Raw genomic sequence first — 56,577 nt, forward strand, 5'->3', positions numbered from 1 at the left:
TCGACGTTCTCGACGGCGACCGTGCCGCCGTAGCGCTTCATGAGCCCCGAGATCGACAGCACGACGGGCGCCTCGACGTCGACCTGACGGGTCGGTCGGACGTCGCCCTCGCTGTCGAGGGCCTCGGCGGCCTCGACGTCGTCGGCCTCGGTCTCGGCCTCGGGGACCTCGACGGTGGCCTCGTCGTCCGGGGCGGTCGCGCCGGCGGTCGTCGGTGCGTCGGCGGCGAGCGCGTCGTCCGGGGCGACCGCCGATTCCTCCTCGGCCGTCAGGGCGTCGCCGAAGTAGTCGTCGGCCGAGACGGGCACGACGACCGTACCGTCCGTCGTGGCACCCGCATCGGCGAGTTCGGCGACGACCTCTTCTTCCGCGGCCTTCGCCGCCGCCTCGGCCCGGGCGCGCGCGTTCGCGGCACGGGTCGCCGCTGCCTTCTTGGCCGCCGCCGACCGGTCGGCGGCGGTGCGCTGCGAGGGTTTGCGGGGCGACGCGGGCTTCCGGGGTGCCGGGGGCTTGCGCGCGGTCGACGACTTCGTCACCGGGACGCGGGGCGTCGCGGCCCCCGTCGACTCAGCCGTCCCCTCGGCCACGTCCCCCGCGGTCGTCGAGTCGTCGTCCACTGTGTTCTCCCCCTGGTCGGACGCGCCCACCGCTCCGACCGTGTCGTCACCCGGTGTCGAGTCGGGGGCGATGTCACCCACTTCGTCCTCGCGCCGTCCAGCCATCGCCCCACCGTACCAAGGCCGCGACGCCGACCGGTCGACGGGTGACTCATATCACGAAACGGACACGCTTCGGGCACGGTCCCTGGCCGCTCCTGGCCCCATCGGGTAGTCTGCAACAGCACGACGACGTGTCCAGATCGATGCTCCGCGGTGAACACCGCTCGAACACGAGGCGAATCGCACCCAGAGACGGGTCCGGTCCGCACCGCCGGGGCCACCGCAGAGCCCGTCCCGCATGGGCTCGCCCCTTGTGAGGAGACCAGCGTGAGCAAGAACGACACGAACCACCGCCAGCAGATCGTCATCCTGGCCGCCGGGCTCGGCAGCCGCCTCGGCCGCTCGTTGCCCAAGGCACTGACCGAGCTCAGCGACGGCCGCACCATCATGCAGCAGCAGTTCGACAACATCCGGGACGCCTTCGGGCCCGACGCCCGGGTGACCGTCGTCGTGGGCTACAAGTTCGAGCACATCGTCGAGGCGTTCCCGTCGGCCTCGTTCGTCTACAACGAGATGTACGACCAGACCAACACGTCGAAGAGCCTGCTCCGCGCCCTGCGGGCCAGCGCCTCCGGTGGCGTCCTGTGGATGAACGGCGACGTCGTCTTCGACCCCACGGCCCTGACTCGCGCGGCCCGCCTGGTCCGCGACGACCAGTCGTTCGTCACCGTCAACACCTCGAAGGTGTCCGACGAAGAGGTCAAGTACACGACCGACGCCGAGGGCTACATCGCCGAGTTGTCGAAGCAGGTCAAGGGTGGTCTGGGCGAGGCCGTCGGCATCAACTTCGTGTCGAAGGCCGACAAGGCGACGCTCATGCACCAGCTCTCGAAGGTCGACAACCAGGACTACTTCGAGCGTGGCATCGAATTGGCCATCGGCCAGGACGGGCTACGCTTTGAGCCCGTGGACATCTCCGACCTCTACGCCGTCGAGGTCGACTTCGCCGAAGACCTCGAGCGCGCGAACCTGTTCGTCTGAACCGAGCCGTCTCCCGACGGCTGCGCGCCGGTGCCTGGTGTCCTGAACGAGAAGGACGTCCGTGAGCACTGACCTGGCCGAACGGCCCCGTCGTAGCGGCTTCGCGCGGTACCGACAGACGCTGTGGCTGCTGACGAGCCGCGACCTCAAGGTCCGGTACTCGACGTCGAAGCTCGGCTACTTCTGGTCGATCCTCGACCCGCTCGTCATGTCGGGCATCTACTTCTTCGTCTTCTCGGTCGTCTTCAAGCGGTCGGTCGGCGACGAGCCGTACATCGTCTTCCTGCTCTCGGGCCTCCTGCCCTGGATGTGGTTCAACGGGGCGGTGTCCGACAGCACCCGGGCGTTCATCCGCGAGGCGAAGCTCGTCCGGTCGACCAAGATCCCCCGGACGATCTGGGTGTTCCGGCTCGTCGGCTCGAAGGGCATCGAGTTCACCCTCAGCCTTCCCGTCCTGGCCTTGTTCGCCGTCGTGGGCGGCGCGCACCTGCAGTGGCAGGTGGTGTTCTTCCCCCTGGCCATGGTCATGCAGACCGTGCTCGTCGCCGGGGTGGGGCTGATCGTCGCGCCGCTCGTCGTGTTCTTCCGCGACCTGGAGCGCGCCACGAAGCTCGCCCTCCGGTTCGCCTTCTACGCCTCGCCCATCATCTACGGCACCCAGGACCTCCCCGAGAGCCTCCACCTGCTGGCGGCGTTCAACCCGTTGAGCGGCATCTTCGGCCTCTACCGGTCGGCGTTCTTCCCGGAACAGTTCGACCTCACCGAGGTGCTGGTCGGCGGAGGCGTGTGCGTCGTGGTCCTGGCGGTCGGGCTGCTCGTCTTCCGAGCCAGCGAACGTGCCGTCCTGAAGGAGATCTGATGACCATCGCCGGACCTCGCCCCGTGATCCGCGTCGACGGGGTCGGCATCCGCTTCCGCCGCAACCGACGTGGCCGACGGTCGTTCAAGGACCTCTTCGCCGACAGCGGCAGGCGGTCCCGGCCGGGCGAGTTCTGGGCCCTGCGCGACATCAGCTTCGAGGTGCAGCCGGGCGAGGCCATCGGCGTCGTGGGACGCAACGGCCAGGGCAAGTCGACGTTGCTGAAGCTGGTGGCCGAGGTGATCCTGCCCGACACCGGCACCGTCGAGGTGACGGGCGGCGTCGCGCCGCTCATCGAGATCACCGGTGGCTTCGTCGCCGACCTCACCGTCCGGGAGAACGTGTACCTGACCGCCGGCCTGCACGGCATGTCCCGCCCCGAGATCGACCGGCGCTTCGACGAGATCATCGAGTTCGCCGAGATCGGCGACTTCGTCGACACGCCCTACAAACACCTCTCGAGCGGAATGAAGGTCCGCATCGCGTTCGCCGTCATCTCGCGGCTCGAGGAGCCCGTCGTGCTGGTCGACGAGGTGCTCGCCGTGGGCGACAAGGCGTTCCGTGAGAAGTGCTACGCCCGGATCGGCGAGATGCTCGCCGACGGTCGCACGCTCTTCCTCGTGTCGCACAACGAACGCGACCTCAAACGATTCTGCCGACGGGGCCTCTACCTCGACAAGGGCGCCCTGGTGTTCGACGGCCCACTCGACGACGCCCTGGCCCGGTACGCCACCGATCACCCTCCCCGCCCCTCGGCGTAGGGTCGAGGGGTGCCCGAACGCAGTCAGCCCCACAGCCCCGACCACGACGCCTCGACGGCGGACGGACGACTCGTCGCCCGTGACGCCGGGAACTCGACCGAGTACCACTACCAGACGTCCGCGCCCGACAGGTCCGAGGACACCGCCTGGGTGCGCCGTCTCGACAAGCTGCTGGCCGTCCAGCGTCCGGTGGTCGTCAAGCACGTCGCCACGCTGCGCCGTCGGCACAAGAAGGCGACACCACAGAAGCTGATCACCATCCTCGAACGCGAGTACCTCGCCGCGGTGACGACCGGCGGGGCCGCCGTCGGGGCCAGCGCCGTGATCCCCGGTGTCGGCTGGGGCGTGTCGTTGGCCCTCTCGGGTGTCGAGACCGCGGGCTTCCTCGAGGCGAGCGCCCTCTTCGCGCAGTCCGTGACCGAGGTCCACGGCATCGCCGTCTCGGACCCCGACCGCGCCCGGGCCCTCGTCATGGCGATGCTGCTCGGCGGCCCGGGTGCCAGCCTCGTCCGACAGTTCGCGGGCGAGGCCATGGGGACGGCCCCGGCCAGGACCGCGTTCTGGGGTGAGCTCGTGACCTCCAAGCTGCCCAAGGCGGCGATGAGTGGCCTGACCGACACGATCCGCAAGCAGTTCATCCGACGGTTCGCCGCGTCGCAGGGGGCTTCCGTCCTCGGCAGGGCCCTCCCGTTCGGCATCGGTGCCGTCGTCGGAGGGACGGGCAACCACCTCCTCGGACGCAAGGTCGTCACGACGGCCCGCACGGCGTTCGGTGCGGCCCCTGCCGAATTCCCCCTCGACCTGTCGCTCTGACCGTTCCCCTCGCCAGGGCGACCCGGCGTCCGCGAGGCGGCCACGCGGGCCTCGCGCGAGGCGGCGACCCGTCCCGCGACGGGTCCTCCCCAGTCAGCCGTCGTCCACAAGAACGCGCGTCGACCCGCGTCGGTCGCTCCTAGGGTCGACGACATGACGACGTCGACCCTTGCCTACACCGTTCCCTTCAGCCTCGACCGCTCCCGCGCCCCCCGCGTCTACCGGCTGGTCAACGACTCCCCCGAGACCGTGACCGGCGTCAGGGTCACCCTGGTGGGCACCGGGCTCCTCGTCCCCGTCGCGACCACCCGTCTCGACCCCGACCACTCCGTCGACCTCTGCGTGCTGGGCGTCGAACTGAGCCGGAGTGCGATCGCCGTCGTGCGATGGTTCCGGCCCGGCGGCGACGAGTACCTCTGGCGGTTCAGTTTCTGAGCCTGGTCGTCGGAACCCTGGCCGACGAGCCCTTCCCGTGAGGTGGCGGGTCAGCTGCTGAGCCGAGCGCGTCTCTCGGCGACGTAGTCCGCAGCCGTGAAGGCCTCGAGGACGGGCGGCAGGTGATCGGCCCCGAGGTCGGTGACCAGCACGCCCGGGTCGACCCCGAGCACGACGGCGAGACGGACGATCGTGTGCAACACGGGGTTGCCGATGCCGCGCTCGATCTTTCCGTAGTTGGACACGTTCATGCCCGCGAGGTGCGCCACCTCGTCCTGGCTCAGCCCGAGGCGCAGACGCTCGTCACGGATGCGTTCTCCGAAGAGGCGGGCGGCGGCGGACGTCGGTTCAGGCATGCCTCATGGATACGCTGCTCAGCGTCTGACATCCAGAGTCCACGGCACCGAGACATGAAAGCCCTGGTGCCTCAGACCCCTCGAGTGCGGTGCCGGGGGTCAGAGGTCGGACGCCTCCGCGTCGCCGGCCTCCTGGTCGGCGTCGCCCGCCGAACCGGTCGAACGCGGGTCGTCGGTCGACGGCCGGCGCGCCGCGTAGTCGTCACGCAGCTGCACGAGGCGCGCCACCGCGCTCTCGAACCGATGCGTGGCCGCTCCGGGCGACGTGTCACCGAAGTGACGACGGACCCAGTGCTCGAGGCGACCCCGCGCCTCCGGATCGTCGACGACCCGATCGACGAGGGCGACGATGTCGCCCGCACCGTCGGCCGTCAACCACTCGGCGTCACCGAGGTAGCCCGATTCGTCGACGTCGGCCTCGACGGCGACCGGACGGGTCACGACGAGGGGACGGCCCGTGGCGAGGCGGTCGTAGACCATCGCCGAGATGTCGGTCACGGCGACGTCGGCCGCGGCCAGTTGCCAGCCGAGCTCGGGCCCCACGTCGTGGACGTGGTGGGCGTCGGGATCACGCGCGTTCGCCTCGCCGAGGGCCCGGATGATCGCCTCGTGCGCCCGCCGGTACTCGGGGTCGAGCACGCCGCTTCGCGGATGCGCCCGGTAGACGACCCGGTGACGCCCCGACGCCAGCAGGGCCCTGACGAGGGCGAGGCCGTGCGTCGCGATCGACCCGTACGCGGCCGCGGGACGGTCACCCTCCCAGGTCGGGGCGTAGAGCACGACGAGGCGGTCGTCGTCGGGGTAGGGCACCTCGCCCGAGAAGTGGTCGGCCTGCGGGCGTCCGATGGGCACGGCGCGCTTCTCGAGGTCGTAGTCCCAGAGCTTGGCGGCGAGGCGGTCCTTGGCGGCGTCGCCCGCGACGAAGGCGTAGTCGTAGGCCTTGAACTGGTTCGTCGTCATGTACATCTTGTCGCTCTCGCCGTGGTTGACGAAGACGTGCCACATGCGGCCGTACCGCATCATCTGGAAGTTCTTGGCGTTCTGGTTGACGTACAGGGTCAGGGCCAGCGGCTGAGCGGCGACGAAGTCCTCGAGGTCGGCCACCTTGCGGGCGTAGACCAGCGGTACCGGGCTCTCGTCGAGCATGGTCACCATGGTGCCCGGCGAACGGACGACGATGGCGACGGGGAAGGTCTCGGCCAGGTGGGCGAGAGGCGCGTACCACTGGCGGATCTGGTACATGTTGACGGCCGTGTCGGCGAAGTACACGGCGACGCGCACGGTGCCCGGAGCCGGCGTCACCGCGACCCGCGGGTCGCGCTCCAGCCGACGTCGACTGCTGCGGGAACGGACGGCCCGGCGGGCGAGGCTCCAGGCGAGCCCCAGGTCTCGGGTCAGCGGCACATGCCCTCCTCGGGTCGGTCCGTCACCCGATCGGCGCCGGACCCCGGAAAGCCTAGAGGACCGGAGGTCGACCGGCCCTGGACATGCGGAGGACCGTTACCCAACCGATGGAGCGTCGACCGCCCGGCGCCTCTCGCCACCCCTCCACCCAGCCCGCGAACCAGGGCCGCAGGCGCTGCGGGGTGCGTGCCCAGCGCAGCAGCTGGACCCCCGTCCAGGAGGCGACGTAGACGGGGACCAACGGCCAGGGCAGGTTGCGCTTGGCGAGCCAGACCCGGTTCCGGGCGTTCAGACGGTAGTAGTCCGCGTGGCGCGCCGGGTCGATGGCCGGGTGGTTCGCCACGAGCGAGCCCTCGTACCAGGTGCGCCTGCCCTGGGCCCAGACCCGCCACGCCAGCTCGATGCCCTCGTGCGCGTAGAAGTACGGCTCCCCCCAGCCGGTGCAGGCGTCGAAGACGTCGCGGGGCAGCAGGGTGGCCCCCTCCCAGACGGAGAACACGTCGCTCGAGCGGCGAGGGTCGCCCTTGCGCAGTCGAGGCGTCCAGCGGCGGGGGTTCGCGGCGCCGTCGGGGTCCACGACCCGCGGCTGCAGGAGCCCGATCTCGGGTCGGGCCCGCATCAACGCGACGGCGTCGGCGAGGAACCGCTCGGAGGGCAGGCTCGCGTCGTCGTCGAGGAAGAAGATCCACTCGCCCGAGACCGCTTCGGCTCCTCGGTTGCGGCCGGCGGGGATGCCCACGTTCTCGGCGAGTTCGAGCAGACGGACCCCGGTCGGGACCTCGACCTCGGCGGTCGCGGCGTCTCGTCCGTTCACCACGCAGACGACGTCCAGCTCGACGTCGCGCTGGGCCAGCATCGTGGCCAATCCCCGAGCCAGGTCGCGCGGACGTCGCCCCTGGGTCAGGCTCACGACTCCGACCCGGGGCCGGACCTCGCTCAGGAGCGCACCCGCTTCGACGCCATGATGGCGACGAAGTGGCCGACCAACGCCAGCACCGACAGCGGGAGCAGGGCGACGAGCAGGACGCGGTCGGCGGTGACACCGCCCACGACGAGGCCGACGATCGCGGCCAGGAAGACGAGCATCGTCAGCTCGACCGAGTGGTACAGCCGATGGAACGGCACGAAGCGCGCGGCGCTGCGCAGTCGGGACAGGAGGCGCCCGCTCGGTTGGGTCGCGCCTCCTCGTTTGTCTTCGAGCCGGGCGAGGCCCGCGTTCGCCCGGGCGACGTGGACCATGTCGTTGAGGGCCTTGTTGAGCACGATCACGAGGGCCAGGGCGAAGCCGGCGGTCGTCCAGAGGAAGTCGTCCGGGGTCTCGAAGGGGAATCCGGCGGCACGGACGCCCAGCACGATCGGGATGAGCGCCTCGGTCGAGTAGTGGCCGACCTTGTCGAGGAAGACCCCGGCCGGCGAACTCGTTCCGCGCCAGCGGGCCACCTCGCCGTCACAGCAGTCGACGAGCATCTGCAGCTGGCCCAGCACGAGGGCGAGCAGGGCACCGGTGATGCCCGGCACGAGCAGCGACAGGGCGGTGCACCAGCCGACGAGGATCATCAACCCGGTCACGCCGTTCGCCGAGACGCTGGTCTTGAGCAGCCACCAGGTCAGGTAGGGCGAGACGTCGCGCAGGTACAGCGAGGCCGTCCAGTGCTCGGCGTTCGCGCGGCTGCGCACCTCGGGCGGCTGGGCGACGCGTCGCAGCTCGGCGATCGAGCTCGGTCTGGTGGGCAGCGCGGTCATCGGCGGCTACCTTCCGGTCTGGGCGGTGATGTTCTTCGTGAGGTCGAGGAAGCCGAGCACGAAGCCGACGCCCCACCCGAAGTGGATGGAAGGCAAGACTACGAGAAACCAGAGCCGGGTGCGGAGGTCGTCGCCGCGGGCGGCGAGCAGAGCGGCCGCGAGCACGAAGACGACGTAGACACCGGGTACGACGAGGGCGAGCGTGGCCCACCCGAGGGCGGTGCCGAGGGCGAGGCCGACCAGGCCGGTCAGGCCGACCACCAGGCCGAGCGCCACGCCGAGCACCATGGCGGGAGGGACCAGGTACCGCATGGTGTTCGCCTTGGGGAAGCGTCGGGCCAGTTCACCCCGCCAGAGCCCGGTGGCGACGAACTGGCGCGCCAGCTTGCGCAGGCTCGGTCGCGGACGGTAGGTCACCACGAGCCGAGGGGTGAACCAGACCGTGCCGCCCGTGGCCCGGAGCCGGCGGTTGAGCTCCCAGTCCTGACCGCGCTTGACGCCCTCGTCGAAGAGGCCGACCTCGATCAGACGGTGCCGCAGGAACACCCCCAGGTAAGCCGTGTCGGTCGGCCCCTCGGCCCCACCGACGTGGTGCGGCGTCCCACCGAGGCCGACCCGACTGCCGTAGGCGCGGGCGACGGCCTTCTCGAAGGGGGTGCGCCCGACGGCGGCCATGATGCCGCCCACGTTGTCGGCCCCACTGCGTTCGAGGGTCTCGACCGCGATGCGCGTGTAGTCGCGAGGCAGCACCGAGTGGGCGTCGACGCGGACCGTGACGGGGTGGACCGACGCCCGGATGGCCACGTTGAGCCCGGCAGGGGTCGATCCGACGGGGTTGGGGATGCTGCGGACACGCGGGTCGGCCGCCGACATCTCGGCCACGACCTCGTTCGTGCGGTCGACGCTCGGACCCAGGGCCAGGATCACCTCGAACGGGCCTTCGTAGTCCTGGTCGAGCAGGCTCTCGACCGCCGCCCGGATCTCGTGCTCTTCGTTGAGGACGGGCATGACGTACGAGACACCGGGTCGGGTGGCGTCGCCTGCTTGCATGGATCGCGTTCCTCGGGCTCGTGAGCGCCGGGGAGGCGCGGGTCGGGACTGCGGACGGCCGCAGGGATCGTGGCGAGCTTAGCAACACCCCAACGGGGGTCGGGACGCCGTCGCGTCCCGACCCCCGCCGCACCGACCGGGCAGAGCCTCAGGAGGTCAAGGTGTCGAGGGTCACCTTCGTGGTGTCGGTCTTCCCGTCCCGGACGTAGGTGAGGTCGGCCGTCGCGCCACCGGCGAGGAACCGGACCTGCGCCGTGAGGTCCGTCCGGTCGCTGATCGGCACGCCGTTGAACTCGGTCACGACGTCGCCCTGCCGCAGGCCGGCGTTCTGCGCCGCACCACCAGGGCTCAGCTGGACGATGAGCGCCCCGACCCGGGTGGCGGCCGCGTCGCTCGTGGCGTCGTTCACGCTGGCGCCGAGGAGGCCGTGGCTGGCCTTCCCGTTCGCCATGATCTCTTTGGCGACGCGCTGCACGAGGTTCGACGGCACCGAGAACCCGACGCCGATGCTGCCGGACGATTCTCCGGAACTGGCGATGGCGACGTTGAGGCCGATCAGCTCTCCTTGCGAGTCGAGCAGCGCACCGCCCGAGTTGCCCGGGTTGATGGACGCGTCGGTCTGGATGACCGGCAGCGAGATGACCGAGCTGGCCTGGTTCTGCGCGCCGCCGTCCCCGTTGTTGAAGGAGAAGGGCCCCTGGCCGTTGTTGTCGTTCTGCTGGCCCTGGTCGCTGCCGTCCGTCGGGGCGGCCGAGGACTGCACGGTGATGCTGCGGTTGAGGGTCGAGACGATGCCGTCGGTCACCGTGTTCGACAGACCGAGCGGTGCGCCGATGGCCACGGCGGTGTCGCCGACGTTCAGCTCCGACGAGTCGGCGAAGGCGATGGGGGTGAGCCCGGTCGCGTCGACCTTCAGCACGGCGAGGTCGACGGTGGGGTCGAGGCCCACGACCTCGGCCGGCAGGATGCTGCCGTCGCTGAGCGTGACGGTGACGGAACCCGACGCACTCGCCCCGTCGAGGGTGACGACGTGCGTGTTCGTGACGATGTAGCCGTCGTCGCTCAGGATGACGCCCGAGCCGGTGCCGCCGGACTCGCCCGCCGTCACGTTGATCGTGACGACCGACTTCGTGGCCTTCGCCGCCACCGCCGTGACGACCGTCGCGTCGTCGTAGTCGTTGACCGTCAGGTCTCGCGACTGACCCGTGGCCGAGACGCCGGCCCCGGAGTCGCGGGACAGCACCGCGGCGACGCCGCCGCCCGCCGCGCCTCCGACGAGGACGCCGACCAGGAGGGCCGCCGCGACGGACCCCGCACCACGCCGGCTCTTCTTCGGTTTCTCCGCAGGCGCCCGCCAACCAGCCGCTGCGTACGACTTCGTCGTGTCGTACGCGAACGCCGACGGGTCGGAGTCCGGCTGCCGATAGGGGTCGGTCCCGGCCTGCTGGTAGGAGGACGGCTGCTGGTACGACCCGGGTTGCTGGTAGGAGGACGGCTGCTGGTACGAACCGGGCTGCTGGTAGGAACCGGGTTGCTGAGGGTCCCCGGACTGCTGGTACGAACCCATCTGCTGGTACGAACCGGGCTGCTGGTAGGGACCCGCCTGCTGGTGAGACGACGGATGCGGGAACGAGCCGGGTCGAGGCTGCGAGTCGTCGTTCCGGCGCCCGTCGGGGCCGGACTCGAACTCGCCCGCTCGCGGCGTGCTGCCGGGGAGAGGCGGAGCACCGTAGGTGACGCCCTGGTCCGCCGGGTACGGCGTCGTGGGCTGGGCACCGTCGTTCGTGGCCCGGTCGTCGCCCGGGACGCCCTGCGAACCGGCGGCGGTGCCCTCGGGCGTGCGCGGTGCGCCGTCGTCGGCGTCGTCGTGGCGGGGGGTGTCGGTCATGGTGCTCCTTCCAAGCCCTGACAGCCTGGTCGCCCAAGCTGGGCGGATCATACGGCGAGCCTGTGAGCGGACTGCGCCCAGCTTATGCGGCGGCTGGACGGGACCTCCCCCGAGCCCCTCCAGCGCGGCTACGGTGACGGGATCATGACTCCTCAAGCACCCTGGCAACGCGCGGCGAGCGGCGCCATGCTCCTCGACGGCGCCGGTCGACTCGCCCCGACCATATTCGCCGAGATGTCGGCGCTCGCCACGGCGACGGACAGCATCAACCTCGGGCAGGGGTACCCCGACGAGGACGGCCCGGTCGAGGTCCTCGAGGCGGCGCACGAGGCACTGCGCTCGGGCCTCAACCAGTACCCGCCGGGCCGGGGCATGCCCGTCCTCCTCGACGCCGTCGCCGCCCACCAGAGGCGGTTCTACGGCATCGACCTCGATCCGCGACGCGAGGTGCTCGTGACCGCGGGGGCGACCGAGGCGCTGGCGGCCACGATCCTGGCCTTCGTCGACCGCGGTGACGAGGTGGTGACGCTCGAGCCCTTCTACGATGCCTACGGAGCCGTCATCGGGCTCGCGGGCGGCGTCCACGTCACCGTCCCGCTCCGGGGTCCGGACTCGGTCGTCGACCCGGACGAACTGCGGCGGGCCTTCGGACCGCGCACCCGCCTCGTCGTGCTGAACGACCCGCACAACCCCACGGGCAGCGTCCTCGACGACGCGACCAGGCGCCTCCTGCTCGAACTCGCCGTCGAGCACGACGCGCTCGTCGTCACCGACGAGGTCTACGAGCACCTGCTCTTCGACGGAGCGGCACACGTGCCGTTCGCCACCCTGCCCGGGGCGGCGGCCCGGACGATCAGCATCTCGTCGGGAGGCAAGACCTTCAACACGACGGGGTGGAAGATCGGCTGGCTGACCGGTCCGGCCGAACTCGTCGACCGCATCGTCGCCGTCAAGCAGTACCTGACCTTCGTGAACGGCTCGGTCTTCCAGCCCGCGATCGCCGTCGGACTCGGACTTCCCGACGCCTACTTCGACGGGATCGCTCGCACGCTGGCCCACAAGCGAGACGTGCTGTCGGACGGGCTGCGTCGGGCCGGCTTCGCGGTGCGCGCGAGCCGCGGCTCGTACTTCGTGGTCGCCGACGCCGCTCCGCTGGGGTTCGACGACGCGGCCGAGCTCTGCCGGCGCCTCCCGGAATCGGTCGGAGTCGTCGGGTTGCCGATCAGCGCCTTCTGCCACCCGGCGCTCGCCGCCGAGCAGTCGTCCCTCGTCCGCTTCGCCTTCTGCAAGCGCGTCGAGGTGCTCGAGCAGGCCGCGGCCCGACTCGCGTCACTCTCGGTCTGAGCGCTCCGTGGAGGTCTCGCCGGCCCCCACGCGGCGCGGGACCACGTCGTACCGACGCAGGGCCAGGGACGGGTTCAGGCGCCGCACGGCGGCGATCCGGTCGGCCGAGACCCCGGCCACTGCCATGACGTCGACCTCGTCCCCGACCGAGGCGACGGCCACGCCCGTCGGGTCGACGATCGTGCTGCAGCCCACGCCGATCGGCGGTGCGTGGTCCGCGGCGGCGACGTACACGGTGTTCTCGAGCGCACGAGCGGTCAGGAGGGTCGTCCAGTGGTGCTGCTTGAGCGGCCCGCGCACCCATTCGGCCGGCATCAGGACGACGTCGGCCCCGGCGTCGACGAGCGTCCGCGTGACCTCGGGGAACCGCAGGTCGTAGCAGGTCTGCAGACCGAAGACGAGCCCGCCGACCTCGAAGGTCGCGGCGACGGCCAACGGGCCCGGCACGATCCACCGGGACTCCTGCCCACCGAACGCGTCGTAGAGGTGCTGCTTCGAGTAGCGGGCGACGACGCCCCGACCGGGCGCCACGGCCACGAGCAGGTTCTCGAACCGGGCCGGGTCGGGCGAGACGGCGACGAGGCCGGCGACGACCACGACGCCGAGCCGGTCGGCCAGCGCGGTCAGATGGCGCACGAAGGGCCCGTCCGTCGATTCCGCGGCCTCGAGGTACGCCGGGCCCAGGTCGGGGGAAAAATACGACGAGTACTCAGGGAAGACCGCCACCTGTGCTCCGCGGCGGACCGCCTCCTCGGTGAGGTCCGTGATGGTCCGCCGGTTGCTCGCCGGGTCGTCGCCGGGTGCGGTCTGCACGACCGCGACGACGACCTCGGGTGTCCTGCCGGCGCTCATCGCGCCCACCGCCCCGCCACCTGGGCGGCGGCCTCGCCCACCCAGTAGGAGGCGCGGGTCGTGGACTCGGCGACGCCCCCGGCCATCTGCGTGGTCGAGACGACGTCCGCGAAGCCGTCCGCAGGCGCGTCGACCGAACCGGCGACCAGGACGACGGGGACTCCGACGGCGTCGGCCATCCGACGCACGAGCGACACGGTCTTCCCGGCGGCGGTCTGACCGTCGAACGATCCTTCTCCGGTGACGACGACGTCACCGTGGGCCAGTGCCTCGGCGAGACGGACCGTCTCGGCGACGGCGACCGCTCCGGGTTGCAGACGGGCACCCCAGGCGAGCAGACCGAAACCCGTTCCTCCTGCGGCCCCGGCCCCGGGCGTCGTGGGATCGACGTCGACGAGGCTCGCGAAACGCTCGAGCCCCTGCTCGAGTGCGAGGACGTCGTCGACGGAGGCACCTTTCTGCGGCCCGAACACGGCCGCGGCACCGTCGGGTCCGAGCAGGGGGCTGTCGACGTCGACCAACAGCGTGACGCCGTCGGGCGGAAGGGCGATGAGACCCGTCAGATCGACTCGGGCGGCTGTCGTGAGGCCGTGGTTGCCCGAGGCGACGAGCTCCCCCAGGGAATCCACGATGCGGGCACCGAGGATCGTCAGAGCGCCCGCTCCCCCGTCCGTCGACGCGCTGCCTCCGAGGCCGACGACGAGCCGGGTGGCTCCGGCGTCGACGGCCGCACGGATGACGCCACCCAGTCCGCGGGTGTTCGCGTCGTGCGGCGCGGGCGAGCTCAGCAGGCCGAGCCCGCAGGACGAGGCGAGCTCGACGACGGCCGTGCCGTCGGGCAGCGTGAGCCAGGGGGCGTCGACCGGGCGGCCGTCAGGGCCCTCCACGACGCTCTCGTGGCGGACGCTCCCGGGGCACGCCCGCTCGAACGCGTCGAGGGTGCCCTCGCCGCCGTCCGCCAAGGGCAGGGTCACGACGACGTCGTCCGGCCGTGATCGTGACCAGCCGGCGGCGAGTGCCGCCGCCACCTCGGGTGCGCCGAGGGTTCCCTTGAACGAATCGGGCGCGATGACCACCCGGAGTCTCGACATGCCTCAACCTTGGCATGATCGGCGGCCGGGGCACAGACCCGATCACGCGCACGAGGACACGAAGAAGGCCCCGGTCATTCGACCGGGGCCTTCGTCGTTCTTGTTGCGGGGGCAGGATTTGAACCTACGACCTCTGGGTTATGAGCCCAGCGAGCTACCGAACTGCTCCACCCCGCGGCACAAGAAATGACTCTAGCACGCCGTTCGGCCCCCGTCCAATCGGGCCATCGGAAGAGGCACCCACGACGCCTGATCGACGACGAACCCCCCTCCCGGCATGCCGGAAGGGGGGTCGACGATCACCGGTCGGGCCTACTGACCGCTGGCGGCGACCGCGTCCTCGAGGGCGGTCTGGAGGCGCGTGTCGGCTTCCGCCGCCGCGACCAGGTCGTTGTCGGCGTAGGCCGCGGCACGGTCGGTCAGGGCCTGCTGAGCGTCGGCCAGGGCCTGGTCGAGCGCCGCGTTGTCGGTACCCGACCCGGTGCCGCCGGTGTCGGGGGTCGCCGTGCCACCGTCGGTCGCTCCGTCGCCGGTGCCGGTGCCCGTGCCGTCGGTCCCGTCACCCGTGGTCGGAACGCCGTTGTCTCCGGCGGTCGCACCCGAATTGCCACCGAACAGCGAGTCGAGGGCGCCGTCGAGGGTGTCCTCGAAGGCGATCTTGTCTCCGAACGAGACCAGGATGCGCTGCAGGACCGGGTACGACGTCTCGGAGTTCGACTTCACGTAGATCGGCTGGACGTAGAGCAGACCACCGCCGACCGGCAGGGTCAGCAGGTTGCCTCGGACGACGCTCGTGTCACCCCGGGTGAGGAGAGCGAGCTGGTTGGCCACGGCCGTGTCGGTGTTGAAGTTGTTCTGCACCTGTCCGGGACCGGGCAGCGTGTCGGTGCGCGGCAGGGCCAGCAGCGTCAGCTTGCCGTAGTCCGACGAGATCTCACCCGGTGTCGACCCCGCATCGGCATTCGCCGCGAGATAGCCCGTCAGGACGTTCCGGGCGTTCTCACCCGACTGTTGCGGGATGTACGTCGAGTAGATCGAGAACGCAGGGTCTTGATCGGGCAGCTGCAGCGTCAAGTAGTACGGAGGCTGCAACGGCGGGTTCTGGGCGTTGCTCGTCGGCTCGTTGGGCGTGACCCACGCGTCGTCGCTCGAGTAGAACGAGTCGGCGTCCGTCACGTGGTACGTGCCGAGGATCGCCCGCTGCACCTTGAACATGTCCTGCGGGTAGCGGACGTGCTGGAGCAGTTCGGCCGACATGTCGCTCAGCGGCGACAGCGTGGAGGGGAAGATCTTGTCATAGGTCTGCAGGATCGGGTCGCTGGTGTCCCACGCGTAGAGCTTGACCGAACCGTCGTACGCGTCGACCGTGGCCTTGACCGAGTTGCGGATGTAGTTGATGTTGTTCGAGGCGTACACCGGGCGGTCGTTGTACGTGTCGGCGATCGCGTCGGACAACGCCTGCGGCTTCGAGTACGGGTACTCGTTGGTCGTGGTGTAGCCGTCGACGATCCAGACGACCTTGCCGTCGACGACGGAGGGGTACGGCGCGCTGTCGATGGTGAGGTAGGGAGCGACCTTCTGGACGCGCTCGGTGGGGTCACGGTCGTAGAGGATCTGCGACTGGTCGTTCACCGCGTCGGACAGGAAGATCTGCTCGGACTGGAACTTGATGGCGTAGATGAGCTTCTTGAAGACGTTGTCGAGCTTGGGCCCACCGTCGCCCTCGAAGGTCGTCGTCTCGTTGGTGCCGTTGTCGTTGCTGCCCGACGGGTAGTCGAGCTCGATGTCGTTGCCGCCGTCGCCACCCACGATCGAGTAGGTGGGCGACTCCTGGCCGAAGTAGATTCGCGGTTCGTAGTCGCCGGCGTCGCCGAGGGCACCCGTCACCGGGATGCCGGACTCGAGGAAGACCGGCTGGCCGTCCGCCGACCGCTGGTTGCCGTAGGCCGCCACCACGCCGTAGCCGTGCGTGTAGACGAAGGTCGTGTTGTAGGGGGTCGCCGAGTTGCCGAGCTGCGAGGTGTTCAGCTCGCGCACGGCGATGACGGTGTCTTGCACGTTGCCGTCGATCGTGTACCGGTCGACCGCGAGCTGCTCGGGGAAGCTGTAGTACTGGCGGTACTGCTGCAGCTGGGCGAAGGCGTCGGTCACGAGAGCGGGGTCGATGATGCGGATGTTCGCGGTGGTGACGGCGTCACCGGCCAGGGCACCGGCCTCGGCGTCGGACTTCGCATCGTAGGTCTGCTCTTCGACGTCGGCCACGCCGTACGCCTCACGCGTCGCCTGGATGTTGCGCTCGATGTACGGCGACTCGACCGTCCGCTCGCTGGGCTCGACCGTGAAGCGCTGGACGATCCAGGGGTAGATGCCCCCGACGATGATGCTGATGATGATGAGCGCGGCCGTACCGATGACCGGGAGGCGCCAGCGGCCGACGATCGCGGTCACGATGAACAGGACGGCCACGACCACCGCGATGCCGGCCAGGATCTGCTTGCCGGGGATGCCCGCGTTGACGTCGGTGTACGTGGCACCCGTGAGGAGCTTGTTCGTTCCGTCGGACAGGGTCGCGTACTGGTCGAGCCAGAGGCTCACGCCCTGGAGGAGCAGGTAGACGGCGGCCGTGACGGCCAACTGGATGCGCGCGACCTTCGAGATGCGCACCTCGCGACCGGTGAAGCGCAGGGCACCGTAGAGGTAGCTGGTCGCGACGGCGGCGATGCCGGCGATGAGCACGACGGCCGAGGCGAAGCCGACCACGGCCTGGTAGAGCGGCAGCTCGAAGACGTAGAACCCGATGTCGAGCCCGAACTGCGCGTCGGTCTGACCGAAGGGGGTGCGGTTGATCCACTCGAGGACGGTCTGCCACTGCGTCGACGTGGCGATGCCGGCGAAGAGGCCGAGGACGGCGGGGACGCCGATGACGACGGCCCGACGCAGGGGCTCGATGACCTGCTGGTAGCGGTCGAGCTGGGAGTTCAACTTGGCGTACACCGGCCGGAACCGGAAGGCCACCTCGATGCTGACGTACACCGGCACCGCCATGGCCACGAAGCCCACCGCGAACATCACGAGGCGGGAGATCCACTGTGTCGTGAGCACTCCCGTGAACCCGAGCTGCTGGTACCAGAGGTAGTCGGTCAGCAGCGACGAAAAGATGAAGAAGGCGATGACCAGGGCGGCGAGGACGGCCACCGTGACCAGGACGGGCAATCGGGGCGAGCGTCGTGCGGTTCGCGACGATGCGGGTGACGTCAAGGGTGGACTCCTGGCTGACGGGGACGTGGACGGCCATCCTACGTGTCGAGCCTGGCCGACTCAGCGTCCCCTTCTCAGCTTTGCGCGGGCTGCACGAACGCTATCGACCGGCCGTGCAGGTGGCCAGGGACGACGTGTCGCCGCCGTCCGCGACCGTCTCGAGCGCCGTGACCGCATCGTCCAACGTGGCGACCGAGTAGACGTCCAGCCCGGAGGGCACGTTCCCGACGACCTCGGAGCAGTTCGTGGACGGCGCCAGGAAGACGGTCGCCCCGGCGTCGCGAGCACCGTAGAGCTTCTGTCGGATGCCGCCGATGGCACCCACCTCGCCCGAGGCCGTGATCGTGCCCGTGCCGGCGACCTTCGCGCCGCCGGTGAGCTCCCCCGGTGTCGTCTTGTCGATGATGCCGAGCGCGAACATCATGCCGGCACTCGGTCCGCCGACCTGGTCGAGCTTGAGCGTGACGTCGAAGGGATACGTGTAGTCCACGCTGACCCCGACCCCGAGGAGCGGCGTGCCGTCGACTTCTTGCGGGGTCACCTGCTCGGTCATGCTCGTCCCCGCGCGTTCGAGGACCACCTCCGCCGGCGTCGACGCCCCGTTCGCCGCCACCAGGCCGCGGAGGACGTCCACGTCCGCATCGGTGGCGAGACTGGTGCCGTTGACGCTGACCAGGACGTCTCCCTCGCGCAGGACGCCCTCGGCAGGGCTCCCCTGGGAGACCTGGCTGACGGTCACGGCGCTGGGGACGGCGTACCCCTCGTGGATCAGCGCCGCGGCGATCGCGGACTTCTGGGAGTTCTGCATGTCGACGGCGTTCTGTTCGTCGACCTGGTCGTTCGACACCCCCGACGGGTACACGGCCTCGACCGGGATGACCGAACGGCTACGGTCCGCCCACGCGCGGACGACGTCGACCCAGCCCGGCCGGACGTCCTGGTTGCCCTGCACGCTCACGGTCAGCAGGTCGAGGGTGCCCGCGGTGGGGTAGGTCTCGTGGCCCGACACGGTGATCAGGGGTTGGGACGAACCCTCGTACTCGGCACTGCCCAGGGTGTCGAACACGGGGCCGGGCTGTTCGATCAGGTAGGGCCCCGGGAGGAGGCTCAGGACCACGGCCGAGACGACGGCGACACCCAGGAGGGGCCAGCCGAACCTGCTCGCTCGGCGTGCTGACGAGGGGGCGGTGCGCGGGGGCGTGAAGAAGGCCACGGAGGGTCCTTTCGGGATCGGCCGGGGAGGCGCGGGTCGCGTTCGCCACGAGCGGAGCGACGCCCCCGGAGCGGTGGCCGAATCCCAGGATCTTCGTGCGGCCAGCAGCTAGCGTAGTCAGCATGACCGATGATTCGCCGCGCGGGCCTGAGGACGAGTTCCGTGACATGTTGCGGCAGTTCCTGTCCGGCGGTTCCGAGATCGATCCGTCGCAGCTCGCCGGGGCCGCCGGGCTGCCCGACGACCCGGCCTTCGTGGCGCGACTCATGAGTCAGCTGCAGAACGCCGTCAACAGCAGCGGTGACGGCATCGACTGGTCGATCGCCACCGAACAGGCGACCGCCGTGGGCGCCCAGAGCGCCGTCGTGCCGACCGCGGCCGAGACCGCCGCCCTCGAGCAGGCGTTCCACGTCGCCGCACTGTGGCTCGACGACGTCACGTTCGTGGCCGAGCTCACCGCCACGCCGCGTCTCGTGACCCGCGCCGAGTGGGCCCGTCTCACCATGCCCGTGTGGAGCCAGCTCGCCGAGCCCGTGGCCACGTCGATCGCGGACTCCCTGACCGGCGTGCTCAGCGAGCAGGCTCCCGAAGAGATGCGCTCGATGCTCGCCGGGGCCAGCCAGGTCATGCGCAGCGTCGGTGGCACGCTCTTCGCCATGCAGCTCGGACAGGTCGTCGGCCAGCTCTCGACCGAGGTCGTGTCCGGCGGCGACGTCGGCATCCCGCTCCTCGACGAACAGCAGGCGGCGCTGCTCCCCCAGAACGTGGCCGCCTTCGGCGAGGGCCTCGACATCGAGGCCGACCAGGTCCAGCTCTACCTGGCGGTCCGCGAACTCGCGCACGCCCGCCTGTTCCGGCACGCCCGATGGCTGCGCCTGCACCTCATCTCGTCCATCCGCGAGTTCGCCCAGGGCATCCGCATCGACACCTCCCGGCTCGAAGAACTCGCGGTGGACTTCGATCCCTCGAACCCCGGCGACCTGCAGGAGGCCATGAAGAGCGGGGCCCTCATCCCCCCGAAGACCGACGAGCAGCTCGCCGCCCTCGCCCGGCTCGAGACCACCCTGGCCCTGATCGAGGGCTGGGTCGACGTGGTGACCGCCCACGCCACGGCGCGCCTCCCGAAGTCCGCGGCGATCGCCGAGACGGTCCGCCGCCGCCGGGCCGCCGGCGGGCCTGCCGAGTCGGCCTTCTCCACCCTGGTCGGCCTCGAACTGCGGCCGCGGCGCCTCCGCGAGGCGGCCGTCCTCTGGCAGACTGTGACCGACGCCGTCGGTGCCGAGCGCCGAGACGACCTCTGGTCGCACCCGGACATCGTGCCCACCAGCGCCGACGTCGACGACCCGCAGGCCCTCGTGGCCCGCCTGACGTCGGACGAGCCCACCTTCGACGACGTCGACCAGGCGATCCAGGACCTGCTCGACGACACGACCGACGACCGCCCCCGCGAGGGGGACGACGGCTCGGCGACCGAGCCCGGCGAGTCCGGGCCCGACCAGGACGCCCCCCGATCCTGACGGACACCGTCACCGGGGCCCGGGCGGACCTGTGGACAACTCCTCATCCGCCCCGGCCCCACGACATGATCGGACGATGCACCTCGTCCTCGATCCCCGCATCCCCGTCATCTGGCGCGATCCGTCGACCCTCCAGGTCGGCGTCGACCGCCCCACGCTCGTCCTGAGTCCGGTCAGCAGGCTCGACGAGCGGGTGGTCGCGGCCCTCGCCGCGGGGCACGGCGCAGGGGGCCTGCCCACCCTCGTCGCCCACCTCGGCCTGGATCGCGCCGCGGTCGAAGCCTCCGTCGAGCGCCTGCGACCCGCGCTGGGCGGCGACACCCGGTCGGTCGTCCCGCCGACCGTCGTCGTCGGCGGGCCGGGCCCCGTCGCCGATGCCGTCGCGCGCCTCCTCGGCTCCTGCGGTGCCGACGTCCGACGGGCCGACGCCGACCTGGCTCCGCCGCGGCACGCCACGGGCGTCCTGGTCGGCGGGCACGTGCTCGACCCCCGGGTCGTCCGAGAGTGGGTGAGGTCCGATCTGACGCACCTCGTCGTACGAGTGGGCGATCGTCACACGCGGATCGGCCCCGTGACGGTGCCCGGTTCGACGGCCTGCGCCCGGTGTCTCGACCTCCACGCCGGCGAGGCCGACCGTGCCTGGCCCGCGATCGCCGGTCAGCTGAGCGCCCGTCCCCTCACCGCGCCTCCGCTGCTGTCCGTCCATGAGGTCGCCACGAGAGCCGCCCGCCGGCTGTGGTCCCGTCTGACCGGCGCGGACGGCGCCCCCGAGGACTCCGAGGTCGAGTCGATCTCGATCGCCGACGGGCTGGTCACTCGCGCGGACGTGCCGCCGCACCCGGAGTGCGGGTGCGCAGCTCTTCCACGAACCGGCTCACCCGCCGTTCGCCGCCGCGCCCCTGCCCCGAGCGACTCCACGACAACCGGAGCCGCTCACGCGCCCTCGTGACGCCGACGTACAAGAGGCGGCGCTCCTCGTCGATCGCCGCGTCGTCCTTCGCGTAGCTGATCGGGACGAGGCCCTCGCTGAGGCCGATCAGGTAGACGCTGCGCCATTCGAGGCCCTTCGCGGAGTGCAACGTCGCCAGGGTGACCGCGGCCAGGGTCGGCTCGTGCTGACCGGCCTGGCGGGCGAAGAGCTCGTCGACGAACTGGCGGAGGGTCGTCCCGGGGGGTGATGCCTCGGCCAGGCCCATGATCGTGTTCAAGGACTCCCAGCGGTCGCGGATCGCGCCTCTCTGGTCGGGTGCGTCCTGGGTCCAGCCGAGCGACCGGAGGACGTCGCTGACGGTCTTGAAGAGCGGCTCGCCAACGATGCTCACCGCCGCGCCCTTCATCATCATCAGGGCCTCTTTCACCTCACGGAGCTCGAAGAAGCGCGTCGCGCCGTGGATGCGGGTCGACACGCCGACGTCGGCGAGTGCGCGCTCGATCGCCGCCGCCTGGACGTTGACCCGGTACAGCACCGCGATCTCCTCCGGCGCGACTCCCGACCGGATCTCGTCGGCGATGGTCTCGGCGATGCCCCTGGCCTCGGCCGAATCGCTGGCGTACTCGGTCACGGGCGGCACCGGGCCCGTCGTCTCGACGGCCGGGTGGAGGTGCAGGGCACCCGGACGGCCCCGCATGAGTTGGTTCGCCGTGTCGACGATCTGCCGCGACGAGCGGTAGTTCTGCTCGAGACGGACGACCGTGGCGTCGTCATATCGTGAACCGAACCCGAGCAGGTAGTCCGAGGACGCACCCGCGAACGAGTAGATGGTCTGACTGGCGTCGCCGACCACGCAGAGGTCGTTCCGGCCGCCGAGCCACAGGTCGAGCAGGTCCTGCTGGAGGGGCGAGACGTCCTGGTACTCGTCGACGACGAAGAAGCGGTACTGCTCGTGCACCTGTTGGGCCACCCGCGGCTCGAGCTCGAGCATGCCGACCGTCGCGAGCAGGACGTCCTCGAAGTCGAGCTGTCGCCGTTCGTCCTTGACGGCCTCGTAGGCACGGTGCAGGTCGACGGCTTTCTCGACGCTGATGGCCGGCGGCAACGACCTGCTCGGCAACGCCTCGGCGTAGTCCTCGAGGGTGAGCCGAGAGACCTTCCGCCACTCGATCTCGGCCGCGAGGTCGCGCAACGCCGCCGTGTCGATCTTGAGCCTCAGGGACTCGGCGGCGTGGGCGAGCGCCTTGGCCTTGCTGTCGAGGAGCCGCGGCATCTGACCACCCATGGTCTGCGGCCAGAAGTACGACAGCTGGGACAGGGCCGAGGCGTGGAAGGTCCGTGCAGAGACTCCCCCGGCGCCCAGGTGACGCAGACGGCCGCGCAGTTCGGCGGCCGCGCGTGAGGTGAAGGTGAGCGCCATGACGCGGTTGGGGGCGTACACGCCGGTGGCGACCCCGTAGGCGATGCGATGGGTGATGGCACGGGTCTTGCCCGTACCGGCACCCGCGAGGAGGCACACGGGGCCGAGCAGTTTCGACGCCGCACGGCGCTGCTGTTCGTCGAGCCCCGCGATCAGGTCGGCGGCCTCGGTCACTGGTCGATCTCGCCGCCGAACCAGTCCTCGATGATCGCCCGGGCGATGGACGTCCGTCCGGGCAGGACGATCTCGCCCAGGCCGGCGACCAGGTCGTCACGACTGAACCAGCGCAGGTCGAGGATCTCGGCCCCGTCAGGCGTGAGCGTCCCCGGGTCGTCGGCGTCGACCTCGGCCCGGAAGCCGAGCATGAGGCTCGCCGGGAACGGCCACGGTTGCGAGCCCACGTATCGAGGCGACACGACGTTGATGCCGGACTCCTCGAAGATCTCGCGCTGCACCGCGTGCTCGAGGGACTCGCCGGGCTCGACGAAGCCGGCGAGCAACGAGTACCGGTTCTGCTCCCACAGGGCGTTCGAGCCGAGCAGGAGTCGGTCGTCCGCGTCGGTGACGCCGACGATGATCGCAGGATCGGTCCGGGGGAAGACCTCGTGGCCGTCGTCCGGGTCGCGACGGACCCAGCCCGCCTTGTCGGTGACCAGGCGGCGGCCGGTGCGCGGCGAGAACCGGTGCGAGTCGTGCCAGTTCGCCACGGCGACGGCCTCGACGGCGAGTCCCGCGTCGCGGGCGCTCAACGCCGTTCCCGAGACGCGCGGGCTGCCCCAGGCGGAGTCGTCGGACGAGAGCGACCGCGCGCGCTCGTCGTCGAGCAACGCCGCGAGGACGGGTGTGCCCACCGGCTCCACGGCGGAGGGGTCCTTCGAGACACCGAGGTAGACGTAGTCGTCGGCGGCCGGCACCGCGGCAGCCGGCAGGAGCGCGAGGGAATCCGGGGAGGCCATCAACGTCCGCCCCCGCCAGACCGGGAGCACACGGGTCACCTCCGACGCGAGCAGTTCGTCGACGACTCCGTCACGCTCACGGGTGAGGTAGTCCCGGTCGACCTGGTGTCGGGACAGCGGGAGCCGGGACGTGAGAGGCGAGGACATCGGACGACCAATCATCGCGAGTTGACAGCGTGGCGCACGGCAGGGCATCGCGTGCGGCGGCCTACCCTGAGGGCATGGCCAGATCTCATCTCACTCTAGCCGCGCTGGCCACGGCCGCCGTCGCGGACCTGGACGTCACGCGTGCGTCACGCCACGGCAGCGAGACGGGTGGCGACTTCGACTCCGCACTCGTCGACGGCCGTGGCGGAGAGCACTGCATCGTCCGCGTCCCTCGCTCGCAACGCGCCGAGGCCGAGCAGTCGGCCGACCTCGTCGCCCTCCGTGCCCTGAGCGCAGGGGTCCGAGGGCGGCTCTCGTTCGACGTGCCGGCCTACCGGGGTCAGGCCCCGATCGGCCGCACACGCGGCATCGTCTACGACGTCGTCCCCGGCGAGCACCTGTCGATCTCGCGACTGACCGCCACCAGCGACCTCCCGACGGCACTCGGCCGTGCCGTGGCGGCGATCCACTCGCTGCCGACGAGCTTCGTGACCGACGCCGGCCTGATCAGTCACACCCCGTTCGAGGCCATGCGCTCGTCGGCGGCCTTGGTCGATCGTGCGGCCTCGACCCGCCTCCTGCCGGCCGCGCTGCTCGAGCGATGGGAAGCCGCGATCCAGGACTCGGTGCTGTGGCAGTTCCAGCCCACGGTCGTCAACGGCTCCCTCGACGCCGGTTCGGTGCTCGTCCTCGGCGACACGGTCAGCGGTGTGCTCGGCTGGCACGACCTCCAGGTCGGTGACCCCGCCCGTGACCTCGCCTGGTTGCTGGGTGCCCCGAGCCCGACGGCGGTCGACACGGCGTTCGACGCCTACAACACCGCTCGCGGCACGAGCGACCACCAGCTGCGGCACCGGGCGACCCTCTACCGCGAACTCGACCTGGCGAAGTGGCTGCTGCACGGCACCGGCACCAAGAACACGTCGGTGGTCGACGACGCCGTCGAGATGATGACGAAGCTGGTCGACTCCTTGCCCGGTGACCGACGGGCCGGCATCGGCTCGGGCTCGACCGCGGCCTTGGACGTGGACGGCGTCGAGGACCTGCTCGAGGCCACCGAGCGCCGTCACGTCTGAGTCGACGCCTCGACCCGCTGCCAGAGTTCGACGAGCTCGTCGCGGTCGGCCACGTGCCGGGGCCGCAGCACCACGTCGTCGGCGACGAAGTAGAAGACCGCGTCGATCGTGTCCGCCGGGACACCCCTGAATCGCGCGTAGGCCTCGCGGTAGAGCGCCAGCTGGAGCTGCTTGAGCTCGAGGTCGGCGTCGTCGGTGGGTGCCTTGCCCGTCTTCCAGTCGACGACCTCGAACCGGCCGTCGCGTTCGAAGACGGCATCGATCTTGCAGATGACGGTGCGACTGCCGAAGGGGAGGTGGATCTCGAGCTCGACGTCCGTCGGTTCGAGAGATGCCCAGGCCGAGCGCTCGAAGGTCGTCACCAGCTGCTCGAACCGCCTCGCGTCGTCGGGATCGATCGGCCCCGACCCGGGTGAGCCGACCCGCTCGTCGTCGAGATCGCTCTCGTCACCCCAGGCGTCGAGGGTCTCGGCACGACCCGTCGGCCGGAAGCGCTCTTCGACCCACTCGTGGAACAGCGTGCCGAGGCGGGTCGCCCGGTAGGGCCGTTCGGGCAGGGGACGACGGAGCGCGGCGGCGACCGCGGCGGGGTCGTCGACGTAGTCCTTGAACCTCGAGGCCGGGATGCGCTGGGGAAGGGGGACCGCCCCGGCGCCCGCTCGCGCGGCGTCGCGCTCGAGCAGCAGCAGGTCGATGTCGGACGACCATCTCGACGCGGTGCCTGGCTGCTGCGTGTCGGCGGGCTCGTCTCGTGAGCGCCGGTCGACGGCCGTGGTGACCCGTGCAGCGGCGTCCTCGACCACCGCGCGGCGTTGCCCCAAGGGGTCGAGCGGCCAGCTGAGCTCTCGGGACGCGGCGGCCAGGGGGTTCTCGTCGTCGTCGGGTCGTTCGGGGAGGTCTCCGGTCGGTACGAGCCCACGCTCGGCCAATTCGACGACGAACCGGCTGGCAGGGCGGGGGCGGACGGCACTCGTCCAGAAGGAGCCGCTCACGAGCAGGGCGTCACGGGCCCGGGTGAGTGCGACGTAGGCCAGACGCCGCTCCTCGGCCTGGTGCCGGACGATCAACTCGTCCTTGAACGCCTTCAGCGCTTGGTCGAACTCCTTCTGGTCGGCCACGCCCCGCCAGCCGAGCACGGGCAGCTCGGCGGCATCGCCGCGGAACTCGTACGGCAGTTCGCCGAAACCGAGCCACCCCACGCCTTCGCGGGAGGTGCCGGGCAACTCGCCCTCGACGAGTCGTGGCACCGCGACGACGTCCCACTCGAGCCCCTTGGAGCCGTGGATGGTCAGGAGCTGGACGGTGCCCCGCTCGGCCTGCTCGGACCGCGGACCCATGTCGTCCCGCCGCTCGGCTGCTGCCAGCCACGACAGGAAGCCCCCGAGGCCGGCGTTCTCGTCGGTCGCGACGTACCCCGCCAGTTCGTCTTCGAAGGCTTGCAGCCACGCGCCCCCCGACGGCGCGCCGGTAGCCGCCGCCACCTCGACGTCGAGCAGCATCTCGTGCTCGACAAGCGTGACCAGGTCGACGAGATCGAGACCGTTGCGGGCGCGGAGGAAGGCGAGCTGCGAGCCCAGCCGCCTCAGGCGGACGAGCCCCTCGTCACTGAACTCGGAGAGCTGCCGATGCGTGACGGGCGCCGTGGCCACGAAGTCGAGGGCGTCGACGATCGACCCGTGCTCACCCGCGGCGACCGACGCCCGGAACCCGGCGGCGACCTCGTCGTCGAGGCGCTGTTGGGCGTGGTCGTGCGAGAAGAGCCACGAGGCGACGTCGCGCAGCCGGGCGATGTCTCGAACGCCGATCCGCCATCGGGCACCGGCCATCAGACGGATCGCCTCGGAACCGGCCGACGGGTCGTGCAGCACCCGGAGGCAGGACACGAGGTCGACGACCTCGGGCCGCTGCAGGAGACCACCGACGCCGAGCACGTGGTACCTGACGCCGCGAGCGGCGAGGGCCTCGACGAAGACGGGCATGGTCTTCTTCGATCGGAAGAGCAACGCCGCCGTTCGGCGGGCGGGCTCGCCGTCGACGATCGTGGGCACGGCCAGCTCGCTCTGCAGCCAGGCCGCGACCTGGTCGGCCTCGCCCGGCAGCGTCTGGTCGAAGAGCAGTTCGACGCGCCCCTCGGGCGCACCCGGCCGGGCTCGCAGCTCGCCCACGACCGCCCCGGAGGACCGCGCGAGTTCGGCCACGACGGTGTTCGCGGCGTCGAGCACTCGTGACGCGTTGCGCCAGCTGGTCGAGAGGCTGAACACCGCATCGGGCCGGGCTCCGAAGTCCACCGGGAACCGTCCGAGGTTCGCGGCGCTGGCACCCCGGAACCCGTAGATGGACTGGTGGGGGTCCCCGACCGCCATCACCCCGGTGCCCTCGAAGAGGCGGGACAACAAGGTGGTCTGCACGACGCTGGTGTCCTGGTACTCGTCGAGCAACACGACGCGGTAGCGGTCGCGCAACTCGGCCACGACGTTCGGCGCCGTGTCGCACACCTCGAGGGCCAGGGCCACCTGGTCGGAGTACTCGACGAGGCCCCGACGGGCCTTCTCGTCGGCGAAGGCCACGGCTAGGTCGAGCAGCGGCGGGAGCGCCGACACCGCGCCGACGGCGTCGACGACCGACTTGTAGGCGCTGCCCTTGGTCGACGGAAGACTCGCGAGGTCGAGGAACCGGTCGGCCAGGTGTGCCACGGGCTCGGGCCCGGTGACGTTCTCGCTGAGGGCGTGGCTCAGGCGGAGGACGGCCTCGGTGATGCCGTCGACGCTTCGACCGAGCCCGGCGAGGCGCTCGTCGTGGCTGCCCACGACGAGTGAGCGTGCCAGCTGCCAGGCGGACGCATCGCCGAGCACCTGCGACTCGCTCTCTCGACCGACCCGCAGGGCGTTGTCGCGGAAGATCGCGTTGGCGAACGCGTTGTAGGTCGAGACGGTGGGCACGTCGAAGGGATCGGCCTCGTCGCCGAGCAGTCCGACGGCGGCGAGCTGGCCGATGCGCCGCTCGATCCGCTCACCGAGTTCGCCGGCGGCCTTGCGGGTGAACGTCAGGCCGAGCACCTGCGAGACGCCGACGAGACGGTTGGCCAGCAGCCACACCACGCGGTTGGCCATGGTCTCGGTCTTGCCGCTGCCGGCGCCCGCGACGACCAGGGCGGGTTCGAGAGGGGCCTCGATGACGGCTTGCTGCTCGGGGGTCGGCGTGGGAAGCCCGAGCGCCTCGGAGATCTCGGCTGCTCCGAGCCGGGACGAGGAGGCGCGCGTCGTGCCGTCGACGCCACGACCGTCCACCCCGTCACGCGTGCCCGCGGCGCCACCCCCGTCGGCGGCGCGGCCTCCGGCCGTCACGAGCCGCTCACCTCGCCCACCACGTGGATGCGGCACGATCCGCCGTGCCGCCCTTCGCAGTGGTCGTCGAGGCGGGCCACGAACACCCGGCCCGCCATGTGCTCGGCCGCGTCGACGACCCGGGCACGGAAGGCCGCGAGTCGGTCGTCGTCGAACGCCCCCTGGGCGGGCTCCCGGTAGAGCTTGCCCCGGACGCCCGACGACACGATCACGAGCTTCGCCCCGCCGGGAGGTGTGCCCTCGGGCACGGCCTCGACGGCACCGTCGGCGAGGGCGACCTGGTAGCTGCCCAGCTGGGGGTGTTCGGCGACGGCCTGGGGCGACGTCGGGGCCGACCGGCCCGTCTTGAGGTCGACGATCACGGCGGCGCCCTCGCGGGTGCGCTCCACCCTGTCGATGGACCCGCGCAGACGTGCCGGCCCGATGTCGAGGCTGAAGGTGGACTCGGCGCCGAGCAGGCTCCCGCCCGACGCCTCGAAGTCCCGCAGGTAGGAGGAGAGGCTCTCGGTCATGTCGCGCGCCCGGCGTTTCTCGGCCTCAGCGATCCAGGCCGACTCGAACTCGAGCTCGGGCCAGCGCCCCTCGACCGACTGCCAGAGCGAGTCGACGTCGGTGCCCTCGGCGTGCTCCATCACGTCGTGCAGCACCGTGCCGAGACCCATCGCCGCGTTGGGAGGGGACCCGCCGAACCGGTCGACGAACCAGTGCAGGGGGCACTCCTCGAACGACCCGAGTTGCGACGGCGAGACCGGCACGTGGGCCTCGGGAGCCTCCAGGTCGATGAGCGGCTCGACGGTGCTGGGGTCGAGCAACCCGTACCAGTCGTCCGGCGACGCCCCCGCCACGCCTTCGCCGGCGAGTCGGGCCAACGCCTCGACCGCGTCGTCGGCCCGTGGTCCGTGAGGCGCCGAGACGAGCACGTGACGGAGGTGCCCCACGAGTCCTCGAAGCGACAGGGGGTGCCCGGCGGGTGCCTCGGGGCAGCCGTCGGGCAGCAGCCGGAAGAACGGCGAGGGCCCCTCGTCGTCGTTCGAGGTGCAGGAGAGCACGACCTGTCGGGTGGCCCGCGACACGGTGAGGGCGAACATGCGCAGCTCGTCGGAGAGCACCGTGGCCCGCGCGTCGGAGGGGGCTGCCGGCTCGTCGTCGTGGTCGTGGTCGTCCATCGGACCGCCGCGGAGCAGGCCGCGCTCGGCGAGGTCGACCAGCTCGTCGGGGGCGAGCAGCCCGCCCCGGACCCGGAGGTTCGGCCACACGCCGTCCTGCAGCCGAGCGGCGACGACCACGTCGACCTCGATGCCCACGGCGTTCGACGGCGAGCACACCAACACGGTCTCGGCCGTCGCCTGCGGCGAGAGGGTGTCCTCGGGCACCTCGGCCCCGAGAAGCGAGTCGAGGAAGGCACCGGCGGGTGCCTCGGGGGTGCGTTCGACGAAGCGCTTGGCGGCCGTGAACAGGGCGACGACACCGTCGAGGTGACGGTCCGCCTCGGCGGCCACGATGCCGCGACCGTCGCTCTGGGCCGACCACTCGGCCGCGAGTCCGCTGCGCTCCCAGAGGCCCCAGAGCACCTCTTCGATGCTGGCGCCGGTCGCGGCTGCACGACGGGCCGCGTCGAGACTGGTGGAGAAACGCCCGGCTCGGGCCGCGAACCTCGAGTCGATCGTGACGAAGCGACCGGCCCCCTCGAGCGCCTCGACGAGCAGGTCGTCGGCCGAGCGGACGCCGCCCGTGCCGAGCTCGTCGGCTCGCAGGGCGAGCCTCAGGCGTCGGAGCGACAACGCGTCGAAGCCGGCGAGCGGCCCCAGCAGCAGCTCGGTCGCGAGCTCGACGGTGAGCTCGTCGCGACCGACGGCGACGGCGGCGGCGAGCAACAGGTGGCGGGCCGCGTGTTCGTCGCGCACGGCGCGTCCGGCGACGGAGGTGCGGGTCGGGACCTCGGCGAGCTGCAGCCCCCGGGCGACTCCGGCCACCTGCCCACCGCTGCGGACGACGACCATCATGCGCGACCACGGCACCCTGCGGACCAGGTGGTGCTCGCGCAGCAGGCGGGCCACCGACGCCACTTCGTGGCTCGGGCTGTCGGCCCGGACGGTCACGATCGGGACCGCCACCGGGTCCGCCGCTCCCCCGGCCTCGGAGGGCTCGATCGCCGGAGCCGCCACCGCGGCGTGCTGGCGACCGGCGCCGGCCGTCCCGATGCGCGAGGTGACCCGCTGCACGAGATCGCGCAACGGAGGCTGGTGCCGGTGGGCCGTGGAGAGGTACAGGGTCTCGACGTCGGACAGGCCGAGCCGAGGGCCGAGACGACCGAGCACGTCGGGCGTGCCCCCGCGGAACGCGCTGGTGGACAGGTCGGGGTCGCCGAACGCGACCACGGCGACACCCCGCCGCGTCAGGGCGCGGAGCAGCGCCAGGGTCGACTCGGTCGCTTCTTGCGCGTCGTCGACGAGGACGACCCGCAGCCCCTCGACGACCGGGGAGGTCTCGCCGCGGTCGAGGGCGGCGACGGCGTAGTCGACCAGGTCCGCCGAGTCGAGGTGCTGCCCCCGCGCCGCGTCGAGGACGCTCAGGTACTCGTCGCGGAAGTCGGCCACCGCCGCCCATTCGGGCCGGTCGGCCCGTTCGGCGGCTCGTCGGAGCCCCTCGGACCCGATGCGATGCTCGGTCGACCGCATGAGGACTTCGCGCAGTTCGGTGCGGAAGCCGCGGAGTCGACGAACGGTCGGGCCGAGCCCCTCGGGCCAGGACGGACCCGTGCCGTCGACCTCGTGCCCCTCGAGGAGGAAACGGACGATGCTGTCCTGGTCACCGCCCGTCAGCAGGGTCGGCGCGGGCAGGCCGACGAGCCGCGCCGCATGGCCGACCACGTCGAACGCCAGGGACGAGACGGTGCGGGCCAGGGGCCCCGGAGTCGGCACGGTGAGCCTCGACGCGATGACGTCACGGAGCGTCGTCGCCGTCGAGCGCGTCGGTGCGAGCACCATGACGGCGGCCGGACCCCAACCGCGCCCTTCGACGCGGTCCACCACGAACTCGACGAGCGTCCGGGTCTTGCCCGAGCCCGGAGCACCCAGGACCGCGGCCGATCGCCCGTCGGCCAGGTCGAGCACGGCCCGCTGCGAGTCGTCGAGCACCGGCGACACCGAGGCTCGGGCCGGACTCGAGAGGGGCGGTGAGACGGTCGAGGCCATGTCCCGACGCTACCGGCTGGCACCGACATCGAGGTCGGTCGCGTGGACCCTCGACGGCCCGACGGGCCACCCCGTGTGCGCCGACAGAGAACGTGCAGAGTCGGGACGGCGAGGTCGGATATCGTGACCTCGTGGACATTCGCATCGGCATCACCAACAGCCCCCGTGAGATCAGCTTCGAGACGGCCCAGACCGCCGACGAGGTCGAGAAGGTCGTCGGCGACGCGCTCGACGGCGGCAAGTCGTACGTCACCCTCGCCGACTCCAAGGGCAAGACCTACCTGGTCCCCACCGCATCGCTCGCCTACGTCGAGGTCGGCAGCGAAGAGAGCCGCAAGGTCGGGTTCGTCAGCTAGTCGTGGAACTCCTCTTCGTCGTCCTGGGTGGCGCCATCCTCGGGTTCGTCCTCCACTACGCGCTGCCCGACGGCGACACCCGCGGCGTCCTGCTCGCGCCCGCGTCCGGCGCCGTCGTGGCGGCGATCGTGTGGGAGGTCCTGACCTGGGCCGGATGGCCCGCCGACGGCGGATGGATCTGGGTGGCAGCACTCGTCCTTCCCGCCGTCGTCGCATTCGTGGTCTGCCGTGTCGCGGCGGCTCGCCGCCGGGCTCACGACAGCGAGCACTTCGCCCGCCTGGTGCGCTCCGCCTCCTGACGCCGCGCCTCCGCCATGCCCTCGATGCACGGCCGGTCGCCCAGGGCGGCCACGCCAGGTCGCCGAGAACAGTCCCGCCAGCCGGAGGACTACCAGCGGTCAGCGCTCAGGCGGTGAGTCCGAGGGCGTCCATGCGGCGCGTGTGGGCGGCGATGAGTTCTGTGAAGACGGGTTCGAGACGCTCGTCGTCGGCGGACACGTGCGACGCGGACACCGCGGCGCGAGCGACCAACAGGGTGTCTCCCACCAACCTGCGCCCCCAGAGGGCCAGCCGTGACGCGAGCCGCGGGTCGGCCTCGATGGCCGCGGAGAGTTCTCGCACCACGAGCGGTGCGTCGTCGTGGGCCTCGAGCACCGCCACGATCCGCTTGTGGTGGTCCGCCGGCAGTCCGGCCGCCAACCGCACGAAGACGTCGTTGAGCAGGCCGGCCGCGACGTAGTCCGCGACGATCGCCTCGTACCAGTCCGTGCCTCCGGTCCGGGCCCGGAACTCGTCGATGGCGGCGATGTGGGGCTCCATCGACTCGGTGGCGTCGTGGCCGGACCGTTCGATCTCGGCCACCAGGCCGCGGTGTCGGGCCAAGGTCGTCTCGGCGATGCGGCCGGTGGTCTCTTTCGCACGGACGTCGGGGGCGAAGGCCGACGAGCGGCCCAGCGTCTCGAAGAGCGCGAGTTCGAGGTAGGCCGCGTGCCCCAGGAAGACCAACAGGTCGGGGGTGAACTGGTCGAGCTCGACCCGGGCCGCGGGGGTCGGCTTCGCCGCGGGCCGCGGCCACTGCAGGGACGGGACGCCGCGTTTCGCACCTCGACCGGGCCAGGACACCACGCCCACATCTTACGGGGTCCGAGGGGCCGCCCGTCGCGACGGGCTAAACTCGACGCATCCCCCTATATGAGACAGGGCAACACTTTGACATTCACTGACCTCGCGATCGACCCCGACATGGTCGACGCTCTGGCGTCGAAGGGGATCCTCGAACCTTTCCCCATCCAGACGCAGACCATCCCCCTCGCCCTCGCCGGGCAGGACATCATCGGCCAGGCCAAGACGGGCACCGGCAAGACCTTCGGCTTCGGCCTCCCGATCATCCAGCGCATCGGCCTCGACCCGGCCCCCGGCGTCAAGGTGCTCGTCGTCGTCCCGACCCGCGAACTCTGCGTCCAGGTGGCCGACGACCTCGAGCTCGCCACCTCGAACCGGGCGACCAAGATCGTCAGCATCTACGGCGGCAAGGCCTACGAGGGCCAGGTCGAGCAACTCAAGGCCGGCGCGCAGATCGTCGTGGGCACCCCCGGGCGCCTCCTCGACCTGGCCGGCCAGCGCCTCCTGAACCTCAAAGAGGTGCAAGAGGTCGTGCTGGACGAGGCCGACAAGATGCTCGACCTGGGCTTCCTCAGCGACATCGAGAAGATCTTCCAGCAGGTGCCGGCCACCCGTCACACCATGCTGTTCTCGGCGACCATGCCCGGCCCGATCGTGGCCTTGGCACGCCGGTTCATGTCGAAGCCGATCCACATCCGCGCGACCGACCCCGACGAGGGCCTCACGCAGGCGAACATCAAGCACGTCGTCTACCGGGCCCACTCGCTCGACAAGGACGAGGTGATCGCGCGCATCCTCCAGGCCGAGGGGCGTGGCAAGACCGTCGTCTTCACCCGGACCAAGCGCGCGGCCGCCAAGCTCGTCGAAGAGCTGAACGACCGCGGCTTCAACGCGGCGGCCGTCCACGGTGACCTCAACCAGGAGCAGCGCGAGCGCGCGATGGCCGCGTTCAAGGCGGGCAAGAAAGACATCCTGATCGCGACCGACGTCGCGGCCCGAGGCATCGACGTGAACGACGTCACGCACGTGATCAACCACACCGTGCCCGACGACCACGACACCTACCTGCACCGCGCCGGCCGTACCGGCCGCGCCGGCAAGACCGGCATCGCCGTGACGTTCGTCGACTGGGACGACCTGCACAAGTGGGCCCTGATCAACCGGGCCCTCGACATGGGCCAGCCCGAGCCGGTCGAGACCTACTCGTCGAGCCCGCACCTCTTCGCCGACCTCGACATCCCCGCCGGGACGAAGGGACGCCTGCGCGCGAGCTCCTTGTCGGCTGTCAAGGCGGGTTCGGTCGGCTCGCGCGAGCGCACCGGCGGCCCCCAGGGCGATCGTGACAGGGGTCGCGGTCGCGGTCGTGGCGACGCTCCCGTGCGGGCCTCCGGTGAGCCCTCGACCACGGGCCGCGGCGCCGCACAGGCGCCCGACGCGGCGGCTCCGGCCGGCGAGGTCACGGGTGAGGCCCCGCGCAAGCGCAGCCGCAACCGTCGCCGTCGTCCCGCCGGCGACTCGTCGTCACAGCCGCAGGGCTGACGACCGATCCAGCACGAGACCCCCCTCGACCGTCCGCGGCGAGGGGGTCTCGTGCGTCCGGCACGTCGCCGTCCGGCACGTCACCGTCCGGAACGCCGCCGTCCGGCACGTCATCGCCCGGCAGGGAGCCGTCCGGACGAGGAGGCGCGGGCCGGTTCAGCCCCGGACGGGCACCCACCCGGTCGCCGCGTCGACGATCCGGTCGAGTTGTCCGGGAGCCGTGGTGTTCTCACCCAACCGGTTGGGCTTGCCGTCGCCGTGGTAGTCGCTCGACCCGGTCACGATGAGGTCGTACCGTCGGGCGAGCTCGAGCAACCGCACCTTACCGGCCGAGGTGTTCTCGCGGTGGTCGATCTCGACGCCGAGCAGGCCGGCGTCGACGAGGGCCTCGAAACCCTCGCTGGAGACGTTCGGCTCGCGACCCCGCGTCGCCGGGTGGGCGATGACGGGGACGCCCCCGGCCTCCCGGATCAGGCGGACGCCGATCAGGGGGCTGGGTGCCTCGTGCGGCTCGTAGTACCCGGACCGCCAGTGCAGGATGCCCGCGAAGGCGGCGCTGCGGTCGGGCGCGTAGCCCTTGGCGACGAGGGCGTCGGCGATGTGCGGCCGTCCCAGGGTCGCCCCCGAGCTGGCCTGGGCGAGGACGTCGCCCCAGGTGAGGTCGTAGTCGGCGGCGATGCGTTCGACGATGCGCTCGGCCCGGTGCAGACGGCTGTCGCGCAGGCGGGCCGTCTCGGCGACGAGGCCCGGGTGGGCGGGGTCGAAGAGGTAGCCGAGCATGTGGACGCTGTTCAGTCCGAGCCGGGTGCTGAGCTCCATGCCGGGGAGGAGGGTGAGACCGGTGCCGGCGACGGCGGCCGTGGCCTCGGACCACCCGGCCGTGCTGTCGTGGTCGGTCAGGGCGACGGTGTCGAGCCCCGCGCGCACGGCCGACGCGACCAGCGCGGCGGGCGCCTCGGTGCCGTCCGACACGCTCGAGTGAGTGTGCAGGTCGACCAGGCGCGTGGGCATCCCCCCATCGTAGGCGGCGCGCATCCGAGCCGTCCGTGCGGCGCCCGACGTGCGGTCGGGGGTTCCCCTAGGCTCCAGGGGCCATGATCCGTCGTCTCGTCGCCCTCGTCTTCGTCCTCGCCGTTGCCGCCGTGCTCCTGGTCGCCCTCTGGCCCCAGGCCGTCGGGCTGCAGCGCGTCTTCCCGGTCGGTCAGGTGGTGTCGTTCCGCCTCGTCGCCGGGGCCGTCGCGATCGTCCTGATGGTGCTGCTGCTCGTGCTCGGTCTGGTCGCGCGGCCGATCCGGTCCCTCACGGCGAGCGCGGCCGTGCTGCTGCTCGTGTTCGGCGTCCTCTCGGCGGGCGTCGTGACGGCTCGCGGCCTGGGCCGCACCGACTTCGTCGAGAAGACGCCCACCGACGTCACCGTCCTGTCGTGGAACACCCTCGGCGCGGCGACCGGGGCCGACGCCGTCGTCGCCCTCGCGACCGAGGTCGGTGCCGACGTGATCGCCCTGCCCGAGACCCGCCAGGAGGTCGGCGTCGCCGTCGCCGAGGCCATGGCCGCCGCCGGCAAGCCCATGTGGGTGCACACGGTGGCCTACGACCAGATCGCGAGCGGCCGCTCGACGACCCTCCTGATCAGTGCCGCACTGGGCGACTACCAGGTCGCGATCGGTGACGACGGCACCACCGACGCACGGACGACGCCCGTCCTCCCGACGGTCGTCGCGACACCCGTGTCGGGCGAGGGCCCCACGATCGTCGCCGCCCATCCCGTGTCGCCGACGCCCGAGCACATGGGGCAGTGGCGTGCCGGCCTGGGGTACCTCGCCGACGTCTGCCGGTCGGGGGACGTGATCATGGCGGGTGACTTCAACGCCACCCTCGACCACATGGCCGGGCTCGGCACCGACGGTGGGGCGCTCGGCGCCTGCCGCGATGCCGCCGAGGCGACCGCGAACGCCGGCGTCGGGACCTGGCCGACCGACGTCCCTCCCCTCCTCGGTGCGCCGATCGACCACGTCATGGCCACCGAGCAGTGGCTGCCGACCGGCTTCCGGGTCGTGACCGAGCTCGACGACGCCGGCAGCGACCACCGGGCGGTCGTCGCCCAGCTCAGTCGCACGGGAGCCTGAGCCCACCGACTGGGCGTCCGGCCCGTTTGGCGGGAGAATGGTGGGCATGGCAGATCAGAAGGCGCCGCGCGCGACCACCAACCGCTCCACCACCCCCGGGTCGGACACGTTCAAGGACTACATCTCGTCGCAGTGGGCCGACCGCCCCGACGTCCTCCCCGAGCCGCGTGAGCAGGCGCCGTTCGCCGCCGACCGTCGCGAGCGGCTGTCCGCGCTGCACCCGGGCACCCGCCTGGTCGTGCCGGCCGGCTCCGCCAAGGTCCGGTCCAACGACTGCGACTACCCCTTCCGTGCGCACTCGGCGTTCTCGCACCTGACGGGCTGGGGTTCCGACACCGTGCCCGGCTCGGTGCTCGTGCTCGAGCCCACGGCCGAGGGCCACGACGCCACCCTGTACCTGCGGGCGAGCGCCGGGCGCGACTCGGACGAGTTCTACGCCAACCCCGAGATCGGCGAGTTCTGGATCGGCCCGCGCCCCTCGTTGACGCAGGTCGCCGCCGACCTGGGTCTCGCCACGCGTGACCTGGCCGACTTCGAGGCCGTGGTCGGCACGATCGACGCCGGCACCCTCGTCGTCCGCGAAGCCGACCCCGACCTGACCCGCCGTCTCGACGCCGTCATCGAGGCCGCCGCCGAACAGTCCCCCGTCTCGGCGGGGACGACGGCCGTCGTGACCTCCGACGACGACCGCCCCCGCGAGCGGGCGACCTCCGCCGACCTGGCCCGTGACCTGAGCGAGTTGCGTCTCGTCAAGGACGCGTACGAGGTCGCGCAGATGCGTCAGGCCGTGACGGTGACGGGCAAGGGGTTCACCGACGTGATCGCCGACTTCGACGACATCGTTGCGCACCCGCGCGGCGAGCGGCTCGTCGAGGGCACCTTCAACCGTCGGGCCCGCGCCGACGGCAACACGGTCGGCTACGACACGATCGCCGCGTCGGGCGACCACGCCTGCGTCCTGCACTGGACCCGCAACGACGGCGTCGTCCGCGACGGCGACCTCATCCTGATCGATGCGGGCATCGAACTCGACAGCCTCTACACGGCCGACATCACCCGCACGCTGCCCGTCTCGGGCCGGTTCACCGACGTGCAACGTCTCGTGTACGAAGCCGTGCTCGAGGCGGCCGACGCGGCGTTCGCGATCGTGCGTCCGGGCATCGCGTTCCGCGAGATCCACGCGACGGCCATGAAGGTCATCGCCGAACGCACCGCCGAATGGGGCTTCCTGCCGGTGTCCGCCGAGGAGTCGCTGCAGCCCGACCACCAGTACCACCGTCGCTACATGGTGCACGGCACGAGCCACCACCTCGGCATCGACGTGCACGACTGCGCCGCCGCCCGTCGCGACCTCTACCTCGACGGCGTGCTCGAGCCCGGCATGGTGTTCACGATCGAACCCGGCCTGTACTTCCAGCCCGACGACCTCACCGTGCCCGAGGAGTTCCGCGGCATCGGCGTGCGCATCGAGGACGACATCCTCGTGACCGCCGACGGGGCCGAGAACCTCTCGGTGGGCATCCCCCGCACGGTCGCCGACGTCGAGGCGTGGATCTCCCGCGACTGAAGTCCGACACCGAAGGGCCCCGTGTGCGTCGCACCCGGGGCCCTTCGCCCGTTCACACCCCGATCAGCGAGGCAGGATCATCGACCGTCGGACGACGAGTCGCCGTCCGGGGCCGACGTGTCGTCGGCCTCGGACGGTGTCCCGTCACGTCGTCGGCCGGTGACGATGGCCACGACCACACCGGCGGCGGCCAGCACGACGATCGCGACGGCGATGCCGATGACGAGTCCGGCGTTCACCGAGCCCGACTCGGGCGCAGCCGACGGCGTCGCCATGGTGTCGTCACCCGGGGTCGCCATGGTCGTCATCTCGGGTTCGGACGAGGCCGAGGGCGAGGCCGCCTCGGTCTCGTCACCGGTGGGGGCGCCGGCACCGCCAGCCGCGCCTCCTGCGCTGCCGCAGCTCGGACGGGTCGGCGAGCCCGCCCCCTCCGCGGTGCCCGCGGCGGGGGCGTAGGTGAACGGAACGGCGTCCGAGACGGTGTGGCCGTCGGCCGAGACGGCCTGGTAGGTCATCGTGTAGGCGCCGGGCGACCCGAGCGCGACACCGGTCGTCAGCGTCGGTCCCGAGGTCGTCGAGCAGCCGTCCTCGTAGTGCAGGCCGGCGGCGTCGGTCACCTCGAGCACGTTCGAGCTGCCGGTGCCCGAGAGGTCGAGGATCACGTCGTTGAAGGTGATCGACACGGTCGCCGGGGACGAGTCGACGGTCGAGCCCGCGGCCGGCGCGCTGCTCACGACGTAGTCGTGCGCCGCGGCCGATCCCGCCGGTACGAGGGCGAGGGCGCCGACCGCGGCACCCAGCCCGGCCGTCACGAGGACGCCGAGGAGGCGCGGTGTCCGCGAGCGCGCGGCCGTCACGCGTCCACCCCGCCGTTCGTCGAGGTGCGGGACGCGGTCGCCCGGGGCCGACGGGTCAGCGCGACGACCGAGACGACGAGCGCCAGCGCACCCAGGGCGAGGCCGCCGATGCCGAGGCCGATCGAGAGCGGTCCGACCGCGCCGTCGCCGGAGCCCGACGCCGAGTCGCCGGAGGTGCCGACACCCGCGGTCGTCGCGTCGTCGTCCGTCGCGTGGCCGGCGTGTTCGTCGGCCGGCGGCGCGTCGTTGACGTAGAGGGTCGGTGCGGGGTGCTCGGGCTCTTCTCCCGAGGCGGGAGTCGCGTCGGCCCAGTCGACGACCGTGCCGTCCGAGTAGCGCTGGTGGGCCGGCAGCGCGATCGACCCGGTGTCGGGCACCGCACCGGCCGAGATGACGAACTGCTGGAACTGTCCGGGTGCGATCTGCGTGTCGCCCTCGGCCGTCCAGGTCACCTGCGTCGGCGCCTCGGTGATCGTCGTGCCGTCGAGCTCGACCGGCTCGGGCAACGTGCTGGTGGTGACCTCGGTGGTCCACCCCGGGAGGGGCTCGTACGACACCGAGGTGAACGGGGTGTCGGTGGGCAGGTCGACGACGAGCCCGACGGTGCCCGCGGTCGCCGACTCGTTCGGCACCTTGAAGGTCAACGTCTCGTACGAACCGGCCTCGGCCTGACCGGGCTCGACGTGGACGTGGGCCGAGGCCGCGAGGGGCGCGGCCAACGCGAGCAGGGCGGCGGCGCCGAGGGCCGCTGCCGAACGGGCGACGACGGCGGACGACCGGGGACGGCGGGACGCGACGGAAATGGGGTTGGTGCTGCGGTTCATGGATCTGGTCCTCTCGATCGCGAGCGCGATCGGTCTGCGGTGCATGACGATGGGGCCCGACGGCGCGACGGGCGCGTCCGACGGGGTCACCGGCGACGGAGGTCGGCGGTGTGCGGGGTCAGGCAGGGCAGGGCGGACCGCGACGGGGTCGGGCCGTGAGGTGTCGTCGGCCGGGCGGGCACGGAAGGACGCCGAACGGAGCCGGCGGGCGCCGGACGACGGGCGCCTCGGGCCGGTGCCCGGCGGTCAGGAGGCGCGCGACGGCCAGACCGCGGACGGCCAGTCGGACGAGGGCCCACGCGGCGCCCTCGCCACGCCGGAGGGCGACGATCGTGACCACGGCCGCGAGCGCGTGGGCCAGCCACATGGCGGGGCCCCCCATGACCATGGCCTGGCCGACGCCGCCACCGGACGCGGCGCCGTCGGCGATCGTCGAGATCACGAGTGCGGAGTGGTGCCCGCCCGTCGCCGAGGCGCCCCCGCCGTCCGATGCTCCGAGGGAGAACAACAGGTGGAACGCGACCTGGCTGAGCGCGACCGCGACGGCGAGCCGGACGGTCGAGAGGTGCACGCCCGCCAGGGCGATCGAGACGGGCACGGCCACGGCCAGGGCGAGGACGACGCCGAGCAGTCCGGGCTCCATGCCACCGCCGGCCACGTGGGAGAAGGCCGCGACCAGGGTCGACGCACCGGCGGTCAGCCAACCACGCGCGAAGCGCTCGGCCCGGGTGGCCGTCGTGGAGGGGTCGCGGGGTGCCATGTCGACACCAGGGTACGTCAGCGGCGCGGGGTCTCGGGACGCGCGAGGATCTCGTGCGCCCGCCCGGAGACCTCGGGGTCGACCACGATCTGGTAGTTCGACGCGAGCACCTGGTGCGTCGAGGTGAAGTCACGGCGGCGACGGGTGATCGCGAAGCTGACGATGCCGTAGAGCATGCCGAAGCCGGCTCCGAGCAGGGCGGCCGCCCCGACGGTGGCCGCGGTGGCGGTCTCGGTCGCGAAGACGAGCATGACGAGCCCGAAGAAGACGCCGAGCCAGAGTCCGGTCACGGCCCCGGCCAGCGCGGCGCGCCCGTAGCTCAGGCGACCGGTGACGCGTTCGACGGTCTTGAGGTCGTTGCCGATGATCGCCAGCCGCTTGATCGGGAACTCGGCCTGTGACAGCCGGTCGACCACGCGCTGCGCCTCGGGATACGTGTCGTAGGTGCCGAGGACGTCGCCCCGCGGCAGGGTGGGCACCATCGGCGGGCGGCGGCCCACGGGGCCCGGGTTCGTCATCCCAGCATTAAACACGGTGCCCCTGCCGGGCACCCGTCGGCGGCGACCCCGCGAGCGACTAAATTGGACGCGTGAGTGCAACCAGAGTCTTCGTCGCCCGGCTGGCCGGTTGCTCCGTCTTCGACCCTGCGGGCGACAAGGTCGGCAAGGTGCGCGACGTGCTGGTGGTCTACCGCCGCACCGGGGCGCCGCGCGTGGTGGGCCTCGTGGTCGAGGTCCCCGGCAAGCGCCGGGTCTTCGTGGGGATCGGACGCGTCACGAGCATCGGCTCGGGCCAGATCATCACGAACGGCGTCATCACGCTCCGCCGCTTCGAGCAGCGTGGCGGCGAGACCCGGGTCATCGCCGACCTGCTCGGTCGTCGCGTGTCGTTCCGGCACGGTGGCGGCCACGCCACCATCGAGGACGTGGCGATCGACGAGGTGAGCGAGGGCGACTGGGAGGTCGGCCAGCTCTTCCTGCGCAAGCCCAAGACGTCGCCGTCGCCGTTCGTCAAGGCGCCGACGGCGTTCGCGGCGTGGGACGACGTCGTCGAGGAGGCCGGACCGGGCGAGGCGCAGAGCGCCGAACACCTGATCGCCGCGTACTCCGACCTCGTGCCCGCGGACCTCGCGAACACCCTGCTCGACCTCACGCCCGAGCGGCGGCTCGAGGTCGCCGGCGAACTGTCCGACGACCGCCTCGCGGACGTGCTCGAAGAGCTGCCCGAGGCCGAGCAGGTCGAGATCTTCACGGGCCTCGACGACCACCGTGCGGCGAGCGTCCTCGACCAGATGCAGCCGGACGACGCGGCCGACCTCATCGCCCAGCTGCCCGACGAACGCACCGAGCAGCTGCTCACGCTGATGGAGCCCGACGAGGCCGACGACGTGCGCATGCTGCTCAGCTACGACTCCGACACCGCCGGCGGACTGATGACGACCGAGCCCGTCATCGTCTCGGCCGACGCCACGGTCGCCGAGGGCCTCGCCCTCATCCGTCGTCACGAACTGGCCCCGGCGCTCGGCGCGGCGGTCTGCGTCGTCCTGCCACCCTACGAACCACCCACCGGCCGGTTCCTCGGCATGGTGCACTTCCAGCGGATGCTCCGTTACCCGCCGAACGAGCGCCTGGGGACGATCCTCGACCAGACCACCGAACCGGTCCGCGTCGACGCCACGGCCCTCGAGGTCACGCGGGTCATGGCGACCTACAACCTCGTCTCGGTCCCCGTCGTCGACTCGGCGCACCGCCTCGTCGGCGTCGTCACCATCGACGACGTCCTCGACCACGTCCTGCCCGACGACTGGCGCAGTCAGGACCCCGACCAACCGCTGACCCCGAGCCGACCGCGTGGCCGCGCCCGTCGCCCCGCGATCGGCCAGAGCACGAGGAGCGACGATGGCCCGCGATAACCGCAACGACGTCCGCCTCGACGCCCCCAAGGGTCTGCGCCCCCGCGTGCTGCCCGGGCGCAAGCGGGTCAGCAGCGACCGCTTCGGTCGGGCGACCGAGTCCATCGCCCGGGGCATGGGCACGCCCTACTTCCTGATCGCCCTCACCCTGTTCTGCGTCGTCTGGATGATCTACAACACGGTCGCCCCGATCGACATCCGCTTCGACAGCGCCGCGATCGGCTTCACGGCGCTGACGCTGATCCTGTCGCTGCAGGCGTCGTACGCCGCTCCCCTCATCCTGCTCGCGCAGAACCGGCAGGACGACCGCGACCGCGTGCAGTTCGAACAGGACCGTCAGCGCGCCGAACGCAACCTGGCCGACACCGAGTACCTGGCCCGCGAGGTCGTCGCGCTCCGGATCGCGATCCGCGACATGGCCAGCAAGGACTTCATCCGGGCCGAGCTCCGCTCTCTGCTCGACGAGCTCGACCGGCGCGACGACGACGAGAGCCCCGCGGTCGAGCCGACCCGCACCTCCTCGTCGTCACGACGCGACGCCCGGCGCGACGGCCACCACCGTGGCTGAGCCGGTCGCCGCCACCCGCCCCGCGACGCCGGACGACGTCCGTCGCGCGCTCGCGCGGGTGCTCGACCCCGAGATCCGCAAGCCCGTCACCGAACTCGACATGATCGGTGACGTCGTCGTCGACGCAGGAGGCGCGGCGACGGTGGCCGTCAAGCTCACGATCGTGGGGTGCCCGGCAGCCGACACGATCGAACGCGACGTCCGCGAGGCCACGGGCTCGGTGACCGGCGTCACCGACGTCACCGTCGACGTGACCGTCATGACCAAGGACGAACGACACGCCCTCACCGAGAAGCTGCGGGCGGGCCGGGCGGCGCGCGGCATGCAGTTCGGCCCCGACACGCTGACCCGCGTGTACGCCGTCACGAGCGGCAAGGGCGGCGTGGGGAAGTCCACCGTGACCGCCAACCTCGCGGTCGCCCTCGCGGCCCGGGGCCTCGCCGTCGGCATCGTCGACGCCGACGTGTACGGCTTCAGCATCCCCGGACTCCTCGGCCTCGTCGGCCCCGACGGCGCCTCGGTGAAGCCCACCCGCGTCGACGACATGATCCTGCCGCCCGTCGCCCACGGCGTGAAGGTCATCTCGATCGGCATGTTCGTCGACGACGCCTCGACCGCCGTCGCCTGGCGCGGGCCGATGCTGCACAGGACGATCCAGCAGTTCCTGACCGACGTGTACTTCGGCGACCTCGACGTGTTGTTGCTCGACCTGCCGCCCGGGACGGGCGACGTCGCCATCTCGGTGGGGCAGTTGCTGCCGCACGCCGAGGTGCTGGTCGTCACGACCCCTCAACCGGCCGCCGCCGACGTCGCCGAGCGCAGCGGGCTCGTGGCACGCCAGACGGGTCAGCGGTTGCTCGGGGTCGTCGAGAACATGGCGGGTCTGCCCCAGGCCGACGGCAGCGTCCTCGAGCTCTTCGGCTCCGGTGGTGGCGTCGAGACGGCCCGCCGACTGTCGTCCGGTCAAGAAGCCGAGGTGCCGTTGCTCGCCAGCGTGCCGCTCAGTCTGGGCCTGCGCCAGGGGGGCGACGACGGCGTACCGGTCGTGCTCGCCGCTCCCGACGATCCTGCGGCCACGGCCATCGACGAGCTGGCGGGCCGACTGGCGGTGCGGGCCCGGGGGTTGGCCGGCCGGAAGCTCGGACTCAGCGTCACCTGACCGGGGTCGAGCACCCCAGACGTGCAGAAAGGGCACCTCGCGTGGCGAGGTGCCCTTTCGTCACAGCGTCTCGCCCGAGGGGCGGCGACGTGCTCGTGCCGCACCCCAGCACGGAGGCGGCACACGCGGTGACGGCACGCTCAGGAGGGAGACGCGCCGACCACCGCGAAGTGGACTAGGACCAGCGGTTGTAGGTCTTGGTCGGGATGGCGCGGAAACCGTCTCGGGCGACCGAGACGAGCGAGCCGGCGATTCCGACGACTGCGGCGATGGCGAGGACGATGATTCCGGTGAGCATGGGGGACTCTTTTCTGGCGCGGTTCGACGCGCGATTCTGCGTGGTGGGATGGATTCGCCACCGAGCCCGGGACCAGGTCGACCGGAGCTCGGGAACGCTACGACGCGCTCCGGGGACTCCTCAATGATGCGCCCCGAGAAGCGGTAGATCAATCTCACGTTTCTACCGAAACAGCGTAGATTTGCTACATGGATGTCAAGCGTCTCGAACTGCTCCGCGAACTCGCCGAACGAGGCAGCGTGGCCGCCGTCGCCCGGGCCACCCATCGCACCCCGAGTGCCGTCTCGCAGCAGCTCAAGGTGCTCGAGCGCGAGGCCGGCGTGGCGTTGACCGAGCGGGTGGGACGCGGCATCGTGCTCACCGGCTCCGGGCGCGTGCTGGCCCAGACGGCCACCGACGTCGCCGTGGCACTGGAACGAGCCCAGGCGGTCTGGGACGACTTCGTCGCCACCCCCCAGGGCGAGGTCACGCTGGCCACCTTCCCCACGGGCGGGCAGATGCTGCTGCCGGGGCTGCTGCGCACGGTGGCCGAGACCCCCGGCCTGGTGGTCGTCGCGAGCGACCACGACCCGTCGATCCGCGAGTTCCCCGAGCTGGCCGCCGACCACGACGTCGTCGTCGCGCACTCGTCCGACGACAAGCCGTGGCCCGGACGCGGACTCGTCACCGTCCCCCTGCTGACCGAGCCCCTCGACATCGCCCTGCCCGCCGACCACCGTCTCGCCGGTCGCGCCTCGCTCGCACCCGGCGACCTCGAGGGCGAGAACTGGATCGGCGTCCCACACGACTTCCCGTTCGAGTGGGTCTACCGCGAGATCGAGCGGGTGACCGGCAGCCCCGTCCGCGTCGCCCAGCGCTTCAGCGACACCAAGGTGACCGAGTCGCTCGTCGGGGCCGGCCTCGGCATCGCCGTGCTGCCGCGCTTCACCGCCAAGGACGCCCGGGACGACATGGTGCTCGTGCCGCTCGAGAGCATCCGGGCCGTGCGCTGGGTGTCCGCCGTGATGCGGCGCGACCGGGCCGAGCGCCCCTCGGTGCGACGGGTCGTCGACGCGCTCAGGGCCGAGGCCTCACGCGTGGCGGCACTGCACGGAGGCGTCTAACCATCACGCCGCCCACGGGCCGCGTGGAGACCGAGTGAGGGGCTGGAGGCGAGGAGCCACGCGGCAGACCACGAGGCGGGCGACGAGGTCAGGCGGTGCGGTGCCGCAGGCGGGTCAGGTCGCCTCGGAGTCGTACGGCGGCACCTCGCCCGTCGCGAGCGGCACCACCTGTGCGGGGGAACGACCCCCCGGCAATCCTGCGGACACAGCCGCGGCGGCGGCACCGGCCGTCGCCATGCTCGGCGCCGAGGGCTTGGGAGCGCCATCCGTGCCGTCGAGCAAGGCGTCGCGGATGATGCGCCGCGGGTCGTACTGACGGGGGTCGAGCTTCTGCCACTCGACGTCGTCGAACTCGGGGCCCATCTCGTCGCGCATGCGCGTCTTCGCACCGTTGGCCATGTCGCGCACCGTCCGGACGAGCTGGGCGAGCTTCGCCGCGTAGCCGGGCAGTCGTTCGGGACCGAGCAGGAAGACCGCGAGCACACCGATGATGAGCAGCTTGTCGAACGTCAGACCGAACATGGACACGCAAGCAGACTAACCGGTGACGACTCGGGGAACCCCCTAGAGTTGGCCTTTCGAGGAGTGGGTGTGTCGCAGATAGAGTCAAGTTGGAAGTTCGCGGAAGAACTCGTCACCGAGAGCGACGCGATCGCCGAGGCTCGACAGCATTCGCTGGAGGTCGGGGTCGAGGCCGTCTCGCCGGCGGTCGGCGCCCAGCTCGCGGTCATCGCCGCCGCCTCGAACGCCTCGTCGATCATCGAGGTCGGTACGGGCCTGGGCGTCAGCGGGCTCTGGTTGCTCTCGGGCGCCCCCGCGGCCGTCCTGACGACCATCGACCGCGAGATCGAGCACCAACAGGCCGCCCGGGACGCCTACCTGCAGGCGGGCATCCCTGCCAGCCGCTTCCGCATGATCGCCGGCCGTGCCGCCGACGTGTTGCCCCGGATGAACGAGAACTCGTACGACATCGTCTTCGTCGACGCCGACCCCGGCTCGGTCATCGAGTACGTCGAGCACGGCCTGCGCCTCGCCCGCCCGGGCGGACTCGTCCTCGTCGCGCACGCACTCTGGCACGGACGGGTGGCCAATCCCGCCGTCCGCGACAGCACGACCACGGGCTTCCGCACCTTGCTGACCGAGGTGTCCACCTCACCGGCCGTGATCAGCTCGCTCTCGACGGCGGGCGACGGGCTGCTCTCGCTGATCAAGCGGTGACGCTCCCCCGCCGGGCTCCCTGCCCGTGCAGCAGGCAACCGGCGCGGTAGGCAGCGCCACGGAACGCGGCACGCGCACGGACGCCCCGCGCGCCGCAGGTGCGGCGGGCGGGGCGTCCGGGGTTATTAAGGAGGCGGCCGACTAGGCGCTGACGACGCCGGCGAGGGCGTCGTGCAACTCTTTGGCTTCGTCGTCGTTGACCGACACCACGAGGCGTCCCCCACCCTCGAGCGGAACACGCACGATGATGAGACGGCCCTCCTTAACGGCTTCCATAGGCCCGTCGCCGGTCCTCGGCTTCATGGCTGCCATCAGATAGTCCCCTTTCGCAAGTTGCTGGTCCCATTATCCGTGATTTCGGGCCCCCGACCTAAACGACGCCGTTCCCCGACCGATCACGGCGGCGTCCAGTCGTACCCGTTCACCCACCAGCAGTAGTAGAGCCACACCCACTGTGCCGCCACGAACACGGCGACGAGCAGCGCCCGGTAGACCTTCGAGCGCGGCACCGCGAGGACGCCCAGCAGGGGGAAGAGCGGCATCAGGAGCCGGAAGGTGCTGGACTGCGGGAAGAACACCGCCAGCAGGTAGAGCCCGTAGGCGACGCCCCACAGCCTCAGGTCGGTGCTCGTCCGGCGTGCCCACGGCGACAGCAGCAGGGCTCCGAACGCCACGAGCGTGACCACGAGGAGGGCGATGCCGGAACCACCCGGAAACCACCAGTTCGCCCCGTCGACCCACGGGGTGAACGGCACGAGCGGTCCGTAGCCGATGTAGGGCGCCCGCCAGGCGAGTTCGGTCTCGGTGTACGCACCCGGCACGCCCGTGACCGCGCCGGCGACGACGAGCCAGGCGACGCCGAACACGCCCGTGGCCGCCACCGACACCGCCACCCGGACGCGCTCGCGCACCGGGAAGGGATCGTCGTGCCGGCGCCACCAGCGCAGCAACCCGTGCAGACCGATCGCCAGGGCGAGCGGAAGGGCTCCAGGTCGCGTGAAGGACATGATGAGCACGACCGGCAGCATCGCCAGGTACTGCCGCCGCACCAGCATGAGCAGGCTCGCGCAGAGCAGCAGCAGGAACATCGACTCGGCGTAGGCCACCTGCAGCAGCGGCGACAGGGGCGCCACGCAGAACAGGACGACCGCGAACAACGAGGTCGACTCGGGCAGCGCGTGCCGCATGAGGCGGTAGAACAACAGGGCCGCCCCCGCGGCGCAGGCGACCGACACGACGACGGCCAGCGTCGCGAACGGCAGGCCCGTCAGGCCCATCAGCCCACGGACGACGAGCGGGTAGGCGGGCATGAACGCCCAGGCGTTCTCTCCGACGTGGCCGTCCCCGGTGATGGGGAGGTCGCGCGGGTACCCCACCACGGCGATGATGTTGTACCAGTGACCGTCCCAGATCGTGGCGAAGCTGCCGTAGTCCGGGCTCGCGAGCGTCCACGCGTTGGCCTGCTGGGCACCGGCGAAGGTGAGCAGCGCGATCGTGCTGACGACGCGCGACAGGACGAACACCACGAGCACCCGGGCCCACCACGGCGTGAGCCGGTAGCGCAGCAGGAGGCGCCTCGACGCCGAGGTCGGTCGTCGGGGATCGTGCCGCGTCGACGGGGACGAGGAGGCGCGACTCGCGTCGTCGACGGTCAGGCCGTCAGCCACGCCCGCAGTCCGCGCTCGTTGTCGAGGATCTGCTGCACGGGCACCCGCTCGTCGTCGTGGTGGGCCAGCATCGGGTCACCGGGACCGTAGTTGACCGCGGGGACACCGAGCGCGGAGAACCGCGCGACGTCCGTCCACCCGTACTTGGGCTTGGCCTCGCCGCCCACGGCACGCAGGAACTGCTGTGCCAGCGGGGCGTCCAGACCGGGCCGGGCCCCGGGGGCGAGGTCGACGATCGTGACGTCGAAGCCCTCGAAGAGCTCGCGGACGTGGGCGACGGCCTCGTCGCCGCTGCGGCTCGGGGCGAACCGGTAGTTGACGTGCACCATGCACTCGTCGGGGATGACGTTGCCGGCCACGCCGCCCGTGATGCCCACGGCGTTGAGGCCCTCGCGGTAGACGAGCCCGTCGACCTCGACCTCTCGCGCCTCGTAGGCCGCCAGCACGTCGAGGATCGGCGCGGCCTTGTGGATGGCGTTGTCGCCGACCCACGAGCGGGCGCTGTGCGAGCGGGCGCCGAAAGTGCGGATCTCGGCGCGCAGGTTGCCGTTGCAGCCCCCTTCGACCCCGCTGTTGCTCGGTTCGCCCAGGACGGCGAAGTCGCCGGCCAACAGGTCGGGTCGGGCCCGCGCGAGGCGGCCCAGGCCGTTCAGGGCGTCGGAGACCTCTTCGTGGTCGTACCAGACCCAGGTGACGTCGACGCCGGGCTCGGTCAACTCGACCGCGAGCCTCAGGTGGACGGCACAGCCGGCCTTCATGTCGACGGTGCCGCGACCCCAGAGGTAGTCGACCCCGTCCTCGGTCTCGTAGCGCGTGGGCACGTTGTCGTTGATCGGCACCGTGTCGATGTGACCGGCGATGACGACCCGCGAGGCCCGGCCGAGCCGGGTCCGGGCGACGATCGCGTCGCCGTCACGGAACAACTCGAGGTGGTCGCAACCGTCGAGCGTGGACCAGATCTCGTCGGCGACGAGGCGTTCGTCGCCCGACTCCGATCGGATGTCGCAGAGCTGCCTGGTGACGTCCACGGGCGAGACGGAGAGGTCGATCGGTGCCATGCGGGCGAGTTTACGGGGCCAGGGCACGGGTCACCTCCGAAGCGGTCCGTCGGCGGCTGCCGATACGCTCGGGTCCATGACTTCCGACGCCACCGCCACCGCCCCGACCCACGCCTACGGGTACGGCCTCGCGACCGTCTCGCACGACGGCACCACGCTCGACACCTGGTTCCCCTCCCCCCGGCTCGGCACCCTCCCGGCCGACCGTGACCCCGAGATCGTCCCGGCCGAGCTGGCCGACGCGGCCGGACCCGACGAGCGCCGCGCGGTCGACCTCGTCCCGGTGACCGTCGAGATCGACCTGAGCGCGCCTCCTGCGTCCACGCCCGACGCGTACCTGCGACTGCACCTGCTGAGCCACCTCCTCGTCGAGCCCAACACGGTCAACCTCGACGGCGTGTTCGCGCACCTGCCCATCGTCACCTGGACGAACGCGGGGCCGGTCCACCCCGACGACTTCGCACGGCTCCGTCCGAGGCTGCAGCGTGCCGGCATCGTCGCGACCGGCATCGACAAGTTCCCCCGCATGCTCGACTACGTCTCGCCCGACCGCGTCCGCATCGCCGACGCGTCGCGGGTGAGGCTCGGTGCCCACCTGGCCCCCGGCACCACGGTCATGCACGAGGGGTTCGTGAACTTCAACGCGGGCACGCTCGGGTCGTCGATGGTCGAGGGCCGCATCTCCCAGGGCGTCGTCGTGGGTGACGGGTCCGACATCGGCGGCGGAGCCTCGATCATGGGCACGCTGTCGGGCGGCGGCACCCAGCGGGTGACGATCGGCGCCCGCGCCCTGCTCGGCGCCAACGCCGGCATCGGCATCGCGATCGGCGACGACACCGTCGTCGAGGCCGGGCTCTACGTGACGGCGGGCACCAAGGTCGTCGTCGTGGGCGGCACCCCGACCAACGACGGTTCGCCGCAGACGGTCAAGGCCGTCGAGCTCTCGGGCCAGCCCGGACTGCTCTTCCGCCGCAACTCGCTGACCGGCGCCGTCGAGGTGCTGCCCCGCAAGGGCCACGGCATCACGCTCAACTCGCAGTTGCACGCATAGGTCTTCGACGAGCACCACGACGAAAGGGGTGGGCACGACCCCAGGTCTGAACCCGGCGTCGTGCCCACCCCCTCGCGTCGTGCCGATCGATCCGGCGGACTAGCGCTGCGGCCAATCGCGTTCGGTCGCGCCCAGGTACAACTGCTGGGGGCGGCCGATCTTGGTCGTCGGGTCGGTGTTCATCTCGCGCCAGTGGGCGATCCAGCCGGGGAGGCGACCGATGGCGAAGAGCACCGTGAACATGCGGGGCGGGAACCCCATCGCCTTGTAGATGACGCCCGTGTAGAAGTCGACGTTCGGGTAGAGCTTGCGCTCGACGAAGTAGTCGTCGGCCAGGGCGATGCCCTCGAGCTCCATCGCGATGTCGAGCAGGTCGTCCTTCACGCCGAGCGATTCGAGCACCTCGGTGGCGCTCTCCTTGACGAGCTTGGCGCGCGGGTCGTAGTTCTTGTAGACCCGGTGGCCGAAGCCCATCAGCTTGACGCCGGCCTCTTTGTTCTTGACCCGCTCGACGAATCGCTCGACACCCTGGCCGCTGTCGCGGATCTCGGCGAGCATCTTGAGGACGGCCTCGTTGGCCCCGCCGTGCAGCGGCCCGTAGAGGGCGCTGATGCCCGCCGAGATCGACGAGAACATGTTGGCCTGCGTCGAGCCGACGAGACGCACGGTCGAGGTCGACGCGTTCTGTTCGTGGTCCTCGTGCAGGATGAGCAGGCGTTCGAGCGCCTTCGACAGGACGGGGTTCACCTCGTACGGCTCGGCCATCGTGCCGAAGTTCAGCTTGAGGAAGTTGTCGACGAAGCTGAGCGAGTTGTCGGGGTAGAGGAACGCCTGGCCGAGGCTCTTCTTGTGTGCGTACGCCGCGATGACCGGCAGCTTCGCCAGCAGTCGGACGGTCTGGAGCTCGACCTGCTCGGGATCGTGCACGCTCATGCTGTCTTCGTAGAACGTCGACAGTGCGCCGACCGCGCTCGACAGCACCGACATCGGGTGGGCGTTGTGCGGCAGGGCGTCGAAGAAGCGGCGCAGGTCTTCGTGCAGCAGCGTGTGCCGCCGGATGCGCGCGTCGAAGTCGGCGAGCTGGTCGGGGGTGGGCAGTTCGCCGTAGATCAACAGCCAGGCCGTCTCGAGGTAGGTCGAGTTCTCGGCGACTTGTTCGATCGGATAGCCCCGGTAGCGCAGGATGCCCTGATCACCGTCGATGTAGGTGATCGTGCTTCGGGCGTTGGAGGTGTTCACGAAGCCCGTGTCGAGGGTCGTGTAACCGGTCTGCTTGGTGAACGTCGAGATGTCGATCGCCGAGGCACCCTCGGTGCTCGCGACGATCGGGAACTCGGCTGTTCCCCCCGGGAACTGCAGCGTGGCCTTCTGGGCGTCGTTGGCAGTGTCAGTCACCCGGTCAGCCTAGCGGTCAGCCGCCGAGTCGCCCCACGGCGGCGTCGATGCGCTCGTCGGTCGTCGTGAGTGCCACGCGGACGTGGCGATCACCGGCGGGCCCGTAGAACGACCCCGGGGCGACGAGCACGCCACGCTCGGCGAGCCAGGACACCGAGGCCCAGGCGTCCTCGTCCCGCGTGGCCCAGAGGTACAGGCCGGCCTCGCTGCGGTCGATGCGGAACCCCGCTGCCTCGAGAGCGGGCAGGAGGCGCGCTCGGCGGGCCGCGTACCGCGCCTTCTGCTCGACCACGTGGGCCTCGTCGGCCAAGGCGACGACCATGGCCTGCTGCACCGGGGCCGGCGGCATGAGGCCCGCGTGCTTGCGCACGGCGAGGAGCTGCCCGAGCACGTGGTCGCAGCCCGCGACGAAGCCCGCGCGGTACCCGGCGAGGTTCGACTGCTTGCTGAGCGAGTAGACCGAGACGACGCCGCGGAGGTCGTCGCCGACCACGCGTGGGTCGAGGATGCAGGGCGTGGGGCGGTCGGCCCACTCGCCCGTCCACCCGAGTTCGGCATAGCACTCGTCGCCGGCGATCACGGCACCGAGTTCACGCGCACGGGCGACGGCGGCGCGGAGAGCCTCGAAGCCCAGCACGGCCCCGTCGGGGTTGCCCGGGCTGTTCAACCAGACCAGCTTCGTCGAGACGGGCCACTCGGCCGGGTCGTCGGAGGCGAGGGCCGTCGCTCCGACGAGGGCGGCGCCGAGCGCGTAGGTCGGGTAGGCGTTCGTCGGGTAGACCACCGTGTCGCCCGGACCGATGCCCAGCCAGAGAGCCATGCCGGCGATGAGTTCTTTCGAGCCGATGGTCGGCAGGACGTTCGCGTCGCCGAGTCCGGTCACCCCTCGGCGGCGCGCGTACCACTCCGAGATGGCCGACCGCAGGGCCGGGGTGCCGGCGACCTGCGGGTACGAGTGGGCGTCGGTCGCGACCGCGAGGGCCTCACGGACGACCTCGGGCGTCGGATCGACGGGCGAACCGACGCTGAGGTCGACGATGCCTCCGGGGTGGCGCCGGGCGGTGGCCGCGTACGGCACCAGGGCGTCCCAGGGGAACTCGGGCAGGTCGAGCGCCACGGAGGCCGTCCTAGGCGCCGGCGCCCTGAGGGGGCAGCGCCGAGATCACGGGGTGGTCCTTGGCGATGACGCCGACCTTGGCCGCGCCACCGGGCGAGCCGATCTCGTCGAAGAACTCGACGTTGGCCTTGTAGTACTCGGCCCACTTGTCGGGCAGGTCGTCTTCGTAGTAGATGGCCTCGACCGGGCAGACGGGCTCGCACGCACCGCAGTCGACGCATTCGTCGGGGTGGATGTAGAGCGAGCGTTCGCCCTCGTAGATGCAGTCGACGGGGCACTCGTCGATGCAGGCACGGTCTTTGACATCGACACAGGGAAGTGCGATCACGTACGTCACGTCTGGGGGGTTCCCTTCGCGTCGGGCAGGGCGTCCAGCTTATCGTCTGCCGGCTGTGCCTCGACCGAGGAGGCGCGGGCCGCGTCGCGGGGCGGCGTCGCTCCCCCGGCGGCCGGGCCCCGCAATCGCGGCCACCCGAGCACCACGAGGCAGATCAGGAACACTCCGCCGAGCCAGACCAGGGCGGGCGTGTTGTCGGGCACGAGGATCGACCCCCCGGGACTCGCCTGCCACAGGACGACGAGCGCCCCGATGAGACCGACGGCGGCGGCCCCGGCCATCGCCCGCGAGCCGAAGACCGAGCGGAGACCGGCGAGGAGCGTGAGGCTCATGAGCAACGCGAGCACGAGCCCGGACCAGAACGGCGAGCCGGCGACGGTGATCGTCGACTGGTGCATGACGGTGCCGATGGTGCCGAACACGGCTCCGGCGGCGAGCGCCAGGACGAGCGCGACGACGCGTCCGCCCGTCGTCATCCGGGCCATCTCGGAATCGCCCTCGTCCACCGTCGGCTCGGGCACGAAGCGGAACGACTCGCGGACCGTCACGGGCTCGACGGCGCCGTGCGGGAACCGGATGCCGGCCTGGCCACCCGGGAGGTCGACGACCTCGACCTGACTGCGGTGGTCGCGGAGTGCGGCGAGCTTGCGAGGAGCCACGTGACGCGTGTCGGTCGTCAGCACGGTGTCGTCGGTGGCGAGGGCCTCGGCCTCCGCCCCCACGGCCGACTCGGCACCGGCCACGATCGCGAAGAACGGCACGCCGACGAGGCGGGCGGCACGCACGGCGACCCGGTTGGCCCGGACGTGGTCGGGGTGGTGGTACCCGCCGTCCTCGTCGTAGCTGATGATCGCGGTCGGGCGCACGGACTGGACGACGGCCGACAGGTCGCTCACGACCTCGCCGAACTCGGCGGCGCAGAACGCCGCGGGGTGCAGGTCGGGCGTCGGCCCGGCCACGCCGTCCGACCGCCAGACCATGCCGCTGTCGCGATAGACCCGTTCGGGGAGCCCCGGCGTGCGGGCACCGGCCGAACCGAGGAACCGGTGGTCGTCGACGCCGAGGTCTCGCATGGCGGCGGCGATCTCGCCCTCGCGGTGGACGGCGAGGGCGGCCTGGTCGGCCCGGAGGGCGGCGAGGTCGTCGGGGATCACCTCGCCCAGTTCGCCCCGGGTGCAGGTCACGACGGTGACCGCGGCACCGGCCTCGACCATCGCGGCGATGGTGCCACCCGTGGTGATGGTCTCGTCGTCGGGGTGGGCGTGGACGAAGAGCACGCGCTCGAGCCGAGGGTCGCCGGCGGTCGAGGGCGACGCGGGCGTCGGCGAGGCGGAGGAGTTCATCACTGGACAGGATATGCCGCGCCGCACTACTGTCGGTCTGGCTCAGGGTGCCCTTAGTGAGGTTAGCCTAACCATACCAGCCCGTTCGGTCCCTCTGCGGTCCGACCGGTCGACCGCGTCCCTGATCCCCATCCTGCTCGACGACGAGCTCCACTCCCCCGAGAAAGCCGTCCCCGTGCTCGCCAACTACCTCATCGGACTCCGAGAGGGCCTCGAGGCCGCTCTCGTGGTCGGCATCCTCATCGCCTACGTGGTCAAGGTCGGCCGACGCGACGTCCTCCCCCGCCTCTGGCTGGGCGTGGGCGCCGCGGTCGTCCTCTCGCTCGGCCTCGGCGCCGTGCTCACCTTCGGCACCTACGGGCTGACCTTCCAGGCCCAGGAGATCATCGGCGGCGGTCTCTCGATCGTGGCCGTGGGCTTCGTGACCTGGATGGTCTTCTGGATGGCCCGCACCGCGCGCGGCCTGCGCGGCGAACTCGAGTCGGGCCTCGAGCGAGCCCTCGGCGGCGGCGCCTGGGCGGTCGTCGCGCTGGCCTTCCTCTCGGTCGGTCGCGAGGGCATCGAGACCGCTCTCTTCGTCTGGGCCACCGTGCAGTCGACCGGCGGCGGCGCGACGCCGCTGGTGGGTGCGCTCCTCGGCATCGTCACGGCGGTCGCCGTCCAGGTGGCGATCTACCGTGGCGTGGTCCGCCTCGACGTCGCCCGGTTCTTCCGGGTGACCGGCTACTTCCTCGTCGTCGTCGCGGCGGGCGTCCTCGCCTACGGGGTGGGCGACCTGCAGGAGGCGTCCGTGCTGCCGGGCCGCGCCTCCCTGGCCTTCGACGTGAGCGCTGCCGTTCCGCCGACCAGCTGGTACGGCACCCTGCTCCAGGGGCTCGTGAACTTCACCCCGACGCCGAGCTGGCTGCAGGTCGTCGTCTGGCTCGCCTACCTCGCCGTCGTCGTCCCCCTCTTCGTGCGGGCGACCCGCCGACGTCGACCCGGTACCACGACCCCGTCCGGCTCGTCCGCGACCCTCGGCACGTCCGTCCCCTCGACCACCCCGTCACCCCGCACCGCAGGAGCATCACGATGATCGCCAGCCCCCTCCGCCCCCTCGCCGTCGCCTCGGGCGTCGCCGCCCTCGCGCTGGCCCTGACCGGCTGCGTCGCGAACGCTCCCGCCGGCTCCTCCGCGGCCACCGCCGTGACCGTCGACGGCTCCGACGACACGTGTTCGCTCTCGACCACCTCGGTCCCGAGCGGCCCCGTCACGTTCACCATGACGAACACCGGCAGCGACAACAGCGAGTTCGAACTGCTCGCCGACGACGGTCTCCGCATCATCAGCGAGAAGGAGAACATCGGCCCCGGCACGACGGGCTCGATGACGGTCTCGGTGCCGGCCGGCGACTACTACACCGCCTGCGTCCCGGGACTCGTCGGAGAAGGCGTCCGCGCCTCCTTCACGGTGACCGACTCGGGCGCGGCCGTCGAGGCGACGGGCAGCGAGAAGCAGCAGATCGACGCCGCGGCGACGGCGTACGTGGGCTACGTGAAGGACCAGACCGGGCAGCTCGTCACGGCGACCGACGAGTTCCTCGCCGCGTACACCGCCGGCGACGACGAGAAGGCCCGGTCGCTCTACCCGTCGGCGCGGGCGCACTACGAGCGCATCGAGCCGGTGGCCGAGTCGTTCGGCGACCTCGACCCGAAGATCGACTTCCGCGAGGCCGACGTCGAAGCCGGCACCGAGTGGACCGGATGGCACCGCATCGAGAAGGACCTCTGGCAGCCCGCGGCGTCCGAGAACGGAGGCGCGGCGTACGTCCCCCTGACGGCCGACGAACGTGCCCACTACGCCGGCCTG

Annotated in this window: 52 protein-coding genes and 1 tRNA gene (2 of these 53 running past the window's edge); 21 read left to right on the forward strand and 32 right to left on the reverse strand. The window is 71.4% G+C overall.

What is annotated here, in order from left to right; translation table 11 throughout:
- Positions 1–722: the 5' portion of an ABC transporter ATP-binding protein gene (locus tag ASL10_RS15670; RefSeq protein ID WP_082460568.1), read on the reverse strand. It extends 691 nt beyond the left edge of the window; only the first 722 of its 1,413 coding nucleotides appear in the window; its start codon is at positions 720–722; the stop codon falls past the left edge of the window.
- Between the two features lie 264 nt (positions 723–986).
- On the opposite strand from ASL10_RS15670, the gene ASL10_RS12915 reads away from it, so the two are divergent.
- From ASL10_RS12915 to ASL10_RS12935, 5 genes are all read left to right on the forward strand, one after another.
- On the forward strand, positions 987–1,700 hold the full coding sequence (locus tag ASL10_RS12915) for an NTP transferase domain-containing protein (RefSeq protein WP_056048594.1): 714 nt from the start codon (positions 987–989) through the stop codon (positions 1,698–1,700).
- 61 nt (positions 1,701–1,761) lie between these two features.
- Positions 1,762–2,559 (forward strand): ABC transporter permease, encoded by a 798-nt coding sequence (locus ASL10_RS12920; protein WP_173152684.1) that lies wholly within the window; start codon positions 1,762–1,764, stop codon positions 2,557–2,559.
- Positions 2,559–3,320 (forward strand): ABC transporter ATP-binding protein, encoded by a 762-nt coding sequence (locus ASL10_RS12925; protein ID WP_056048596.1) that lies wholly within the window; start codon positions 2,559–2,561, stop codon positions 3,318–3,320. The genes ASL10_RS12920 and ASL10_RS12925 overlap by 1 nt, the downstream gene beginning before the upstream one ends.
- Positions 3,321–3,329: 9 nt before the next feature.
- Positions 3,330–4,133, forward strand: a complete 804-nt coding sequence (locus ASL10_RS12930) for an EcsC family protein (RefSeq protein ID WP_235452818.1) — start codon at positions 3,330–3,332, stop codon at positions 4,131–4,133.
- Positions 4,134–4,286: 153 nt separating this feature from the next.
- Entirely contained in the window at positions 4,287–4,568 is a 282-nt protein-coding gene (locus ASL10_RS12935; RefSeq protein WP_056048599.1) for a hypothetical protein, read from the forward strand.
- 50 nt (positions 4,569–4,618) lie between these two features.
- Here the strand turns inward: ASL10_RS12935 and ASL10_RS12940 are convergent, their stop codons facing one another.
- The 6 genes from ASL10_RS12940 to ASL10_RS12965 form a co-directional block, all read right to left on the reverse strand.
- Positions 4,619–4,924 (reverse strand): helix-turn-helix domain-containing protein, encoded by a 306-nt coding sequence (locus ASL10_RS12940; RefSeq protein WP_056048603.1) that lies wholly within the window; start codon positions 4,922–4,924, stop codon positions 4,619–4,621.
- 99 nt (positions 4,925–5,023) lie between these two features.
- Positions 5,024–6,328 (reverse strand): CDP-glycerol glycerophosphotransferase family protein, encoded by a 1,305-nt coding sequence (locus ASL10_RS12945; protein ID WP_157485495.1) that lies wholly within the window; start codon positions 6,326–6,328, stop codon positions 5,024–5,026.
- A gap of 52 nt (positions 6,329–6,380) precedes the next feature.
- Positions 6,381–7,268: a glycosyltransferase family 2 protein gene (locus tag ASL10_RS12950; protein ID WP_056048607.1), complete on the reverse strand. Its 888-nt coding sequence runs from the start codon at positions 7,266–7,268 to the stop codon at positions 6,381–6,383.
- Positions 7,265–8,071 carry a CDP-alcohol phosphatidyltransferase family protein gene (locus tag ASL10_RS12955; protein WP_056048611.1) on the reverse strand — a complete coding sequence of 269 codons (807 nt, stop codon included), beginning with the start codon at positions 8,069–8,071 and terminating at the stop codon, positions 7,265–7,267. Before ASL10_RS12955 ends, ASL10_RS12950 begins: the two co-directional genes overlap by 4 nt.
- A gap of 6 nt (positions 8,072–8,077) precedes the next feature.
- Positions 8,078–9,121: a glycosyltransferase family 2 protein gene (locus tag ASL10_RS12960; RefSeq protein WP_056048614.1), complete on the reverse strand. Its 1,044-nt coding sequence runs from the start codon at positions 9,119–9,121 to the stop codon at positions 8,078–8,080.
- Between the two features lie 148 nt (positions 9,122–9,269).
- The gene (locus ASL10_RS12965; RefSeq protein WP_056048617.1) at positions 9,270–11,009 is read right to left on the reverse strand and encodes a S1C family serine protease; all 1,740 of its coding nucleotides are present in this window, start codon (positions 11,007–11,009) and stop codon (positions 9,270–9,272) included.
- Positions 11,010–11,153: 144 nt separating this feature from the next.
- On the opposite strand from ASL10_RS12965, the gene ASL10_RS12970 reads away from it, so the two are divergent.
- Positions 11,154–12,353: an aminotransferase class I/II-fold pyridoxal phosphate-dependent enzyme gene (locus tag ASL10_RS12970; RefSeq protein WP_056049175.1), complete on the forward strand. Its 1,200-nt coding sequence runs from the start codon at positions 11,154–11,156 to the stop codon at positions 12,351–12,353.
- On the opposite strand, the gene ASL10_RS12975 is transcribed toward ASL10_RS12970, so the two are convergent.
- The 5 genes from ASL10_RS12975 to ASL10_RS12995 form a co-directional block, all read right to left on the reverse strand.
- On the reverse strand, positions 12,339–13,205 hold the full coding sequence (locus ASL10_RS12975; protein WP_056049178.1) for a carbon-nitrogen hydrolase family protein: 867 nt from the start codon (positions 13,203–13,205) through the stop codon (positions 12,339–12,341). The two genes, ASL10_RS12970 and ASL10_RS12975, sit on opposite strands and share 15 nt — an antisense overlap.
- Complete coding sequence (locus tag ASL10_RS12980) at positions 13,202–14,296, reverse strand: glycerate kinase (RefSeq protein WP_056048620.1); 1,095 nt, start codon at positions 14,294–14,296, stop codon at positions 13,202–13,204. Before ASL10_RS12980 ends, ASL10_RS12975 begins: the two co-directional genes overlap by 4 nt.
- Before the next feature lie 103 nt (positions 14,297–14,399).
- Positions 14,400–14,473: transfer RNA gene (locus ASL10_RS12985), tRNA-Met, on the reverse strand.
- A gap of 135 nt (positions 14,474–14,608) precedes the next feature.
- Positions 14,609–17,500, reverse strand: a complete 2,892-nt coding sequence (locus ASL10_RS12990; protein ID WP_056049181.1) for a UPF0182 family protein — start codon at positions 17,498–17,500, stop codon at positions 14,609–14,611.
- 154 nt (positions 17,501–17,654) lie between these two features.
- Positions 17,655–18,767 (reverse strand): PDZ domain-containing protein, encoded by a 1,113-nt coding sequence (locus ASL10_RS12995; RefSeq protein ID WP_056048623.1) that lies wholly within the window; start codon positions 18,765–18,767, stop codon positions 17,655–17,657.
- Between the two features lie 122 nt (positions 18,768–18,889).
- Between ASL10_RS12995 and ASL10_RS13000 the strand changes: the two genes are divergently transcribed.
- A complete protein-coding gene (locus ASL10_RS13000; protein WP_056048626.1) occupies positions 18,890–20,284 on the forward strand; it encodes a zinc-dependent metalloprotease in 1,395 nt (464 codons plus the stop codon).
- Between the two features lie 43 nt (positions 20,285–20,327).
- On the opposite strand, the gene ASL10_RS16080 is transcribed toward ASL10_RS13000, so the two are convergent.
- The 3 genes from ASL10_RS16080 to nudC all read right to left on the reverse strand — a co-directional run bounded on the left by ASL10_RS16080 (position 20,328) and on the right by nudC (position 23,738).
- On the reverse strand, positions 20,328–20,840 hold the full coding sequence (locus ASL10_RS16080; RefSeq protein ID WP_157485497.1) for a hypothetical protein: 513 nt from the start codon (positions 20,838–20,840) through the stop codon (positions 20,328–20,330).
- Positions 20,841–21,096: 256 nt separating this feature from the next.
- Positions 21,097–22,809 carry an ATP-dependent helicase gene (locus tag ASL10_RS13005; protein ID WP_056048631.1) on the reverse strand — a complete coding sequence of 571 codons (1,713 nt, stop codon included), beginning with the start codon at positions 22,807–22,809 and terminating at the stop codon, positions 21,097–21,099.
- Entirely contained in the window at positions 22,806–23,738 is a 933-nt protein-coding gene (gene nudC / locus ASL10_RS13010; RefSeq protein WP_123571544.1) for an NAD(+) diphosphatase, read from the reverse strand. The genes ASL10_RS13005 and nudC overlap by 4 nt, the downstream gene beginning before the upstream one ends.
- Before the next feature lie 74 nt (positions 23,739–23,812).
- Between nudC and ASL10_RS13015 the strand changes: the two genes are divergently transcribed.
- Positions 23,813–24,814, forward strand: a complete 1,002-nt coding sequence (locus tag ASL10_RS13015) for a phosphotransferase (protein WP_056048636.1) — start codon at positions 23,813–23,815, stop codon at positions 24,812–24,814.
- Here the strand turns inward: ASL10_RS13015 and ASL10_RS13020 are convergent.
- Positions 24,805–28,158 carry an ATP-dependent DNA helicase gene (locus ASL10_RS13020; RefSeq protein WP_082460571.1) on the reverse strand — a complete coding sequence of 1,118 codons (3,354 nt, stop codon included), beginning with the start codon at positions 28,156–28,158 and terminating at the stop codon, positions 24,805–24,807. The genes ASL10_RS13015 and ASL10_RS13020 overlap by 10 nt on opposite strands.
- Positions 28,155–31,352, reverse strand: coding sequence for a UrvD/REP family ATP-dependent DNA helicase (locus tag ASL10_RS13025; RefSeq protein ID WP_056048639.1), 3,198 nt, complete (start codon positions 31,350–31,352; stop codon positions 28,155–28,157). The genes ASL10_RS13020 and ASL10_RS13025 overlap by 4 nt, the downstream gene beginning before the upstream one ends.
- Positions 31,353–31,483: 131 nt before the next feature.
- Here ASL10_RS13025 and ASL10_RS13030 point away from each other — a divergent pair, with 131 nt between their 5' ends.
- Entirely contained in the window at positions 31,484–31,708 is a 225-nt protein-coding gene (locus ASL10_RS13030; RefSeq protein WP_043595511.1) for a DUF3107 domain-containing protein, read from the forward strand.
- Between the two features lie 2 nt (positions 31,709–31,710).
- Positions 31,711–32,007: a hypothetical protein gene (locus tag ASL10_RS13035; RefSeq protein WP_056048642.1), complete on the forward strand. Its 297-nt coding sequence runs from the start codon at positions 31,711–31,713 to the stop codon at positions 32,005–32,007.
- A 106-nt stretch (positions 32,008–32,113) separates the two neighbouring features.
- Here the strand turns inward: ASL10_RS13035 and ASL10_RS13040 are convergent, their stop codons facing one another.
- Complete coding sequence (locus ASL10_RS13040) at positions 32,114–32,833, reverse strand: ferritin-like fold-containing protein (RefSeq protein WP_082460613.1); 720 nt, start codon at positions 32,831–32,833, stop codon at positions 32,114–32,116.
- Positions 32,834–32,917: 84 nt separating this feature from the next.
- Between ASL10_RS13040 and ASL10_RS13045 the strand changes: the two genes are divergently transcribed.
- Positions 32,918–34,369 (forward strand): DEAD/DEAH box helicase, encoded by a 1,452-nt coding sequence (locus tag ASL10_RS13045; protein ID WP_056048646.1) that lies wholly within the window; start codon positions 32,918–32,920, stop codon positions 34,367–34,369.
- 156 nt (positions 34,370–34,525) lie between these two features.
- Here ASL10_RS13045 and ASL10_RS13050 read toward each other — a convergent pair whose 3' ends face one another.
- Positions 34,526–35,380, reverse strand: a complete 855-nt coding sequence (locus ASL10_RS13050) for a PHP domain-containing protein (protein WP_056048649.1) — start codon at positions 35,378–35,380, stop codon at positions 34,526–34,528.
- A gap of 83 nt (positions 35,381–35,463) precedes the next feature.
- Here ASL10_RS13050 and ASL10_RS13055 point away from each other — a divergent pair, with 83 nt between their 5' ends.
- Entirely contained in the window at positions 35,464–36,495 is a 1,032-nt protein-coding gene (locus tag ASL10_RS13055; protein WP_056048651.1) for an endonuclease/exonuclease/phosphatase family protein, read from the forward strand.
- Positions 36,496–36,541: 46 nt separating this feature from the next.
- Positions 36,542–38,062 carry an aminopeptidase P family protein gene (locus tag ASL10_RS13060; protein WP_056049190.1) on the forward strand — a complete coding sequence of 507 codons (1,521 nt, stop codon included), beginning with the start codon at positions 36,542–36,544 and terminating at the stop codon, positions 38,060–38,062.
- 77 nt (positions 38,063–38,139) lie between these two features.
- Here ASL10_RS13060 and ASL10_RS13065 read toward each other — a convergent pair whose 3' ends face one another.
- From ASL10_RS13065 to ASL10_RS13080, 4 genes are all read right to left on the reverse strand, one after another.
- Positions 38,140–38,919 (reverse strand): copper resistance CopC family protein, encoded by a 780-nt coding sequence (locus tag ASL10_RS13065; RefSeq protein ID WP_056048654.1) that lies wholly within the window; start codon positions 38,917–38,919, stop codon positions 38,140–38,142.
- Positions 38,916–39,743 carry a YcnI family protein gene (locus ASL10_RS13070; RefSeq protein WP_082460572.1) on the reverse strand — a complete coding sequence of 276 codons (828 nt, stop codon included), beginning with the start codon at positions 39,741–39,743 and terminating at the stop codon, positions 38,916–38,918. The genes ASL10_RS13065 and ASL10_RS13070 overlap by 4 nt, the downstream gene beginning before the upstream one ends.
- A gap of 118 nt (positions 39,744–39,861) precedes the next feature.
- On the reverse strand, positions 39,862–40,503 hold the full coding sequence (locus tag ASL10_RS13075) for a hypothetical protein (protein WP_056048657.1): 642 nt from the start codon (positions 40,501–40,503) through the stop codon (positions 39,862–39,864).
- A 17-nt stretch (positions 40,504–40,520) separates the two neighbouring features.
- Positions 40,521–41,021, reverse strand: a complete 501-nt coding sequence (locus ASL10_RS13080) for a general stress protein (protein ID WP_056048662.1) — start codon at positions 41,019–41,021, stop codon at positions 40,521–40,523.
- 71 nt (positions 41,022–41,092) lie between these two features.
- Between ASL10_RS13080 and ASL10_RS13085 the strand changes: the two genes are divergently transcribed.
- From ASL10_RS13085 to ASL10_RS13095, 3 genes are read left to right on the forward strand one after another with little or no spacing between them, the layout of a single operon-like run.
- Positions 41,093–42,415, forward strand: a complete 1,323-nt coding sequence (locus ASL10_RS13085; RefSeq protein WP_056048665.1) for a magnesium transporter MgtE N-terminal domain-containing protein — start codon at positions 41,093–41,095, stop codon at positions 42,413–42,415.
- Positions 42,402–42,983 (forward strand): DUF1003 domain-containing protein, encoded by a 582-nt coding sequence (locus tag ASL10_RS13090; protein WP_056048668.1) that lies wholly within the window; start codon positions 42,402–42,404, stop codon positions 42,981–42,983. Before ASL10_RS13085 ends, ASL10_RS13090 begins: the two co-directional genes overlap by 14 nt.
- On the forward strand, positions 42,976–44,142 hold the full coding sequence (locus ASL10_RS13095) for an Mrp/NBP35 family ATP-binding protein (RefSeq protein ID WP_056048672.1): 1,167 nt from the start codon (positions 42,976–42,978) through the stop codon (positions 44,140–44,142). The genes ASL10_RS13090 and ASL10_RS13095 overlap by 8 nt, the downstream gene beginning before the upstream one ends.
- Before the next feature lie 175 nt (positions 44,143–44,317).
- On the opposite strand, the gene ASL10_RS16660 is transcribed toward ASL10_RS13095, so the two are convergent.
- Complete coding sequence (locus ASL10_RS16660) at positions 44,318–44,440, reverse strand: hypothetical protein (RefSeq protein WP_255350805.1); 123 nt, start codon at positions 44,438–44,440, stop codon at positions 44,318–44,320.
- A gap of 188 nt (positions 44,441–44,628) precedes the next feature.
- On the opposite strand from ASL10_RS16660, the gene ASL10_RS13100 reads away from it, so the two are divergent.
- Positions 44,629–45,543: a LysR family transcriptional regulator gene (locus tag ASL10_RS13100; RefSeq protein WP_056048675.1), complete on the forward strand. Its 915-nt coding sequence runs from the start codon at positions 44,629–44,631 to the stop codon at positions 45,541–45,543.
- Between the two features lie 114 nt (positions 45,544–45,657).
- Here the strand turns inward: ASL10_RS13100 and ASL10_RS13105 are convergent, their stop codons facing one another.
- Positions 45,658–46,065, reverse strand: coding sequence for a hypothetical protein (locus ASL10_RS13105; protein ID WP_056048676.1), 408 nt, complete (start codon positions 46,063–46,065; stop codon positions 45,658–45,660).
- Between the two features lie 69 nt (positions 46,066–46,134).
- On the opposite strand from ASL10_RS13105, the gene ASL10_RS13110 reads away from it, so the two are divergent.
- Positions 46,135–46,761, forward strand: coding sequence for an O-methyltransferase (locus ASL10_RS13110; protein WP_056048681.1), 627 nt, complete (start codon positions 46,135–46,137; stop codon positions 46,759–46,761).
- Between the two features lie 141 nt (positions 46,762–46,902).
- On the opposite strand, the gene ASL10_RS15675 is transcribed toward ASL10_RS13110, so the two are convergent.
- The 3 genes from ASL10_RS15675 to dapE all read right to left on the reverse strand — a co-directional run bounded on the left by ASL10_RS15675 (position 46,903) and on the right by dapE (position 49,486).
- Entirely contained in the window at positions 46,903–47,073 is a 171-nt protein-coding gene (locus ASL10_RS15675; RefSeq protein ID WP_071256769.1) for a DUF3117 domain-containing protein, read from the reverse strand.
- An 83-nt stretch (positions 47,074–47,156) separates the two neighbouring features.
- Positions 47,157–48,428 (reverse strand): hypothetical protein, encoded by a 1,272-nt coding sequence (locus tag ASL10_RS13115; RefSeq protein WP_235452822.1) that lies wholly within the window; start codon positions 48,426–48,428, stop codon positions 47,157–47,159.
- Positions 48,413–49,486, reverse strand: coding sequence for a succinyl-diaminopimelate desuccinylase (dapE, locus tag ASL10_RS13120; protein ID WP_056048684.1), 1,074 nt, complete (start codon positions 49,484–49,486; stop codon positions 48,413–48,415). The genes ASL10_RS13115 and dapE overlap by 16 nt, the downstream gene beginning before the upstream one ends.
- 76 nt (positions 49,487–49,562) lie before the next feature.
- Between dapE and dapD the strand changes: the two genes are divergently transcribed.
- Entirely contained in the window at positions 49,563–50,537 is a 975-nt protein-coding gene (gene dapD / locus ASL10_RS13125) for a 2,3,4,5-tetrahydropyridine-2,6-dicarboxylate N-succinyltransferase (protein WP_056048688.1), read from the forward strand.
- 99 nt (positions 50,538–50,636) lie between these two features.
- On the opposite strand, the gene ASL10_RS13130 is transcribed toward dapD, so the two are convergent.
- Genes ASL10_RS13130 through ASL10_RS13145 form a run of 4 tightly spaced genes read right to left on the reverse strand, consistent with a single transcriptional unit; the run spans position 50,637 to position 54,729 of the window.
- The gene (locus ASL10_RS13130) at positions 50,637–51,932 is read right to left on the reverse strand and encodes a citrate synthase (protein WP_082460573.1); all 1,296 of its coding nucleotides are present in this window, start codon (positions 51,930–51,932) and stop codon (positions 50,637–50,639) included.
- Between the two features lie 16 nt (positions 51,933–51,948).
- The gene (gene dapC, locus ASL10_RS13135) at positions 51,949–53,049 is read right to left on the reverse strand and encodes a succinyldiaminopimelate transaminase (protein WP_056048692.1); all 1,101 of its coding nucleotides are present in this window, start codon (positions 53,047–53,049) and stop codon (positions 51,949–51,951) included.
- A 10-nt stretch (positions 53,050–53,059) separates the two neighbouring features.
- Positions 53,060–53,386, reverse strand: a complete 327-nt coding sequence (gene fdxA / locus ASL10_RS13140; RefSeq protein WP_043595461.1) for a ferredoxin — start codon at positions 53,384–53,386, stop codon at positions 53,060–53,062.
- Entirely contained in the window at positions 53,383–54,729 is a 1,347-nt protein-coding gene (locus ASL10_RS13145; protein ID WP_056048695.1) for a PIG-L family deacetylase, read from the reverse strand. Before ASL10_RS13145 ends, fdxA begins: the two co-directional genes overlap by 4 nt.
- Before the next feature lie 175 nt (positions 54,730–54,904).
- Here ASL10_RS13145 and efeU point away from each other — a divergent pair, with 175 nt between their 5' ends.
- Both efeU and efeO read left to right on the forward strand, forming a co-directional pair.
- Positions 54,905–55,804, forward strand: coding sequence for an iron uptake transporter permease EfeU (gene efeU / locus ASL10_RS13150; protein WP_056048699.1), 900 nt, complete (start codon positions 54,905–54,907; stop codon positions 55,802–55,804).
- Positions 55,801–56,577 carry the 5' portion of an iron uptake system protein EfeO gene (gene efeO, locus ASL10_RS13155; RefSeq protein WP_056048703.1) on the forward strand. Its footprint extends 420 nt past the window's final position, so 777 of the gene's 1,197 nt are visible here — the first part of the coding sequence; it begins with the start codon at positions 55,801–55,803; its stop codon lies off the right edge, out of view. The genes efeU and efeO overlap by 4 nt, the downstream gene beginning before the upstream one ends.

Origin of the sequence: Frigoribacterium sp. Leaf8 (genome assembly GCF_001421165.1) — a bacterium.
Classification (GTDB): domain Bacteria; phylum Actinomycetota; class Actinomycetes; order Actinomycetales; family Microbacteriaceae; genus Frigoribacterium.

What these genes read in the sequence shown, in the direction of transcription:
- ASL10_RS12925 (WP_056048596.1), top strand. Translation starts at nt 2,559, where the DNA reads ATGACCATCGCCGGACCTCGCCCCGTGATCCGCGTCGACGGGGTCGGC.
- ASL10_RS12935 (WP_056048599.1), top strand. Translation starts at nt 4,287, where the DNA reads ATGACGACGTCGACCCTTGCCTACACCGTTCCCTTCAGCCTCGACCGC.
- ASL10_RS12940 (WP_056048603.1), bottom strand. Translation starts at nt 4,924, where the DNA reads ATGCCTGAACCGACGTCCGCCGCCGCCCGCCTCTTCGGAGAACGCATC.
- ASL10_RS12955 (WP_056048611.1), bottom strand. Translation starts at nt 8,071, where the DNA reads ATGACCGCGCTGCCCACCAGACCGAGCTCGATCGCCGAGCTGCGACGC.
- ASL10_RS12960 (WP_056048614.1), bottom strand. Translation starts at nt 9,121, where the DNA reads ATGCAAGCAGGCGACGCCACCCGACCCGGTGTCTCGTACGTCATGCCC.
- ASL10_RS12965 (WP_056048617.1), bottom strand. Translation starts at nt 11,009, where the DNA reads ATGACCGACACCCCCCGCCACGACGACGCCGACGACGGCGCACCGCGC.
- ASL10_RS12970 (WP_056049175.1), top strand. Translation starts at nt 11,154, where the DNA reads ATGACTCCTCAAGCACCCTGGCAACGCGCGGCGAGCGGCGCCATGCTC.
- ASL10_RS12975 (WP_056049178.1), bottom strand. Translation starts at nt 13,205, where the DNA reads ATGAGCGCCGGCAGGACACCCGAGGTCGTCGTCGCGGTCGTGCAGACC.
- ASL10_RS12980 (WP_056048620.1), bottom strand. Translation starts at nt 14,296, where the DNA reads ATGTCGAGACTCCGGGTGGTCATCGCGCCCGATTCGTTCAAGGGAACC.
- ASL10_RS13000 (WP_056048626.1), top strand. Translation starts at nt 18,890, where the DNA reads ATGACCGATGATTCGCCGCGCGGGCCTGAGGACGAGTTCCGTGACATG.
- nudC (WP_123571544.1), bottom strand. Translation starts at nt 23,738, where the DNA reads ATGTCCTCGCCTCTCACGTCCCGGCTCCCGCTGTCCCGACACCAGGTC.
- ASL10_RS13015 (WP_056048636.1), top strand. Translation starts at nt 23,813, where the DNA reads ATGGCCAGATCTCATCTCACTCTAGCCGCGCTGGCCACGGCCGCCGTC.
- ASL10_RS13025 (WP_056048639.1), bottom strand. Translation starts at nt 31,352, where the DNA reads ATGGCCTCGACCGTCTCACCGCCCCTCTCGAGTCCGGCCCGAGCCTCG.
- ASL10_RS13050 (WP_056048649.1), bottom strand. Translation starts at nt 35,380, where the DNA reads ATGCCCACGCGCCTGGTCGACCTGCACACTCACTCGAGCGTGTCGGAC.
- ASL10_RS13055 (WP_056048651.1), top strand. Translation starts at nt 35,464, where the DNA reads ATGATCCGTCGTCTCGTCGCCCTCGTCTTCGTCCTCGCCGTTGCCGCC.
- ASL10_RS13060 (WP_056049190.1), top strand. Translation starts at nt 36,542, where the DNA reads ATGGCAGATCAGAAGGCGCCGCGCGCGACCACCAACCGCTCCACCACC.
- ASL10_RS13070 (WP_082460572.1), bottom strand. Translation starts at nt 39,743, where the DNA reads ATGAACCGCAGCACCAACCCCATTTCCGTCGCGTCCCGCCGTCCCCGG.
- ASL10_RS13075 (WP_056048657.1), bottom strand. Translation starts at nt 40,503, where the DNA reads ATGGCACCCCGCGACCCCTCCACGACGGCCACCCGGGCCGAGCGCTTC.
- ASL10_RS13080 (WP_056048662.1), bottom strand. Translation starts at nt 41,021, where the DNA reads ATGACGAACCCGGGCCCCGTGGGCCGCCGCCCGCCGATGGTGCCCACC.
- ASL10_RS13090 (WP_056048668.1), top strand. Translation starts at nt 42,402, where the DNA reads ATGGCCCGCGATAACCGCAACGACGTCCGCCTCGACGCCCCCAAGGGT.
- ASL10_RS16660 (WP_255350805.1), bottom strand. Translation starts at nt 44,440, where the DNA reads ATGCTCACCGGAATCATCGTCCTCGCCATCGCCGCAGTCGTCGGAATC.
- ASL10_RS13100 (WP_056048675.1), top strand. Translation starts at nt 44,629, where the DNA reads ATGGATGTCAAGCGTCTCGAACTGCTCCGCGAACTCGCCGAACGAGGC.
- ASL10_RS13105 (WP_056048676.1), bottom strand. Translation starts at nt 46,065, where the DNA reads ATGTTCGGTCTGACGTTCGACAAGCTGCTCATCATCGGTGTGCTCGCG.
- ASL10_RS15675 (WP_071256769.1), bottom strand. Translation starts at nt 47,073, where the DNA reads ATGGCAGCCATGAAGCCGAGGACCGGCGACGGGCCTATGGAAGCCGTT.
- dapE (WP_056048684.1), bottom strand. Translation starts at nt 49,486, where the DNA reads ATGGCACCGATCGACCTCTCCGTCTCGCCCGTGGACGTCACCAGGCAG.
- dapD (WP_056048688.1), top strand. Translation starts at nt 49,563, where the DNA reads ATGACTTCCGACGCCACCGCCACCGCCCCGACCCACGCCTACGGGTAC.
- ASL10_RS13145 (WP_056048695.1), bottom strand. Translation starts at nt 54,729, where the DNA reads ATGAACTCCTCCGCCTCGCCGACGCCCGCGTCGCCCTCGACCGCCGGC.